Source organism: uncultured Eubacterium sp. (assembly GCF_934295145.1).
GTDB lineage: Bacteria > Bacillota > Clostridia > Lachnospirales > Lachnospiraceae > Eubacterium_I.
This window is the reverse complement of the sequence record NZ_CAKRAS010000006.1, coordinates 1-57,671: the sequence shown is the minus strand read 5'-3', so window position 1 is coordinate 57,671 and position 57,671 is coordinate 1. Positions and strand designations below refer to the sequence as shown.

Annotated in this window: 40 protein-coding genes, 2 tRNA genes and 1 pseudogene (1 of these 43 running past the window's edge); 37 read left to right on the top strand and 6 right to left on the bottom strand. The window is 43.5% G+C overall.

From position 1 onward, the window contains the following. From Q0I54_RS02235 to Q0I54_RS02140, 20 genes are all read left to right on the top strand, one after another. Positions 1-1,722, top strand: partial view of a molybdopterin-dependent oxidoreductase gene (locus Q0I54_RS02235; protein ID WP_296116079.1) — the 3' portion only. 357 nt of this gene lie to the left of the window's left edge; the window shows 1,722 of its 2,079 coding nt (coding positions 358-2,079); its start codon lies beyond the left edge, outside the window; it ends in the stop codon at positions 1,720-1,722. Next, positions 1,719-2,147 carry a 4Fe-4S dicluster domain-containing protein gene (locus Q0I54_RS02230; RefSeq protein ID WP_296116077.1) on the top strand — a complete coding sequence of 143 codons (429 nt, stop codon included), beginning with the start codon at positions 1,719-1,721 and terminating at the stop codon, positions 2,145-2,147. Before Q0I54_RS02235 ends, Q0I54_RS02230 begins: the two co-directional genes overlap by 4 nt. 589 nt (positions 2,148-2,736) lie before the next feature. After that, complete coding sequence (locus Q0I54_RS02225; RefSeq protein WP_296116076.1) at positions 2,737-3,579, top strand: hypothetical protein; 843 nt, start codon at positions 2,737-2,739, stop codon at positions 3,577-3,579. 142 nt (positions 3,580-3,721) lie between these two features. Then, complete coding sequence (locus tag Q0I54_RS02220; RefSeq protein WP_296116074.1) at positions 3,722-8,578, top strand: hypothetical protein; 4,857 nt, start codon at positions 3,722-3,724, stop codon at positions 8,576-8,578. A 297-nt stretch (positions 8,579-8,875) separates the two neighbouring features. Continuing rightward, complete coding sequence (locus Q0I54_RS02215) at positions 8,876-12,766, top strand: efflux RND transporter permease subunit (RefSeq protein WP_296116072.1); 3,891 nt, start codon at positions 8,876-8,878, stop codon at positions 12,764-12,766. Positions 12,767-12,791: 25 nt separating this feature from the next. After that, complete coding sequence (gene ybaK, locus Q0I54_RS02210) at positions 12,792-13,271, top strand: Cys-tRNA(Pro) deacylase (RefSeq protein WP_294783110.1); 480 nt, start codon at positions 12,792-12,794, stop codon at positions 13,269-13,271. A 21-nt stretch (positions 13,272-13,292) separates the two neighbouring features. Continuing rightward, complete coding sequence (locus tag Q0I54_RS02205) at positions 13,293-13,883, top strand: HdeD family acid-resistance protein (RefSeq protein ID WP_296116070.1); 591 nt, start codon at positions 13,293-13,295, stop codon at positions 13,881-13,883. A gap of 5 nt (positions 13,884-13,888) precedes the next feature. Continuing rightward, positions 13,889-14,119 carry a hypothetical protein gene (locus tag Q0I54_RS02200; RefSeq protein WP_296116068.1) on the top strand — a complete coding sequence of 77 codons (231 nt, stop codon included), beginning with the start codon at positions 13,889-13,891 and terminating at the stop codon, positions 14,117-14,119. Positions 14,120-14,238: 119 nt separating this feature from the next. After that, positions 14,239-15,168 (top strand): AEC family transporter, encoded by a 930-nt coding sequence (locus tag Q0I54_RS02195; protein WP_296116065.1) that lies wholly within the window; start codon positions 14,239-14,241, stop codon positions 15,166-15,168. Between the two features lie 213 nt (positions 15,169-15,381). Then, positions 15,382-16,989, top strand: coding sequence for a CTP synthase (locus tag Q0I54_RS02190; protein WP_296116064.1), 1,608 nt, complete (start codon positions 15,382-15,384; stop codon positions 16,987-16,989). Positions 16,990-17,360: 371 nt separating this feature from the next. Continuing rightward, positions 17,361-19,346 (top strand): ATP-dependent zinc metalloprotease FtsH, encoded by a 1,986-nt coding sequence (gene ftsH / locus Q0I54_RS02185; protein ID WP_296116063.1) that lies wholly within the window; start codon positions 17,361-17,363, stop codon positions 19,344-19,346. A gap of 124 nt (positions 19,347-19,470) precedes the next feature. Further along, complete coding sequence (gene uvrC / locus Q0I54_RS02180; protein WP_296116061.1) at positions 19,471-21,348, top strand: excinuclease ABC subunit UvrC; 1,878 nt, start codon at positions 19,471-19,473, stop codon at positions 21,346-21,348. An 89-nt stretch (positions 21,349-21,437) separates the two neighbouring features. After that, positions 21,438-22,376: an HPr(Ser) kinase/phosphatase gene (hprK, locus tag Q0I54_RS02175; protein WP_296116060.1), complete on the top strand. Its 939-nt coding sequence runs from the start codon at positions 21,438-21,440 to the stop codon at positions 22,374-22,376. A gap of 18 nt (positions 22,377-22,394) precedes the next feature. Continuing rightward, a complete protein-coding gene (locus Q0I54_RS02170; protein WP_296116059.1) occupies positions 22,395-23,792 on the top strand; it encodes an aminopeptidase in 1,398 nt (465 codons plus the stop codon). 16 nt (positions 23,793-23,808) lie between these two features. Then, entirely contained in the window at positions 23,809-24,717 is a 909-nt protein-coding gene (murB, locus tag Q0I54_RS02165; protein ID WP_296116056.1) for a UDP-N-acetylmuramate dehydrogenase, read from the top strand. A gap of 69 nt (positions 24,718-24,786) precedes the next feature. After that, entirely contained in the window at positions 24,787-25,662 is an 876-nt protein-coding gene (gene rapZ, locus Q0I54_RS02160) for an RNase adapter RapZ (RefSeq protein ID WP_296116055.1), read from the top strand. A 20-nt stretch (positions 25,663-25,682) separates the two neighbouring features. Continuing rightward, on the top strand, positions 25,683-26,657 hold the full coding sequence (gene whiA, locus Q0I54_RS02155; protein ID WP_296116054.1) for a DNA-binding protein WhiA: 975 nt from the start codon (positions 25,683-25,685) through the stop codon (positions 26,655-26,657). After that, on the top strand, positions 26,650-27,546 hold the full coding sequence (locus Q0I54_RS02150) for a diacylglycerol kinase family protein (protein WP_296116052.1): 897 nt from the start codon (positions 26,650-26,652) through the stop codon (positions 27,544-27,546). Before whiA ends, Q0I54_RS02150 begins: the two co-directional genes overlap by 8 nt. Before the next feature lie 78 nt (positions 27,547-27,624). Then, on the top strand, positions 27,625-28,488 hold the full coding sequence (fba, locus tag Q0I54_RS02145) for a class II fructose-1,6-bisphosphate aldolase (protein ID WP_296116050.1): 864 nt from the start codon (positions 27,625-27,627) through the stop codon (positions 28,486-28,488). A gap of 368 nt (positions 28,489-28,856) precedes the next feature. Further along, positions 28,857-30,971 (top strand): glutamine synthetase III, encoded by a 2,115-nt coding sequence (locus tag Q0I54_RS02140; protein ID WP_296116048.1) that lies wholly within the window; start codon positions 28,857-28,859, stop codon positions 30,969-30,971. Positions 30,972-31,049: 78 nt separating this feature from the next. Here Q0I54_RS02140 and Q0I54_RS02135 read toward each other — a convergent pair whose 3' ends face one another. The 5 genes from Q0I54_RS02135 to Q0I54_RS02115 form a co-directional block, all read right to left on the bottom strand. Continuing rightward, positions 31,050-32,093, bottom strand: a complete 1,044-nt coding sequence (locus tag Q0I54_RS02135; RefSeq protein WP_296116046.1) for an acyltransferase family protein — start codon at positions 32,091-32,093, stop codon at positions 31,050-31,052. Continuing rightward, positions 32,093-32,926: a S1 RNA-binding domain-containing protein gene (locus Q0I54_RS02130; RefSeq protein ID WP_296116045.1), complete on the bottom strand. Its 834-nt coding sequence runs from the start codon at positions 32,924-32,926 to the stop codon at positions 32,093-32,095. Before Q0I54_RS02130 ends, Q0I54_RS02135 begins: the two co-directional genes overlap by 1 nt. A 32-nt stretch (positions 32,927-32,958) precedes the next feature. Beyond that, entirely contained in the window at positions 32,959-33,669 is a 711-nt protein-coding gene (locus tag Q0I54_RS02125; RefSeq protein WP_296116042.1) for an acyl-[acyl-carrier-protein] thioesterase, read from the bottom strand. Positions 33,670-33,779: 110 nt separating this feature from the next. Next, positions 33,780-33,851 (bottom strand) — tRNA-Gln (locus Q0I54_RS02120). A gap of 180 nt (positions 33,852-34,031) precedes the next feature. After that, positions 34,032-34,673 carry a YigZ family protein gene (locus tag Q0I54_RS02115; RefSeq protein ID WP_296116040.1) on the bottom strand — a complete coding sequence of 214 codons (642 nt, stop codon included), beginning with the start codon at positions 34,671-34,673 and terminating at the stop codon, positions 34,032-34,034. Positions 34,674-34,911: 238 nt separating this feature from the next. Here Q0I54_RS02115 and Q0I54_RS02110 point away from each other — a divergent pair, with 238 nt between their 5' ends. The 11 genes from Q0I54_RS02110 to Q0I54_RS02060 all read left to right on the top strand — a co-directional run bounded on the left by Q0I54_RS02110 (position 34,912) and on the right by Q0I54_RS02060 (position 48,781). Beyond that, entirely contained in the window at positions 34,912-37,458 is a 2,547-nt protein-coding gene (locus Q0I54_RS02110) for a transglycosylase domain-containing protein (protein WP_296116038.1), read from the top strand. A gap of 207 nt (positions 37,459-37,665) precedes the next feature. Next, the gene (locus Q0I54_RS02105; RefSeq protein ID WP_296116036.1) at positions 37,666-38,649 is read left to right on the top strand and encodes a C40 family peptidase; all 984 of its coding nucleotides are present in this window, start codon (positions 37,666-37,668) and stop codon (positions 38,647-38,649) included. A gap of 689 nt (positions 38,650-39,338) precedes the next feature. Beyond that, positions 39,339-40,016, top strand: coding sequence for a WecB/TagA/CpsF family glycosyltransferase (locus Q0I54_RS02100; protein ID WP_296116034.1), 678 nt, complete (start codon positions 39,339-39,341; stop codon positions 40,014-40,016). 50 nt (positions 40,017-40,066) lie between these two features. Beyond that, a complete protein-coding gene (locus tag Q0I54_RS02095; protein WP_296116033.1) occupies positions 40,067-40,945 on the top strand; it encodes a YitT family protein in 879 nt (292 codons plus the stop codon). A 162-nt stretch (positions 40,946-41,107) separates the two neighbouring features. Next, complete coding sequence (locus Q0I54_RS02090) at positions 41,108-42,190, top strand: CdaR family transcriptional regulator (RefSeq protein ID WP_296116032.1); 1,083 nt, start codon at positions 41,108-41,110, stop codon at positions 42,188-42,190. Positions 42,191-42,274: 84 nt separating this feature from the next. Continuing rightward, a complete protein-coding gene (gene ftsE, locus Q0I54_RS02085) occupies positions 42,275-42,961 on the top strand; it encodes a cell division ATP-binding protein FtsE (RefSeq protein ID WP_296116031.1) in 687 nt (228 codons plus the stop codon). Continuing rightward, a complete protein-coding gene (gene ftsX / locus Q0I54_RS02080) occupies positions 42,951-43,859 on the top strand; it encodes a permease-like cell division protein FtsX (protein WP_296116029.1) in 909 nt (302 codons plus the stop codon). Before ftsE ends, ftsX begins: the two co-directional genes overlap by 11 nt. A gap of 65 nt (positions 43,860-43,924) precedes the next feature. After that, complete coding sequence (locus Q0I54_RS02075; RefSeq protein ID WP_296116027.1) at positions 43,925-45,247, top strand: murein hydrolase activator EnvC; 1,323 nt, start codon at positions 43,925-43,927, stop codon at positions 45,245-45,247. A gap of 16 nt (positions 45,248-45,263) precedes the next feature. Next, on the top strand, positions 45,264-46,559 hold the full coding sequence (locus tag Q0I54_RS02070) for a S41 family peptidase (protein ID WP_296116026.1): 1,296 nt from the start codon (positions 45,264-45,266) through the stop codon (positions 46,557-46,559). A 64-nt stretch (positions 46,560-46,623) separates the two neighbouring features. Next, complete coding sequence (glmS, locus tag Q0I54_RS02065) at positions 46,624-48,462, top strand: glutamine--fructose-6-phosphate transaminase (isomerizing) (protein WP_296116024.1); 1,839 nt, start codon at positions 46,624-46,626, stop codon at positions 48,460-48,462. Between the two features lie 246 nt (positions 48,463-48,708). Continuing rightward, positions 48,709-48,781, top strand: a tRNA-Gly gene (locus tag Q0I54_RS02060). Positions 48,782-49,188: 407 nt separating this feature from the next. On the opposite strand, the gene Q0I54_RS02055 is transcribed toward Q0I54_RS02060, so the two are convergent. Continuing rightward, positions 49,189-50,538 (bottom strand): uracil-xanthine permease family protein, encoded by a 1,350-nt coding sequence (locus Q0I54_RS02055; RefSeq protein WP_296116022.1) that lies wholly within the window; start codon positions 50,536-50,538, stop codon positions 49,189-49,191. A 181-nt stretch (positions 50,539-50,719) separates the two neighbouring features. Between Q0I54_RS02055 and Q0I54_RS02050 the strand changes: the two genes are divergently transcribed. The 6 genes and pseudogenes from Q0I54_RS02050 to Q0I54_RS02025 form a co-directional block, all read left to right on the top strand. Beyond that, positions 50,720-52,228, top strand: a complete 1,509-nt coding sequence (locus Q0I54_RS02050) for a sigma-54-dependent Fis family transcriptional regulator (RefSeq protein WP_296116020.1) — start codon at positions 50,720-50,722, stop codon at positions 52,226-52,228. Between the two features lie 256 nt (positions 52,229-52,484). Continuing rightward, on the top strand, positions 52,485-53,729 hold the full coding sequence (locus Q0I54_RS02045; RefSeq protein ID WP_296116019.1) for a cytosine permease: 1,245 nt from the start codon (positions 52,485-52,487) through the stop codon (positions 53,727-53,729). Between the two features lie 102 nt (positions 53,730-53,831). Then, the gene (locus tag Q0I54_RS02040) at positions 53,832-56,090 is read left to right on the top strand and encodes a pyruvate formate lyase family protein (RefSeq protein ID WP_296116018.1); all 2,259 of its coding nucleotides are present in this window, start codon (positions 53,832-53,834) and stop codon (positions 56,088-56,090) included. Positions 56,091-56,106: 16 nt separating this feature from the next. Then, positions 56,107-56,409 (top strand): glycine radical domain-containing protein, encoded by a 303-nt coding sequence (locus Q0I54_RS02035; RefSeq protein ID WP_296116016.1) that lies wholly within the window; start codon positions 56,107-56,109, stop codon positions 56,407-56,409. Further along, positions 56,406-57,335, top strand: a complete 930-nt coding sequence (locus Q0I54_RS02030; RefSeq protein WP_296116014.1) for a glycyl-radical enzyme activating protein — start codon at positions 56,406-56,408, stop codon at positions 57,333-57,335. Before Q0I54_RS02035 ends, Q0I54_RS02030 begins: the two co-directional genes overlap by 4 nt. Before the next feature lie 98 nt (positions 57,336-57,433). Beyond that, positions 57,434-57,529, top strand: a pseudogene (locus Q0I54_RS02025) (LysR family transcriptional regulator); the annotation flags it as partial. Positions 57,530-57,671 lie beyond the last annotated feature (142 nt).

The window sequence follows — 57,671 nt, the reverse complement described above, 5'->3', positions numbered from 1 at the left end:
TTGCTGCGTCTGGCAAATGCATATGGTTCTCCGAATTACTGTACGGAGTCCAGCACCTGTTTTCAGTCGGCTGCCATGGCCTGGCGGTCAATTTATGGAAATAATATCTGTTTTCCGGATATGATGCATGCAAAAACAGTTCTGATGTGGAGCAGTAATCTGTATTATTCCAATATTTCCATGGCACCGATGTATCAGTCTTTGAAAGCACGTGGGGTTAATATTATTTCCGTGGATCCGCGGGAGACGGTGACCAGTCAGGCGGCTGATCTGCACCTGAAACTGATTCCTGGTACGGACGGGGCGCTGGCATTGTCCATGGGGCAGGTCATTATAGAGGAAGACCTGTATGACCATGATTTTGTAGAAAAATATGTATATGGATTTGAGGAATATCGCGCGTATGTGCAGCAGTTTAAACCGGAAAAGGCGGCGGAGATTACGGGTGTGGATGCGGATCTGATTCGCCAGGCGGCACGAATTTACGCGAAAAACAGCCCTGCGGCGGTGATGTTTTCTGCTTCACCGGTGGTTCATCACATCAATGGCATGCAAAATTATCGTGCGGTAATGTGCCTGATCGCATTGACCGGAAATTATGATATTCCGGGTGGAAATCCATCCCGACCGGGACCGGCTTCTCCGTGTAATGAGTACATGGGAAATGTGAAACGGTTGAATGCGATAGAAGCAATTGGAGAAAAAGAGTTTCCGGCCTGGTTTGATCTGCCTTGCGAGGAAGCGCAGTGCAGCCGACTGGCGGATAACATTCTGGAAGCACAGCCGTATCCGATCAAAGCAGTGGTTGGTTTTGGATTAAACTGCCGGATGTGGCCGGAGCCGGAGCACCTGCAAAAAGCACTTGGAACGCTTGATTTTTATGTGAATACAGATCTGTTTTTGTCAGATTCCAGTAAGATGGCAGATCTGGTGCTGCCTGCGGCCTCCACCTTTGAGCGGGATGTGGTTGTAAATGGCCGTGGCGGTATGTTTTTCCTGTCGGAGCAGGCAATTCCGCCGCTTGGAGAAGCAAAAAATGATGTGGAGATCATGATTGGAATATTGAAAGCAATGCATCTGACGGATGAGGCACTTGGGCAGGGCTATGAGCACTATATGGATTATATTTTGCAACCATCCGGTTTGACGATTCAGGAACTGCGGGAGCATCCGGAAGGAGTAAAGGGAAAAGTGATGTTTCCACCGGAATTTAAAACTTATGAGAAAAATGGATTTGCCACTCCGTCCGGAAAAGTGGAGTTTGTATCGCAGGTGCTGGAACGTTATCGCGACAGTCATGGATACAGTGGTCTGCCGGAGTATCGGGATTATCGGGAGATGTCCGGTGTGGATCAGAAAGAATATCCATATATTTTAAATACAGGTTCGAGAAGACCACAGCTTTTCCATTCCAGAACGTATCGTATGCCGTGGCTGGCAAATCTGGAGCAGGCGCCGCTGGTGGAACTGCATCCGGAAGATGCTGCAGCATTAGGTGTTGAGGAAGGTGCGCAGGTGAAAGTGACTTCTCCAGCCGGAAGTATGTGTGGAACGGCGGTATTGTGCAGCAATGGCCGCCCGGGTGTGGTACATATTTATCATGGAAACTCAAAGGGTGAAGCAAATGATCTGATCTCAAAAGATTACCTGGATCCGATTTCCGGATTCCCGGGATACAAAAGCTATTTTTGCAAGGTAGAAAAGGTGGTGGCTGAGGCATGAGTATTAAGATAAAATTTAATGCGGAAAAGTGTGTGGGGTGTTATGCCTGCCATATAGCCTGTCTGGATGCACATCATGAGGTAGATGAGGCGGATGCGAAAAGCTTCCGTGCCATTCGAAAAGTTCAGAAAGGTGGATTCGAGAAAAATATCTGTCCGGGCTGTACCCATTGCGGAAAATGTATGGAAGTCTGTCCGGTACATGCCATTTACCGTGATGAAAAGACCGGACTGATTTTGACAGACAAAGAAATCTGCGTTGGCTGTCAGGCATGTGAAGAGGCCTGTCCGTTGCAGGTGATCCGGTTTGATGCACAGGGAAAAATGGAAAAGTGCGACGGCTGTATAGAACGTCTGCGGGAAGGCAGAGAACCAGCCTGTGTGCGGACCTGTTTTGCGGGAGCACTGACTCTCGAAAAATTATAGAAAAGTATCGTTTTTTTTGACTATAAATTCAAGTAGTGAAAAGGACTCTGCTATTTTGTCTCGTCCGCTAATAATCGATGGACAAAAAAATAGCCAGAGTCCTTTGTTCGACGGTACGAATGAATTTATAGAGAAATTGGTAGATTTGCCAATGCAATTAGTAGAAAACTGAGAAAATATTATTATAGTGTAAATAGCGGAAACGCAGCATCTTTCCTCGCTAAACGATTTAGCGAGCGACCGAGTTTTGCGAGTTTTGCGCGAGTGGGAAACGACCAGCTTTTATGAGAGTTGAGAACGAGCGCGATAAAACCGAAGCAAAACGAGGGAAGCGAACGACTAGTGTCCGGGGAAAGATGCTGCGTTTCCGTTTTAATAAAACTAAACTTTATTCCAAAGACCACATAAAACAGCACTTTTTTCTAAAAAAGTTGCCTTTAGCCAATGACGTGATTATGAGAAAATGACATCAGTAGAAGTGGATTTTGCGTATCCACAAGATGGTAGACATCGGGGAGAAAAAGGTTAAGGCATGAAGATGCTCCGGAGGTGAGGAACGTTCCGGAGGATAAAAAAGGAGGAATTTGACATGAGTAAATTAAAATACATGCTCAGTGCATTGGGATTAAGTATGGCGCTTCTGGTGGCTGGATGTGGAACTTCAGGGGGAAATGCAGGACAGACATCTGCCACAGAGGAATCTGCAGCAGCGGAGAGTGCAAAAACAGACAGTGTTGCATCGGATACGGATCAGGCAAATACAGATTCTGATCAGACTGACGCACAGGGAGACGATGAGAAAGAACCGTCTCATGATCTGACAGGTTCGGATGATCCTAATTATATCAAGGATGCTTCTTATGAAGTGCGTTCCACGGCAGAGAAAGGAAGTCTGGAAAAACCTTCCGGCCGTTATGAACTGAAAGATGCAGACGGCGTGTTCTATTATTTTGATGGAGAGAGTACCTGCTATTATGTGCAGAAAGGTACCTACTCTTTTTCACATGATGCAAGTACAGATGGTACAGACAAAGATATGATCTCCATGCAGTTTGATGCCCAGGAGACTCCGACAAACTATATCATTGATCAGGAAGATGGGGAACTGTATATCCGCACAACGTATTCCGGTGCGGAGGCAGAGACGCAAGTAGCAATGAAATCCATCAGTGGTACAGATGGTATTGCGGATATGGAGAATTTTGAGGGAATTTATACCGCATACGGAATGGACAATTACCGTTATGAATTCCATGCGGATGGAACCTTCTATCTGGTATTGGATGAAGCGTATACACTGGGAGATGACAACACCGTTACGTTATCTGCATTTGATAAAGAATTTACTTATACCTACGCAGAAAATGATGGCAATCTGGAATTGTCCGGTGATGGAACTGTGATTGCATCATTAATCCCGAATGAATTATAAGCAGATTGTTAATAAAATGTGACAATTTTGTGAAAAATCACAAAAAACAGCACTTTTATCAAAAAAAGTGTCATTGTTTAAACGTTCTATAACAGGTATCATATACCTACCTGATAAAATATCATAATTGGAGGAGGACATTATGAAAAGTAAAAGTATGAAACAGTTCATGCGTAAAGCTGTATCCGCAGTCAGCGCAGTAGCAATGGCAATCATGCTTGCTGCTCCGGCAGTTTCCACACAGGCTTTTGCAGAAGATGCTCAGGCAAAAAATACTGTAAAAGCAATTGAGAACGGAAAAATCACAACTTACGATGGACAGACAACAGCATACGGAAGCAACATTACATTTACATCTGTAGCAGCAGATGGAAGTGCAAAAGAACTTTCACTTGCAGACGCTCAGGCAGCTGTAAAAGCAGGGGACACATCCATTAAAATGTACACAGTATCTCATAAAGAAGGCTACGGTTCTTCCTGGAGTAAGAGCTATACTTACACAGATTACCGTACCGGTGTTCAGATTGGTGCAGATGCTGACAAAGCAGCAATCGGTACAGAGGGTGTTGGCGGTACTCTTACAACAGACGATGCAACAAAGACAACTACTTTAGATCAGTTCAATCTTCTTTCTACATCCAAGAACTTTAACCCGATCGTTGTAAACAAAGCAAATGCAGTGATCAACAATCCGGTGATCGTTGCTGGTAACAAAGATGGTAAGAACAACTCCAATGGTAAAGAAGATGTCAATGATTTTGTTGGTTATGGTACAGCAGTAACGATTTATGGTGATTCTATCCAGTCCGGCGGCGGCACAGATGCTGATGGTATGATGGGTGGAACAACCAATACAAATGCTACTTATAAAACAACACTGAACCTGAATAAAGGTGGTTCAATCACAACTTATGGTGTGGCAAGACCAGCCGTAGAAGTAGATAACGGTGGTGACGTTGTCATCAAAGGTGATGGAGATACCTCAACTACAGAGCTCGCAACATATGGTGGAACTCTTTATGATGGATTCAAAAATACAGCAGATACTACAAAAATGGTATCTCCGCCATGGGTACTTGGTGTCGTAGGAAATGCCCGTACAACCAATATGCTTGGTAAAGGATCCACAATGGTAGTTCAGGATGCGGATGTGTATGCAGAAGGCTGGGGAGCACTGTCTACAGATGCAGGAAGCAATCCATACCTGTATACGATCAACAGTACTGTCAACATGAAAAAAGGCGGCAGTGGATATGGTACATACGCGATCGGTAATGCGCAGGAGTACTTCCTTGGTTCCGTATTTAATGTGCCGACTTACCTGACAATTGCAGCAAACGGTGACAACAACAATGTTACCTTAGGTGCTACAACTGCAGGTAAGGCAATCAGCATTGACAAAGCAGTATGGAATAACAATGAGATGTCCATCAAAGAAGGCTATGATTCTGTAGTTGCATCCAAGACAGCTCAGACAGTTGTAAATTCTGAGAACTTTGGTATGGACATCTGGGGACAGGCTACTGTTAATGTAAATGATGCTACAGAGTTCCATACAAAATCAGCAGCATTCCTCGTAAAGAGTGCAAGCGCTACTGTAAATATCGGTAAAGATGCAACTGTTGATGCAGCAACTGATGTAAACGCAGAAGCTGAGAAGAAAATCAACAATACAAAGAATGGTGTTGTATTCCAGATCATCGACAATGAGGATTCAGCAGCAAAAGGAATCTCCTTCCCGGAAGGATATTCAGGTCCTGTATTCAGTGATGCTGAGTATTCTGAGTCCGAAGGCTGGTTAGAGGCATCTGCTTCTTCTGACAGCGGACAGCAGCCGGGCGGAGCACCAGGCGGCGCACCGGATGGAGCAGCAGGTGGAGACCAGGGTGGAGCACCAGGCGGCGCACCGGGTGGAGCAGCAGGTGGAGACCAGGGTGGAGCACCAGGCGGCGCACCGGGTGGAGCAGCTCAGAAGACAGCTTCCACATTAAATGTTGCAAACCAGTTAGAAGGTAATATTTACAACGGATCCGGTTACTACGGAGATGGTCAGGAACTGACCGTAAATATCAAAGCAGGTGGTTCCGTAACAGGTTCTATCAGTGCTACAACCATCAAACATACAACAGATGGTGGAAAGACACAGAATACATCCATCAAAGAAGCTAATTACAATCAGATCGGTCATGTAATGAATACACCTTCTTACAACGGATCTAACGATGTAGTTGTAAATGTAGAAAAAGGTGCTGTATGGACCGCTGATGGAACATCTATCATCACAAAACTTACAATTGCTGAAGGTGGAGATGTTGCATACGGTGAAGCAAAAGATTCCACTGGCCGTGTAATTACACTGGAATCAGGCAAAACATACGAGAACGTAACAGTTATCGGAACAGCAAGTGCAATTGAGAACGGCGCAGAAGTTACATCTATCAGTGGCAGCGATATCGTTGAAACAGCAGATGCAAAAGCTCCATATGCAAGCTACATGACATTTATCACAACAGATAAAGATGGCGCTACAGAGCTTTCACTTGCAGATGCAAAAGCAGCAATTAAAGCCGGCAAGACAGTAAATGTTTATACCGTATCACACAAAGATGGTTATGGTTCTGTATGGAACAGCAATTATACATACACAGATTACCGTACAGGTGTACAGATCGGTGCAGAGTCTGAACTGGCAGTAGGTGCAGCAAACCTTGGCGCAAAACTGACAGGCAACACATTATCAGACCTCGTTCTGACATCTACATCCAAGAACTTCAACCCGGTAGTTGTAAACAAATCCAATGCTACACTGGACAACCCGGTGATTGTTGCTGGTAATGCAGATGGAAAAGACAATTCTAATGGTAGTGCAGATGTTAACGATTTCGTCGGCTATGGTACAGCTGTAACTGTTTACGGTGACACTATCACAACAAACGGAAGCGCAGACGCTGACGGACAGATGGGTGGAACAACTCAGACAAATGCAACTTACAAGACAACCATCGACCTTTCCAAAGGTGGTTCTATCGCAACTTATGGTGTTGCTAAACCGGCCGTAGAAGTAGATAACGGTGGTGACGTATACATCAAAGGTGACAGAGATGACAGCACAACAGAACTTGCTGCAAACGGCGGTACACTCTACGATGGATTCTTAAATACAGCGGATACTGTTAAGATGGTATCTCCGCCATGGGTACTTGGTGTTGTAGGAAATGCTCGTACAACCAATATGCTTGGTAAAGGTTCCTCTATGGTAATTCAGGATGCAAATGTATACGCAGACAGCTGGGGCGCACTTTCTACAGATTCCGGAAGCAACCCGAACCTGTACGCAATCAACACAACGGTTGATATGAAGAAGGGTGGCAGCGGCTACGGTACATACGCAATCGGTAACGCTCAGGAGTACTTCCTTGGATCTACTTTCAATGTACCTACTTACCTGACAATCGCAGCGAACGGTGATAACAACAACATCACAATGGCAGCTACAAAGAAAGGTGAGACAATTTCTACAAACAAAGCTGTATGGTACAACAATGAAATGACTGAAGTAAAAGGTTATAACAAAGTTACACCATATGAGACCAGAGAGACAGAGATCAACTCCGAGAACTTCGGTGTAGATATCTGGGGTCAGGCTACTGTAAATGTAGAAGATGCTACAACAATGAACACAAAATCTGCTGCATTCCTGATTAAGAGTGCAGATTCCACAGTAAACCTTGGCAAAGATGTTACTGTAAAAGCAGCAACAGATGCAAACGCAAAAGCTGAGAACGAACTGAACGGAACAGAGAATGGTGTTGTTTACCAGATTATTGATAATGAAGATGCAGCAGCAAAAGGAATCTCCTTCCCGGCTGGTTATGCAGGACCTGTATTCAGCGATGCTGAGTATAGCGAGGCAGAAGGATGGATGTCCGAAGCAAATACATCTGAAAGAACAAATACTTCCGTATTGAACATTGAAGATAAAGATCTGGAAGGAAATATCTACAATGGATCCGGTTACTACGGAGCAGCAAACAAACTGACAGTTAACATCAAAGACGGTGCTTCTGTCAAAGGTGCGATCAGCTCTACAACCATCAAACATACAACCGATGGTGGAAAGACACAGAATACATCTATCAAAGAAGCTGATTACAACCAGATCGGTCATGTAATGAACACACCGTACTACAATGGTGGAAACGATGTTATCGTAAACGTTGACGGTACATGGGTTGCTGATGGTACATCTATCATCACAAAACTGACAATCGCTGACGGCGCAACTGTTGAGTATGGTTCCGCAAAAGATGCTGATGGCAATGCGATCAAACTGGAAGCTGGCAAGACATACGAGAACGTAACAGTATCTGATCAGAAAGATGAGACACCTGCAATCGCAGACGGACTTGCAAACCAGAAAGCAGCTGATGGAAACTGGTATTACTACAAAGATGGCAAGATTGCTACAGATGTAACTACAGTAGCTAAGAACGTTAACGGCTGGTGGTATGTAAAGAACGGTAAAGTAGACTTCTCAGCAAACACAGTAGCTAAGAATGCGAATGGCTGGTGGATCATCCGCGGCGGTAAAGTTGATTTCTCAGCAAATACAGTAGCTAAGAATGAGAACGGCTGGTGGAAGATCACAAACGGTAAAGTAGACTTTGGCTACACCGGAATCGCTAAAAACGAGAACGGCTGGTGGAGAATCGTAAACGGCAAAGTTGATTTCAACTGCAACAGCGTTGAGAAAAACGAGAACGGCTGGTGGTATCTCCGCGGTGGAAAAGTAGACTTCAGCTACACTGGAGTTGCTAAGAACGCAAACGGCTGGTGGAGAATCGAGAACGGTAAAGTTAACTTCAACTTTAACGGACTTGCGAAAAACGAGAACGGCTGGTGGTACCTCAAAGGTGGTAAAGTTGACTTCTCTTACAACGGAAAAGCAAAACGCAACGGTGTAACATACAAGATTGTCAACGGTAAGGTAGTTTTCTAAGTAAATTATCAAATGCTTTACCCCATAGATAATGAATAAAATTGCCCGGTTATCGGAAACGGTAGCCGGGTGATTTTTTGTGTTTTGATAGGAAATTACGATGAATTTCCTATCAAACAAAAGCAAGCATCCGGGAACAAGTGTAAAAAAAATATAAACTTCCACAAATTGGTTGAGCTGAAAATGAGTTTAAGGTAAAATACTTCGATAGTATGGGAAAAATCTGCATTTGACAGGAATGGCAGATTGCTGAGAGATAAGTTTAAATAATTTATAGTAGTAGAAAGAAGGAAAGAAATGTCAAAATTTAGCGTTAAGAAACCCTATACCGTATTTGTGGCAGTGGTGATCTGTATGATCCTTGGTGTGGTAAGTTTTACCAGAATGTCCACGGATCTGTTACCGGAGTTTTCATTGCCCTACGTTGTGGTTGTGACGACTTATCCGGGGGCTTCGCCGGACAAAATCGAGAGTACGGTGACGGAACCGTTGGAATCCGGACTTGGAACGGTTAATGGAGTAGAAAATGTTACAAGTACGTCCAATGAGAATTATTGTACGGTTATGCTGGAATTTGCAGAGGATACAAACATGGACAGCGCCATGGTAAAACTGTCCAATGCTCTGGATCTGATCACGTTGCCGGATGGTGCCGGAAAACCGATGATCATGGAAATGTCCATGGATATGCTTCCGGTTATTTATGCCAGTGTGGATTATGATGGAAAAGATATCTATGAACTCAGTGATTTTGTGGAAAACACCGTTGTTCCAACTATGGAGCGCCAGAACGGAGTAGCGAGTGTAAATACAACCGGAGCCATTGAAAAAACGGTGGAAGTTCGTTTGAACCAGGAAAAAATCGATGCGCTGAATGATAAACTGGCTGCTTATGTGGACGATCAGCTTGCAGATGCAAAGTCTCAGATTGACGATGCAAAAAGCCAGATGAACAGTGCGAAAGCACAGCTGGAGAATTCCAAAAAGACACTGGAAGACAAGCAGAATTCTACATCCAGTGAATTGGCGCAGAGCAGCAAGGCAGTGGATGCGGCAGTAGCGACACAGTCTGCATACAATGCGCAGCTTGCAGGTCTGCAGGCTTCCAAAATGGCCCTGGAGACGGAGAAAAAAGCATATAATGATGCCGGAATTGAGGCGCAGTATCAGCAGGTAAATGAAAGTTTTGCTTCCATGCAGAAAATGGCGGCAGGTTATGGCATGGATGCCTCTGCTTATCCGGTGGATATTTCCGATGCACTGAAAAATCCGGAGAAATTAGAAGCATTAACTGCTTTTATGAAACAAATCGGTCAGTCAGATGCAGCGGCATCACTGACAGCAGATAATCTGAAACAGATGGATCAGATCGTAAATACCCGTCTGCCGCAGATTGACACAGAATTAGCAAATTTAGAAGTTGAGATACAGGCAGCACAGGCAATCGTGGATCAGGTCAACGAGCAGGTGAAGGCTGCGACGGATAATTACGAAGCACTGGAATCCGGTAAAATTTCCGCTGCAGTTGGTTTCAGCACCGGTGCAGCTCAGATCGCAGACGGAGAAGCAGCATTGGAATCTAATCAGGAAAAATTAGATGATGCACAGACTTCTTATGAACAGGGCAGAGACACTGCGTTGAAAAATGCAAACCTGGATTCCTTATTAAGTCTGGATACTTTATCACAATTACTGTCTGCACAGAATTTTGCAATGCCTGCGGGATATATTTATCAGGGAGAGGATCAGTATCTGCTGAAAGTCGGTGACGAATATGCTTCTGATGGAGAACTGGAATCTTCCGTACTTTGCAATATTGACGGACTGGGAGATGTGCATGTATCTGACGTGGCAGATGTCACATGGATCGACAATTCCAAAGATGCCTATGCAAAAGTAAACGGACATGACGGAATCGTCCTGTCTATTTCAAAATCAAGTACAGCTGGAACCGCAGATGTGTCCGATACCTGTGGTGCAGCGATCAGTCAGTTAGAGAAAGATTATGACGGACTTCATATTACAAGTCTGATGGATCAGGGGGATTACATAGATCTGATCGTGCAGAATGTATTATCAAACCTGATCGTGGGCGCAATTCTTGCAATCATCGTGCTTGCAATTTTCCTGCGTTCCATCAAACCGACCATCGTAGTAGCATTCAGCATTCCGCTGAGTGTACTGGTGGCAATCGTGCTGATGTATTTCAGCGGCGTAACGTTAAATCTGATATCACTGTCGGGACTGGCGTTGGGAATTGGTATGCTGGTGGATAACTCCATCGTTGTAATCGAAAATATTTACCGTCTGCGTGGACTTGGTGTGCCGTCGGCCCGGGCAGCGGTTATGGGAGCAAAGCAGGTGGCAGGTGCCATTGCATCGTCCACATTGACAACAATCTGTGTATTCGTGCCAATCATTTTTGTCAACGGTCTTGTGCGTGAACTGTTCGTGGATCTGGCATTAACCATTGCATACAGCCTGGTTGCGAGTCTGCTGATCGCACTGACCGTTGTTCCGGCGATGAGCTCCACCATGTTGCGGAATACAGAACCAAAACCGCAGAAACTGTTAAATAAAGTGCTGAATATTTATGAAAAAGCACTGCGTTTTTGCCTGCGCAGAAAATTTGTACCGTTAATTATCGCGATTGGACTTCTGGCAGGCTGTGCATACAAGGCAGTAAATACCGGTATGATTCTGTTCCCGGCCATGGGCGGTGATCAGATGTCCGTAACTATGGAGGCGGACGAAAATCTGACAGATGAAGAAACTTTTGCGCTGGCAGACCAGGCAATGGAAAAAATGACTGCTATTGACGGAGTTACTTACGTTGGTATGATCTCTGGTTCTTCCAGCGCTTCTCAGAGTGCATCTTCCATGATGACAGGCAGCGGCGGTACACATAACCTGAATGTATTTGTATTATTGGATGAGGAAACCGCAAAGGACAACAGTCCGGTGGCAAAACAGTTGGAAAAAATCTGCAAAGATCTGAAATTTAAAGATTACAGCGTATCTACTTCGAATATGGATATGTCCTCCTATATGGCAAGCGGATTGACCGTAAATATTTACGGAAGTGATACAGACAAGTTGCTGGAGATCAGCAATGACGTGATGGACATTGTGTCTGATGTAAAAGGCTTTACAAAAGTGACCAATGGGCAGGAGAGCGGCGATAAGACCATTCAGATCACCATTGATAAAGACAAAGCTATGGCTCAGGGCCTGACGGTGGCACAGATTTATCAGGAACTTGCCGGGAATCTGACCACGGAAAAATCAGCAACCACGCTGACTATGGACGGCAAACAGTACGATGTAGAAATCGTCAATGAAAATGATGCTGTAGATGTGGATTCTCTGATGGACTATGAATTTTCTGTAGACAAACAGAAATCCGACGGAACCACAGAGACCGAAACACACAAACTTAGTGAGTTTGCAACTATGAGCGAAGGCGTGAGCCTTGCTTCTATTCAAAGAGATAATCAGAAAACATACATCAGCGTGACTGCGGAGACAGAAGATGGTTATAATACCACATTATTGTCACGTACTCTGCAGGAAAAACTGGATAAGTATGAGCTGCCAGATGGCTACAGCCTTGAAATTGCGGGTGAAAGTACCGAAGTTAAGAATGCCATGAACGATATTTTCCTGATGATCGGTCTGGCGATTGCCTTTATTTATCTGATCATGGTGGCACAGTTTCAGAGTTTATTATCTCCGTTTATTGTCATTTTTACGATTCCACTGGCCTTTACCGGTGGTCTGCTGGGACTCTTTATCGGAAGACAGGAAATCTCACTGACAGCCATGATGGGATTTTTGATGCTGGCAGGTGTCGTTGTAAATAACGGTATCGTGTTTGTGGACTATGCGAACCAGCTGCGAATGGAAGGCATGGAAAAACGGGAGGCACTGGTGGAGACCGGAAGAACCCGTATGCGTCCGATTTTGATGACCATGTTGACAACGGTACTGGCAATGTGTACGATGGTATTTAGTACCGATGCGGCAGCAGAAATGAGCCGCGGTATGGCGATCGTCGTAATCGGCGGACTGCTGTATGCAACGTTGATGACACTGTTTGTAGTTCCGGTACTGTATGATATCTTATTCCGCAGAGAAATGAAAAAAGTAGATATCGGTGACGAAGAATTGTTGGACGAAAAATTATAAATCGGATTTGAAAGAAGGAATTGATTTGGGAAAAGAAGCAAAAACAAATGCCATGCGTATGCTGGATAAAAAGAAAATTCCATACGAGGCACTGACTTACGAAGTAGACGAATTTATTGATGGCATGCACTGTGCCGAGATCACCGGCGCACCAGTGGATGCATCCTATAAGACACTGGTCATGCAGGGCAAAAGCAAGCAGTACTATGTGTTTGTAATTCCAATCGCATGTGAGGTAGACCTGAAAAAGGCAGCACGTTCCGTTGGTGAAAAATCTGTGGAAATGATCCATGTGAAAGATATTACAAAAATCACCGGGTACGTGCGGGGCGGCTGCTCCCCATTGGGAATGAAAAAACTGTTCCCGACAGTGATTGACGAGAGTGCAAAAAACTTTGAGGAAATCTATGTCAGCGGAGGACGAATTGGACTTACCCTGAAAATGAGTCCACAGGATCTGGTCAATGTGACAAATGCGCAGCTTTCTGATATTCAGGCAGAATAGCCTGCAAGAAAGGAGTATAAAATGTCTGAATTATTTCAAAAAATCAAAAAAGAATCTATGGTCACATCCATTATCTGTATCATATTTGGTGTGATGTTCTGTATCTGGCCGGGAACGATCCTTGTCACCCTGTGCCGTATTGCAGGTTTTGTATTATTAGTAGCAGGAATCGTGCTGCTGATCCAGGGAATCCGTATTCAGGAAATGCTGGGACGTTCTGTACGGATGCTTCCGGCGGTTGTCTGCGTAGTTATCGGCATCTGGATCCTGGCAAGACCGGGGGTTTTTGTATCACTGATCCCAATCCTGATCGGTGTCATGCTGGCATATCACGGTTTCAAAGATCTGGTATTCTGTCTGGAAGTAAAAAAAGGTAACAGCCCGCGCTGGTGGCTTGGTCTTCTGGTAGCAATCGCAACCATTATCATTGGTGTGATCCTGATGCTCCATACCTGGCTGGCACTGAAGATCGGTATGATGGCAGTTGGTATTATCCTGATCTATGACGGCGTCAGCGGACTGTGGCTGAACGGCCGCGCCGGCAGAGCATACAAACGTTATCACAATCCGGAAGATGATATCATTGACGTGGATTACAAGGAAGAAGACTAGGAATTATGCGAAGAATGGAATTTAAAATGGAGCGGACAGGACTGCTGGAAGTGGGCAATGTCCTTCCTGTGACAGAGAGCAAACTGCCAAACTCCTGGTATTATACACTGGGCAAGGCTTACGCCATGTCTGCGAACTACGAATTTCGTGAACGACTGAAATCCCGCGAAGGAACTGTTGTAGAAGTAAAAGAAACCCCAAAAGGCTATTATGTTATTGTGGAGTTTGACGAGTAAATAAGCCAGGGGATCAGAAAATAATACAAGCATGCGTCTCAGCGAGCGGTATTATTTTCTGATCCCCTGGCTCATAAAACTAAAATATATAACTATCACACAAGAAAAGAGGAACCATTATGTCCGTTGTTGCTACCAGTGTGTTTTTGCTGTTTGCATTGATCGTGCTGGGGTTTATACTGGGAAAAAGAAATATTATTCATAAAGAAAGTATACCTGACTTTTCAAATCTGGTTTTAAAAGTGACCATGCCGGTGACCGTATTCTGCTCTATTATTGAGCAGGACAGATCGCAGCTGGTCGCATACGGAGTCCAGACTTTTGTTTCTATTATTGCGTTACATTTGTGTGCCCTGGTAGTTGGATTGATTCTTGTGCGTGTAGCAAAAGTACAGGATCTGGATCAGGGGGTATGGATTTACTGTATGCTGTTTTCGAATAATGGATTTATGGGAATTCCTCTGGCACTGTCTGTGTTTGACGGGAAGGGCATGTTCCTGATGGCACTTGGCAATGTAGTTGGAAATTTTCTGATTTTTTCTGTTGGAATCAAGCTTCTGACATGGAAATACCCAATTAAAGAGAAGCTGAACTTTCGTAAAATGGTGTTGAATAATATTAATATAGCGGTAGTACTTGGACTTCTGGTATGTGTTTTACAGATTCAACTCCCGGATATTCTGAGCCAGCTTTTGGCATATTTGTCAAATATTACAAGTGGTCTTTCCATGCTGGTAGTCGGATTATCCATTTCAAGGCTGCCGGTGAAAGCTGTTTTTCAGGATAAAAAGATGCTGATTCTGACTGCAACCAGGTTGCTGATTTTTCCGTTATTAATTCTGGGACTGATACGGATTCTGCCGGTACATCTGGATGAGACCTTAGAAAATGTGCTGATTCTGACTGCAGCACTTCCGGTTTCCTCAGCACAGTCTATGATCACGGAACAGTATGGAACAAATACAACGGGCGCCGGTCGTTCTGTATTTATGACAACCTTATTCAGCGTGATTACGGTTCCACTGATCATGATGATTGCCTTCGCCTGAAAAAAAGTCATTGATCAATGAAAAAAAAGTAGATTTCTGTCGTCAGAGGTTGTATAATAAAATCTGTATGTAATTTCATCTCAGACTGTGTCCAAATTCAGCCTGGGATAAAACACTTTACAGGAAAGTACAGTGATTTTGAACAAAATTACAGTGAATGAAGCAGAATAAAACCCATTTGGGGAGATAAAATAAACACAGGAGGAAGAAACAATGGCAGTAAAATACGTATTTGTTACCGGCGGAGTAGTATCCGGACTTGGAAAGGGAATCACTGCCGCATCACTTGGCCGTCTGTTAAAAGCACGCGGATACAAAGTGACCATGCAGAAATTTGACCCATATATCAACATTGATCCGGGAACTATGAATCCAATTCAGCACGGTGAGGTTTTCGTTACCGAGGATGGTGCTGAAACAGACTTGGATCTGGGACATTACGAGCGTTTTATCGACGAAAACCTGAGCAAGAGCTCAAACGTAACAACCGGAAAGGTATACTGGTCCGTATTGCAGAAAGAGCGCCGTGGTGATTATGGCGGAGGAACTGTACAGGTAATCCCACACATCACAAATGAGATCAAGAGCCGTTTCTTCCGTGATTTTACAACAGAAGAGACACAGATCGCCATCATCGAGGTTGGTGGAACCGTTGGTGATATCGAGAGCCAGCCGTTCCTTGAGGCTATTCGCCAGTTCCAGCATGAAGTTGGACATGAGAATGCAATCCTGATCCATGTAACACTGATCCCGTATTTGTCTGCTTCCGGCGAATTAAAGACAAAACCGACCCAGGCAAGCGTAAAAGAGTTACAGGGAATGGGAATTCAGCCGGACATCATCGTATGCCGTACCGAGCATGAGCTGGATCGTCAGATTCGTGACAAGATCGCATTATTCTGTAACGTACCGAAAAAATGCGTACTGCAGAACCTGGATGTAGAATATTTATATGAAGCTCCGCTTGCAATGGAGAAAGAAAATCTGGCACAGGTTGCATGTGAATGCCTGAAACTGGATTGTCCGGAACCGGATCTGACAGACTGGATCGATATGGTACAGGCACTGCGTAATCCGAATAAAGAGGTGGAGATTGCACTGGTTGGAAAATATATCCAGTTACATGATGCCTATATTTCCGTTGTAGAGGCATTAAAACATGGTGGAATTTTCCAGCATGCCACAGTAAATATCAAATGGGTAGATTCTGAGGAACTGAACGAGGAGAACGTAGACGAAGTTCTCGGCAGTGTACAGGGAATCCTTGTTCCGGGTGGATTTGGTGACCGTGGAATTGACGGAAAGATCACAGCTATCAAATACGCAAGAGAGCATGAAGTACCGTTCCTTGGCCTTTGCCTGGGTATGCAGCTTTCCATCGTTGAGTATGCACGTCATATCTGCGGACTGGAAGATGCACACAGTATCGAGCTGGATCCGAACACAAGCGCACCGGTGATCGCATTGATGCCGGATCAGAACGGCGTGGAGGATATCGGTGGTACCCTGCGTCTTGGCTCTTATCCTTGTGTCCTTGCAAAAGACAGCAAAGCATATGAGTTATACGGCACAGAGACAATCCACGAGCGTCATCGTCATCGTTACGAGGTTAACAATGATTACCGCGCAATCCTGACAGAGCACGGAATGAAGCTCAGCGGTCTTTCACCGGATGGAAGAATCGTAGAGATGATCGAGATTCCGGCACATCCGTGGTTTGTAGCTACTCAGGCACATCCGGAGCTGAAATCCAGACCGAACCGTCCACATCCGATATTCAAAGGCTTTGTGGAAGCTGCTATTGAATACAAAAATAAATAAGAATTGTGGGAGTACGAAGTACGGAACAATTCGTAAGGCATCTATTGCCCCCCAACATCACAAATAAGAATAGAAAAGAATAATCCTGTAATCGTAAAAACAGGAGTTTCCCCCGGATGACACTGCTGCATCCGGGGTTTCTTTTATAAAGATTTTATAAAAATCAGGAAAAGTTCACGATTAGATTATTGATTTCTATACAAAATAACCATATAATAAAACAATGCAGATTTAGTACAGACTGCACAAATGCAGACGATAAATCTGACATAGGGGAAACCAAGAGAAAGGATTGTGTATCTGGACAGTCGTGAAAGGTAAAGCGATTTTGAGTTGACTGAAACGATGCACAGGAATGAGAGATCAGCATTATGGACGAAAACAGAGGAAACAACAGGGGCGGAAATAACAACAATGGTCACAGAAACGGACAGAATATGCTCTGGTTTGTGATCGCGACAGTTGTAGTTCTGTTACTTGTCACAATGATTACCAATGGAATCGGTAATCTCACCAATCAGGAGATTACCTACAGCAAATTCCAGAATATGGTAAAAAATCATCAGGTAGAAAGTGTTGTCATTACAAATAGTGAGATCCAGATCCAACCAGTGGAGGATAAGAAAAGCCTTTATCAGGTGACATATTATACCGTCAATCTGAAAGATGACCGTATGTATGAAATGCTGGATGAATACGGAGTTGATTATACCGGTAAAAACCAGACCACATCGGCATGGATCTATCAGATTTTAAGCTTTGTGATTCCAATCGCAATCGTGTGGATCCTGCTTGGCGCTGCCATGAAAAAAATGGGCGGCGGAGGCGGCGTCATGGGCGTCGGAAAGAGCAACGCAAAAATGTATGTGGAGAAATCCACCGGCGTTACATTTAAGGATGTAGCCGGACAGGATGAGGCGAAGGAATCTCTGCAGGAGGTAGTCGATTTCCTGCATAATCCACAGAAATATACAGCTATTGGTGCAAAACTGCCGAAGGGAGCATTATTAGTAGGACCTCCTGGTACCGGTAAGACATTACTGGCAAAAGCAGTCGCAGGTGAGGCGGGCGTACCGTTTTTCTCACTGGCAGGTTCTGATTTCGTAGAGATGTTTGTCGGAGTCGGCGCATCCCGTGTCCGTGACCTGTTCAAAGAAGCACAGAAGCAGGCTCCGTGTATTATTTTTATCGATGAGATCGATGCTATCGGTAAAAGCCGTGACAGCCATTACGGCGGCGGAAACGATGAACGTGAGCAGACATTGAACCAGTTACTGGCAGAGATGGATGGTTTTGATACTTCCAAAGGTCTGCTGATCCTGGCGGCTACCAACCGTCCGGAAGTACTGGATAAGGCACTTTTAAGACCAGGACGTTTTGACCGTCGTATCATCGTAGATAAACCGGATCTGAAAGGTCGTGTAGAGACACTTCGTGTACACTCCAAGGACGTAAAAATGGATGATTCCGTAGATCTGGAAGCAATTGCATTGGCTACTGCCGGCTGCGTAGGTTCCGATCTTGCAAATATGATCAATGAGGCAGCCATCAATGCAGTTAAGAATGGCAGACAGTATGTGACGCAGGCAGATTTATTCGAGTCTGTAGAAGTTGTTATTGCAGGTAAAGAGAAAAAAGACCGTATTATGGGACCGAAAGAGAAACGACTGGTTGCATACCATGAAGTTGGTCATGCACTGGTTACTGCATTACAGAAAGATGCAGAGCCGGTACAGAAGATTACAATTGTACCGAGGACTATGGGATCGCTGGGATACACGCTGCAGATGCCGGAGGAAGAGAAATATCTGGAGACAAAAGCCGAGCTGGAAGCACGTCTGGTTACTTATATGGGTGGCCGTGCCGCAGAAGAAATTATGTGTGATTCTGTGACAACCGGCGCGTCTAACGATATCGAGATGGCAACAAGAATTGCCCGCGCGATGGTTACACAGTTTGGTATGTCTGAGGAATTTGGCCTGATGGGCGTAGAATCTGTGGAAAACAGATACTTGGATGGCCGTGCAGTGACAAACTGTGGTGACGAGACTATTGCAAAAGTAGATGAAGTTGTAAAAGTGATGCTGCAGAAAGCATACGACACAGCAAAAGAAATGCTGTTAAGCCATCGTGAAGTTTTGGAGCGGATCGCAGGATATCTGTATGAGCATGAGACCATTACAGGTAAAGAATTTATGGACATCTTCAAAGAGATGACAGAAGGAAAAGAGCCGATCGATGTGGAAGCAGAAGAGGTATCTGCACAGGAAGAGCCGCAGAATGCTGACACGGCAGAAAATGAGACAATATTTTCCGAAAATGAGCCGGTTGCACCGGATGAGGCTTTTGAAGAGTAAAACATAAAAGCAATCGAATGTTCGATTATGGGATAAATAGTAATCATATGACAGAAACGGTCAGAGTGGAGAAGAAATTTTCTGCCCTGACCGTTTGGGGATTTCAAGAGGATTGAAACTACTTATGGGAACAGAGAAACTATTTGATATTCAAGAAGAACTGAAAAAACTGCCGGATCATCCAGGAGTCTACATCATGCATGACGACCGGGATGCCATCATTTATATCGGAAAAGCCATCAGTCTGCGCAACCGGGTGCGGCAGTATTTTCAGACGAGCCGGAATAAGGGACCAAAAATTGAAAAGATGGTCACACATATTGACCATTTCGAATATATCCTGACGGATTCCGAGCTGGAAGCGCTGGTCCTGGAGTGTAACCTGATCAAGGAGCATCGACCAAAATACAATACGATGTTGAAGGATGACAAAACGTATCCATATATCAAAGTGACGCTGGGTGAAGCCTATCCGAGAGTACTGTTTTCCAGACAGATGAAAAAAGACAAGTCCAAGTATTACGGACCGTACACCAGTGCCGGGGCGGTGAAAGATACCATTGAACTGGTACAGAAACTGTTTCAGATCCGTACCTGCAACCGGACACTTCCGAGAGATATCGGAAAAGAGCGTCCCTGCCTGAATTATCACATCCATCAGTGTCAGGCTCCCTGCCAGGGATATACTTCAAAGGAAGACTATCGCTTGCAGATCCGCGGAGCCATGGAACTGCTGAACGGTAATTTTGCACCAGTGATCAAAGACCTTGAGGAGAAGATGCAGGCGGCATCGGAGGCGCTGGAATTTGAGAAAGCCATGGAATTTCGGGATTTGTTGACCAGTGTACGTCAGGTGGCACAGAAGCAGAAAATCACCAGTTTTGACGGAGAAGATCGTGATATTCTGGCGCTGGCCATGGATGACCGGGATGCGGTGGTGCAGGTCTTTTTTGTCCGGGAGGGAAGACTCATTGGCAGAGAGCATTTTCATGTGACCATTGGAGCCGAGGATACGAAGAAAGAAGTATTGTCTACATTCATCAGTCAGTATTATGCGGGAACGCCCTTTGTGCCAAAGGAGATCATGCTTCCGATGGAGATTAACGACGCGGAAGTAGTGGCGGAATGGTTGTCTGCAAAGCGTGGTCAGAAAGTATATATCCGTGTGCCGAAAAAAGGACAGCGGGAAAAACTCGTGGAACTTGCAGAACAGAATGCGGTTATGGTGCTGACCCAGGATAAGGAGAAGATCCGACGGGAAGAAGGACGGACCATCGGAGCAGTCAAGGAAATCGCAGAATTGCTGGATCTTGGTTATGTCAAACGAATGGAAGCTTACGATATTTCCAATACCAACGGTTTTGAGTCCGTTGGATCTATGGTTGTGTATGAACGCGGAAAACCGTGCCGGAGCGATTATCGAAAATTTAAGTTAAAAACAGTGACAGGACCGGATGATTACGCATCCATGCGGGAAGTGCTGACCCGGCGGTTTACCCATGGAATGGAAGAACGGGCGCAGAACAAAGAAAAAAATCTGGCGCAGGAATATGGCAGTTTTACCAAGTTTCCGGATCTGATCCTGATGGATGGTGGAAAAGGTCAGGTAAATATTGCACTGGAAGTACTGGATGAATTAAAACTGGCGATTCCGGTATGCGGAATGGTAAAAGATGATCACCACAGAACCCGCGGACTGTATTTTAATAATGAGGAAATCCCGATTGACCGGCATTCAGAAGGATTTCGCCTGATTACTCGTATCCAGGATGAAGCACATCGTTTTGCCATCGAGTATCACCGCTCGTTGCGCAGCAAACAGCAGGTGCATTCCGTGTTGGATGATATCCCGAATATCGGTGAGACGAGGAGAAAAGCACTGATGCGGCAGTTCCAGTCGCTGGAGAAAATCCGAGGGGCGTCGGTGGAACAGTTGAGGGAAGTGGATGGCATGAATGAAAAAGCCGCGCAGTCCGTATACCAATTCTTCCATAAGCAGTAAAAAAGTGGTATACTTATTGTATCTGTTCACAGAAAGTGAAAAAAGTATGTAATAGTTACTACAATAACTACAGAAACGGAGAAAATAGAATGCAGGGAGTCAGTGTACAACAGTTAGCAGAAAAGATGAAATTTAAGTGCTTCACCCCATGTGTGGATATGTCAAAACGAATGATCACGACATCTGAGATCAACCGTCCGGCATTGGAACTGGCCGGTTATTTTGAACATTTTGCAGAGGAACGGATTCAGGTCATCGGGATGGTAGAAAAATCATATCTGGAGACATTGGGAGATGAGGTGAAGACCGATCGTTACCGCAAACTTCTTGGCTTTAACGTGCCATGCGTGATCATGTGCAGGGGATATGAGCCGGATGAGGAAGTACTGCGGATTGCAGGAGAACGGGGGGTTCCAATTCTCGGATCTATGGATGCAACATCGAATGTGGTTGCAGAGGCAATTTATTATCTGACAGCAAAATTGGCACCGTGTATTTCCATTCATGGTGTACTGGTTGATATTTATGGTGAAGGTGTTCTAATCATGGGCGAGAGCGGCATTGGAAAAAGTGAGGCTGCCCTGGAACTGATCCGCCGTGGACATCGTCTCGTTACGGATGATGTGGTGGAAATCCGCAAGATCAACAACAATACATTGGTTGGTACATCGCCGGATATTACGCGGTATTTTATCGAACTGCGAGGTATCGGAATCATTGATGTAAAGACTCTGTTCGGTGTAGAATGTGTCAAGGAATCGCAGACCATCGATCTGGTCATCAAACTGGAAGACTGGAAGAAAGACAAAGAATATGACCGTCTGGGGCTGGAAGAGGAATATGCAGAAATCCTTGGCAACAATATCGTGTGCCATTCTATTCCAATCCGTCCGGGCCGAAATCTGGCTGTGATCTGTGAGGCTGCCGCTGCAAACCACAGACAGAAGAAGATGGGATATAACGCAGCAAAAGAATTATATCGAAGAGTAGAAAATAATCTGAAAAACGGAAATTCTACGGAAATTTAATAAAAGGAGTGTAACAATATGGAGCGAAAAAACGCATGGAAAAAATATACAGAGAATGAGAAAGCAGCAGTGTTTGCTTACGGTGAAGAATATCGTCAGTTTATTTCTGACTGCAAGACAGAGCGAGAGTGCGTGTCTGAATTAAAGAAACGCGCAGCTGCAGCGGGTTTCCAGGATATGGAAGAAGTGATCGCAAAAGGCATCACATTGAAAGCCGGAGACCGTGTGTTTGCAGATAACAAAGGAAAAAGTTTTGCCATGTACATCATTGGCCAGAAACCGCTGGAAGAGGGCATGAATATCCTTGGCGCACATATCGATTCCCCGCGTCTGGACTTAAAACAGAATCCGCTGTACGAGGATACTGATATGGCATTACTTGACACCCATTACTATGGCGGCGTAAAGAAATATCAGTGGGTAACACTTCCGCTTGCTATGCACGGTGTCATCGCGAAAAAAGACGGTTCTGTTGTAACCATCAGCATCGGTGAGAAACCGGAAGATCCGGTATTTGGTGTCAGTGATCTGCTGATCCACCTTTCCGCAGACCAGCTGGAGAAAAAAGCTGCAAAAGTGATAGAGGGCGAGGCACTGGATATCCTTGTGGGAAGTATGCCATTAGAGGCCAAAACAGAGGAAGAAAAGAAAACAAAAGAGCTGGTTCAGGCGAATGTACTGAATATCTTAAAAGAGACTTATGGTGTGGAGGAAGAAGACTTTCTGTCTGCTGAAATCGAGATTGTTCCGGCAGGACCGGCCAGAGATTACGGCTTTGACCGTAGCATGATCATGGGGTATGGACATGATGACCGTGTATGCGCATACCCGTCATTCTCCGCAACCCTTGAGATGGATAAACCGGAGCGCACAAGTGTATGCCTTCTGGTAGACAAAGAAGAAATCGGAAGCGTCGGCGCAACCGGAATGCAGTCCCGTTTCTTTGAAAATATGACTGCAGAAGTTATGAACGCATGTGGAGATTACAATGAATTAAAACTGCGCCGTGCGCTGCAGAATTCCAAAGTACTTTCTTCCGATGTAAGTGCTGCGTTTGATCCGAACTATCCGAGTGTCATGGAAAAGAAAAATGCTGCATATTTTGGAAGAGGTCTGGTATTCAACAAATACACAGGATCCAGAGGAAAATCCGGTTCCAACGATGCAGGCGCTGAGTATGTAGCTGAGATCCGCAAGATCATGGATGACAATCAGGTATACTTCCAGACAGCGGAACTTGGTAAAGTAGATCAGGGCGGCGGCGGAACGATCGCTTATATCCTTGGAAACTACAATATGCAGGTTATCGACAGTGGTGTGGCAGTGCTGAACATGCATGCACCATGGGAGATCATCAGCAAAGCAGACCTGTATGAAGCAAAATGCGGTTACAAAGCATTTTTAAAGGATGCATAATAGAGTGGAGCAAGGCATGAATCAGGAAATATATGAAACTTTGTGTGATATCTGCGGAGCGGAATCTGTGTTTGTGCAGGAGCCGATGAGCAGACATACGACATTTCGGACCGGTGGACCGGCGGACGTGCTGGTGACGCCGAAGGCGGAACAGATCAGCCGTATCCTGGATGTCTGCCGTAAGGCAGGACAGCCATGGACGGTGATCGGAAATGGAAGCAATCTGCTGGTGGGCGATGGCGGTATCCGCGGCGTCGTCCTGGAAATTGGCAGACAGATTGCTGAGATTGAAATCGACGGAACGTCGATCACAGCAGGCGCAGGGGCAATGCTTTCCAGCATTGCTTCCAAAGCGGCGCAGGCGGCGCTGACCGGGATGGAGTTTGCATCCGGAATACCAGGCAGCCTTGGAGGCGCGGTGGTGATGAACGCAGGCGCCTACGGCGGTGAGATGAAAAATATCTTAAAAGAAGTGACGGTTCTGACACCGGAAGGCGAGTTACAGACGCTTTCTGTGGAAGAACTGGATCTGTCCTACCGTCACAGCATTGTGCCAGAACGAGGCTATCTGGTCATTCAGGCGGTTCTGGAACTGCAGCCGGGCAAACCGGAAGAAATCCAGGCCATCATGGATGATCTGAAAGAAAAACGTGTCAGCAAACAGCCGCTGGAGTACCCGAGTGCAGGAAGTACCTTTAAACGTCCGGAAGGATATTTTGCAGGAAAACTGATCCAGGATGCGGGACTTCGCGGATTTCAGGTGGGCGGTGCCCAGGTATCAGAAAAGCACTGTGGATTTGTGATCAACCGTGATCATGCTACGTCTGCGGATATCTGCAATTTGATGGATCAGGTATCCGGCATCGTGTTTAAGAAATTTGGTGTCCGACTTGAACCGGAAGTGAAAAAAATCGGAGAATTTTAAGCATACGGGGAAAAGGATACAGATATTTTTTATAGTGAGGGTAAATGTACAAAAAAGGTGGGCAACGGTATGGAATATGTGATCGTAACAGGAATGTCAGGAGCCGGGAAATCAACTGCGCTGAAGATTATGGAAGATATCGGATATTTTTGCGTGGATAATTTTCCAATTCCGCTGTTGGGAAAATTTACGGAGTTTGCTGATTCCGGTGAGACACAGTATCAGAGGATCGCGTTTGGCCTGGATATCCGAAACGGAAGTTCTTTGAAACAGCTGAAACAGATTATTGCAGACCTGCGAAATAACGGAAACGTGATCCGGATTCTTTTTATGGATGCCTCAGATCAGGTACTTGTAAAACGATACAAAGAAACCCGAAGGGCGCATCCGCTGGCAGGAAATGACCGGGTGGAAAAAGGCATTGAGCTGGAGCGCAGACAGATTGGTTTTCTGAAAGAAATGGCTGATTATATCATTGATACGAGTCAGCTGCTGACCAGGGAGCTGCATGCCGCACTTGGAAATATTTTCCTGGAAAAGCGGGAGTATGACAATATTTATGTGACGGTACTTTCTTTCGGATTCAAGTACGGTATTCCGTCAGATGCAGATTTGGTATTTGACGTGCGTTTTCTGCCGAATCCGTATTATCTGGAAGAATTGCGGCCAAAGACCGGAAATGATCCGGAGGTTCAACAGTATGTCATGAACAGTCCGGAAGCAGGCATGTTTCTGGATAAACTGGAGGATATGATCCGGTTTCTGATTCCGAATTATATCAAAGAAGGAAAAAATCAGCTGGTTATTGCCATTGGTTGTACCGGTGGAAAGCATCGTTCTGTGACATTGGCCAATGCGATCTATCAGAGATTACAGAAAAATCAGAAATATGGTTTGCGTGTGGAACATCGTGATATCGAGAAAGACGCAAAGCGAGGAAAGTGATTTAAGGGAGTATAAGAACCATGTCTTTTTCAGGGGAAATGAAAGAGGAGATCGGGCGGCTGATTCCGGACAGGGAAGAAAGTGTCCGGGCGGAACTGATGGCTATCATCCGGTTTTGTGGCAGAATCCTTCGAGAGGAGGACAGTCTGGCAGTTTTTTTGGAAACAGAAAATGTCGTGCTGGCAAAGACATATGTCAAACTGATCAAACGCGCTTTTGATATTCAGGTGCAGCTTGAAATACGACGGCACGGAGCCGGCCGAAATAACCAATATTTTATATTGCTGTCAGAGCGGCCGGAGGACATGCTTTATTCCGAGGAAAAACCGGAGCGGAAAAAACTTCAGCGGGCATTGATGGATATTTGCGTCTGGAGTGCACAGGTGAATCCGGGAAATCTGCTGCAGTCTGTTGAGAGCAGACGGGCTTATATCCGCGGGGCATTTTTGAGTGGAGGATCCATGAGTGATCCGGGAAAATCTTATCATTTTGAAATTGTCTGTGATGATAGGGCAACGGCGGAGTTCCTGAAAGAACAGATGCGTTTTTTTGAAATCAAGGCGAAGCTGATCATGCGGAAGCAAAAGCCTGTGGTTTATCTGAAAGACAGTGAGGAGATCATTCAGATCCTGAATGTGATGGAGGCACACAAATCGCTGATGGAGCTGGAAAATATCCGCATTATCAAAGACATGCGAAACAGTGCCAACCGGCAGTCAAATTGTGATTCTGCCAATATCAACAAGATGGTGAAGACCGCGGCCAGACAGGTGGAGGACATTCATTATATAGAAGAACATCTTGGATTGGAGCAGCTTCCGTCTGCCATCCGGGAGATGGCGCAGGTGCGGCTGGATCATCCGGACGTATCATTACAGGAACTTGGGGCATATCTGGATCCGCCGGTGGGAAAATCCGGGGTGAATCACAGACTCAGAAAATTAAAAATAATTGCAGAAGGATTGAGGACCGAAGAGGAGAATAAAAATGGATAAGAAAAAATTATTATTTATATTTAATCCGAGATCCGGGAAGGGACAGATTCGAAATCAACTGGTGTCCATCGTGGACACATTTGTAAAAAGTGGGTATGAGGTAACGATTCATCCGACCCAGGAAAAAGCAGATGCTGTGCGTAAAGTGGAAGAATGCGCGGAAGAATATGATATGATCGTGTGCAGTGGCGGTGATGGAACTCTGGACGAAGTTGTCACCGGAATGATGCAGTGTGACAGTATCGTGCCCATCGGATATATTCCGGCAGGAAGCACTAATGATTTTGCGCAGTCTCTGAAAATCCCAAAAAACATGCTTCAGGCGGCAGATGTGGCAGTCAATGGACAGCTGTTTCCGTGTGATGTAGGGGAATTTAATGAAGATTATTTCGTATATATTGCAGCCTTTGGTCTGTTTACAGATGTTTCTTATATGACAAATCAGAAGTTGAAAAATATCTTCGGTCATGTGGCTTATATTCTGGAAAGTGCAAAGCGGCTGTACGACATCCCATCCTATTATCTGGAAGTGGAAGTAAATGGCGAGACGATCCGGGATGAATTTATTTACGGTATGATCACAAATTCCGTTTCCGTTGGCGGCATGAAAAATATGACTGGAAATAACGTAAAACTGGATGACGGTGAGTTTGAGGTGACATTAATAAAAATGCCGCAGAACCCGATTCAGTTAAACGAGATTCTGGCAAATCTTGTGATGCCAAAGGATATCGAGACGTCTTATATCTATACGTACAAGACAGATCACATTAAGCTTCGGTGCGATGATTATGTGCCGTGGACTCTGGATGGCGAGTACGGCGGAGAACACAAAGAAGTGGAAATTTTTAACCGCTGTCGCCGGATAAGTTTTATGGTTGAAAAATAGTACTTTCTTTTTTTGAGAGATACGGTTATAATGTTATTATATTAACAATATTTTTTTAAACAAATGGAGGATCTCATTATGTTAGTTTCAGCAAAAGAAATGCTTGAAAAAGCAAAAGCAGGTCATTATGCAGTTGGTCAGTTCAACATCAACAACCTTGAGTGGACAAAAGCAATTCTGTTAACTGCTCAGGAGAATAACTCTCCGGTTATTCTTGGTGTATCTGAAGGTGCCGGCAAATATATGGCAGGCTACAAGACTATTGTTGGTATGGTAAACGGAATGCTGGAGGAGTTAAATATCACAGTTCCGGTTGCATTACATCTGGATCACGGCAGCTATGAAGCTTGCTACAAATGTATCGACGCCGGTTTCTCATCTGTAATGTTTGACGGTTCTCACTATCCGATCGAGGAGAACGTTGCCAAGACAAAAGAGCTTGTTGCTGTTTGCAAAGAGAAAGGATTATCTCTTGAGGCAGAAGTTGGTTCCATTGGTGGCGAGGAAGACGGTGTGATCGGAATGGGCGAGTGTGCAGATCCGGACGAGTGTAAAGCAATCGCTGATCTTGGCGTAACAATGCTTGCAGCAGGTATTGGTAACATTCACGGAAAATATCCGGAAAACTGGGCTGGATTAAGCTTTGAGACTCTGGATGCAATCCAGCAGAAGACTGGCGATATGCCGTTAGTACTTCATGGTGGTACAGGTATTCCGGATGACATGATCAAGAAAGCAATCTCTCTTGGTGTTGCAAAGATTAACGTAAATACAGAGTGCCAGCTTGTATTTGCTGAAGCTACAAGAAAATATATCGAAGAGGGCAAAGACCTAGTAGGAAAAGGATTTGATCCTAGAAAAGTACTTGCTCCAGGCTTTGAGGCTATCAAAGCTAAAGTAAAAGAGAAAATGGAAATTTTTGGTTCTATCGACAAAGCCTGAGAATTTGTAAAAAGTTACGAAAAATTAGCATTTTACAACTCATAATTGTTGAAATGGACAAAAATGTTTTCGGCCTCTTGCAATTTTCAATAATTTGTACTATGGTAGTTGCAAGACATGAATACGTGCTGAACAAGGGTGTTCCAACAAATGGTGGAATACCCTTTTCTGCTATAAAAAGATAAAATTGATCATTTAACCAAATAAGCAGAATGGTAGCTATTAGGTCAGAACAGGCAACGGAAACGGATTGAGAATATCCGCTGCTTATAGCAGAATTGCTCCGGATACATAATGAAATGAAAACGGGCAAATCAGTATATACTCAGGGGACTGTAAAAATATGAGAAAAGAGAGGAATCAAGAAGATGAGTGGATATTTCAAAGTCGCTGATATTTTTGGCGAAAATGTATTCAATGACACTGTGATGAAGGAAAGACTTCCAAAGAAAGTGTATCAGAAATTGCAGGAGACCATCAAAGAGGGAACAGATCTGGATCTTGCAACTGCAGACATCATTGCACATGAAATGAAGGAATGGGCAATTGAGCAGGGTGCAACACATTATACCCATTGGTTCCAGCCGCTGACAGGTGTGACAGCAGAGAAACATGATTCATTTATCACTGCTCCAAATGAGCAGGGTAAAGTACTGATGAGCTTTTCCGGTAAAGAGCTGATCAAAGGTGAGCCGGATGCATCTTCTTTCCCATCAGGCGGACTTCGCGCAACCTGCGAAGCAAGAGGATATACAGCTTGGGATTGTACTTCTTATGCATTTGTAAGACATGATGCAGCAGGTGCTACGCTTTGCATTCCGACAGCGTTCTGCTCTTACAAAGGTGAGGCACTGGATCAGAAGACACCACTGCTTCGTTCCATGCAGGCCATCAACACACAGGCATTACGTTTACTGAGATTATTCGGAAATACAACTTCTAAAAAAGTTACTCCATCTGTTGGATCCGAGCAGGAGTATTTCCTGGTAGATAAAGAAAAATATTTAAGAAGAAAAGACCTGATCTATACCGGTCGTACCTTATTTGGTTCCATGCCGGCGAAAGGACAGGAAATGGATGACCATTATTTCGGAAGCATTCGTCCACGTATCGCTGCATTTATGAAAGATGTAAATGAAGAGCTGTGGAAACTGGGTGTTCCGGCTAAGACACAACATAACGAGGTTGCTCCGGCACAGCATGAGCTGGCTCCGATTTATGAGACATGTAATCTTGCTCTGGATCACAACCATCTGGTTATGGAAGTGCTGAAAAAGAAAGCAAACGAGCATGGACTTCAGTGCCTGCTTCATGAGAAACCATTTGATGGTGTCAATGGTTCCGGTAAACATAACAACTGGTCCATCACAACGGATGATGGTATCAATCTGTTAGAGCCAGGCAAAACACCACATGAGAACATTCAGTTCCTTCTGGTACTTGCCTGCATCCTGAAAGCAGTAGATGATCATGCAGATCTTCTTCGCTGGTCCGCAGCTGACGTAGGAAATGATCACAGACTTGGAGCAAACGAGGCTCCGCCAGCAATCATTTCTGTATTCCTTGGCGAGCAGCTTGACGATGTGATCACACAGCTGATCAGCACAGGTTCTGCAACACATTCCTTAAAAGGTGGCGTATTACAGACAGGTGTAGATTCTCTGCCAGATCTTGCAAAAGATGCAACAGACCGAAATAGAACATCACCGTTTGCATTTACAGGAAACAAATTCGAGTTCCGTATGGTTGGTTCTCAGGATTCCATTTCTGCACCAAATGTTGTATTAAATACCATCGTTGCAGAAGCTTTTGAGGAAGCTTGCGATGAACTGGAAAAAGCAGAAGATGTAAATGAAAAAGCACATGACCTGATCAAGAAATATCTGATAGATCATCAGAGAATCATCTTCAATGGTGATGGATATTCTGATGCATGGGTAGAGGAAGCAGAGCGCAGAGGATTACCAAATATCAGATCCATGGTAGATGCAATCCCGGCACTGACTACAGATAAAGCTGTAGGTATGTTTGAGAAATTCGGCGTATTTACAAAAGCTGAGTTAGAGTCCCGTGAAGAGATTCAGTATGAAATCTATGCAAAAGAGATTAACATTGAAGCAAGAGCAATGATCAATATTACAAGTAAGACATTGATTCCGTCCGTTATCAAATACATTACTTCTCTGGCAGAATCCATCAATGCAGTAAAAGCTGCATGCGATTGTGATATCAGTGTTCAGACAGAGTTATTACAGGAGGCATCTGCATTATTGTCTGATACAAAAGTTGCTCTGGCAAAACTGGAAGAAGTAACAGATAAAGGTCTGACCATGGGCGATGGTGTAGAGCGTGCAGCATACTATCGTGATGAAGTTACAACTGCTATGGCAGAGCTTCGTGCTCCGATCGATAAACTTGAGATTATCGTTGATAAGAAAGTATGGCCGATGCCATCTTACGGCGATCTCATCTTTGAGGTTTAAGAAACGGTATTATCTAATCCCCTTAGTTAGTATATACATCAATCGAAAAAGAACCGGAAGTTAAATTCCGGTTCTTTTTCAGTTGGGAGAAACTTTTTTAAACGGTTCTGATTTTAATTTTAAACGTCTGCTTTTTAACAGGATAAAAAGTGCAGACAGAACAAAAGTAAGTATAGCAGTGAACAGAAAATCATCAATGCCATGATCCTTATGTTTGTACTGAAGTTTATAATAAATGCTCCAGATGTACATATGGAGCAGGTATAGAATCATACTGGACTGACGCATGAAATGATAAATGCGGTGCTCTTTTAATGAAAAATTTTCCACAATACCGAAAAAGCTGACGGAAATAATAATCAGAAGACAGGAATCGATAACGGATACATGGATCAGAAAGCTGGCAATGCATCCGGCGGGAAGCAGGATCCTGTTCAGGAGAGCAGGAATTTTTCGGTAGGCGAGCAACATACCCAGAGGAAGATAAATACCGCCGGTAAAAATTCGACCGTGTTGTACGGTATGGTGTATGACTGGTAAAAGTGCCTGCATAGTTGTCAGAAAGTGATCTGGGGAGGCAATCAGTGCGTCAATGGTAAAACTGATGACCGCGGAAATTCCACTTACCAGCAACAATGCTGTAGGTGGAGCTTTGCGTTTTAACAGCAGGTACAAAACTCCAAGTGTATAAAAGGTTGACAGAAGATACCATAAAGGCCAGGAATTATATTGTTGACCGACAAAGAAAAATCCCTGAATGTAGAGCAGAATGGCACGATGCAATGTTTTTCCTGTAGCAACAAGATGCCAGAGTGCCATTGGAAGATACAAAAGTGTCCAAATCAGGTACATTTTTAAGATCTTTGTCATATAACGTCTGATTTTTGAAAGGTTTTCCAGCCCGGAAAAGGGGTACTGCATTTTTTTTGCCAGCAAATATCCGGAGGTAAGGAAGAAAAATGGAACTGCCATGGACAGAAACAGGTATCCGATTCTGGACATGGCAGTATTGCTGCAGTCAGCCAGTGGATCTGTGTGAATTGCAATGACTGCGAATGCCATGATAAATTTACACAGATCCAGACTGTATTTTTCTGCAGGTCTGCTATTTGATTGATTCATTATACCCGTCGGATCCCCTTATCTGTAAATTCAATCAGACGTTCTTTGTAAAGGTGACCAACGGCACGCTTGAAAGCGTTTTTGCTCATGTGAGCTTCACGCTTGATGATTTCCGGTGACGCTTTATCGTTAAAAGGAAGGACACCGCCGTATTCATCAATGATTCTTAATACGTCTTCGGCATCTTTGTTCATCTGAACATAAGCTTTGGCACGAATGGTCAGATCCAATTTTCCGTCTGGTTTGCGGTTTGTGACGGTTGCTTCAATGATATCACCGATCTTTAATGCAGTAGTGTTTTCGAATCCCGGAATGCGGGCAGAATATTTGTCATCTACGGCTACAAAGGTACCAAAATTTTCACTGAATTCGTATACGCGTCCGGTTACCGTGTCTCCTTTTTTGTATGGAGAATCTGTGGAAAGCAGATGATAAATGCCTTCCATGGTAGCACAGAGACGATTACTTTTGTCAATATAAAGAGTAACAAGTACTTCGTCGCCTTCTCTGACCTTGCGAAGCTGCTCTTTGAAGGGAAGCAGAAGATCTTTCTCCAGTCCCCAGTCAAGAAATGCACCGATCTGTGTTATCTGAACAACTTTTAGAACAGCAAAACCGCCCAGCGTCAGCTTTGGTTCATTCGTAGTGGCAATCAGACGATCCTTGGAATCTTTATATAAGAAGACTTCCAGTTTATCGTGCAGCTTTGTTCCTTCTGGAACTTGCTTTGCCGGGAGCAGTACGCGGGTTTCATCATTCTGCTGTTCTGCAAGGTAAACACCGAAGTCTACCTGTTTTACTACGGTAAGGGTCTGTTTTTCTCCTAATTTCATGTTGTGTTTCCGTCCTTTCTGATTGTGTAAAATTAAATTGTGCTCTGGAACTCTACAATAGCATAAGGTTTGCATTCCGCATCATTAAGGGATACTTTCAACGTATCGCCTTCTTGATGATATAATGGGTAGATCGTATCACCGTATACCGCAGAATTGCGATATTCCACTCGAAGCTGGCGTACGGTAAAATTATCCGGCAGGCATTCCATAGCCATGGGAACGTAGCGTTCATTGTTGACATGATTATTGGAATCAATATCGTATTTGCGGACCTGGATGGGGGAAAGGCTGATTCCCTCTGTGACAGGACTGATTTTTCTGGATGCTTCTTTCATTGGAAGCGCAGGTTCACAGGAGTACAGATCACTGATTTCTTTTGGGATGCGTTCCGGATGCCCGGTTTTGATATTCATGTAGATCCAGTTCGTATTAGAATAAGCCAGGATATTTCCGTTGGCATCCTCCATTTTGAAATTACGATATCCGAAAAAGGCTTTCCAGCCATGTGCCCATGTGCTGATTGTGATTTCTTCGCCAAATCGTGGATAGCGGTTGATAATAATCTGCCAGGAAGAAAGAATCCAGGCATATCCCTGCGCTGTCATAATCTCAATACTCTGTCCGATGGAATCTGAATGGAACGTGCTGCAGTCCTGAAAATAATTGATGATAGATGGCAGCGTCATGTTAAGATGACTATCCACTTCACTGAACCTGACGCGGCTCTTAAATTGATACATGAAAAACGTCCTCCTTGAAAATGCAGATGTAAACCGGATGAAGCAAGAACACATCAATCATCCACTTTTAGTTAACAAAAAAGCACCATTTGCATGGTGCTTTTTAACAGCTGGCCCACAAGGATTCGAACCTTGAAATGACGGAGTCAGAGTCCGTTGCCTTACCATTTGGCGATGGGCCATTACTTGTCGTTGAGGTTTTTGAGTTGTTTTCCTCATGTCCTGTCGACAAGTGTTATTATAGGGCAAGTTACCAAGGATTGCAACCCCTTTTTTGAAAAAACTGCGTTTGAATTTTTGGCTTATTTTCAATAATAATCTGACACTTTGGCAACAAAACGGAAGTGTGCGAAAATGAAATACTAAAAAATGATTTCACCATCAACGACGCCAAATTCCTCCAAATCTTCTGAATCCATGATGGCACGTCCACTGGTTACTTCTGTAATTTCAGCACAAAAATTCGTGAATTTTTCTTCTGGAATCATCAAATCCAGTGTGACATTGTCGGCATATTGCGTATTCAGAGTGAAAATCTGGTTCTGCGCAACCAGATATTGGAGTTTTCCGATGCCATTATAATCTGTAGTTACATGTAATTTATGCCCGAACTGCTTTTCGATGATGGTACTTGCTGCCAGTCCTGCCTGCGTCGCGGCCTGGTAAGCCCGCACCAGGCCGCCGGTGCCAAGCAGTGTGCCGCCAAAATACCGGGTCACGACAACGATACAGTTGTGGATTTCTTCCCGGAGCAGTACATCCAGGATCGGACGGCCGGCAGTGCCGGAAGGTTCCCCGTCATCGCTGCAGCGGGTACATTCGTTTTTTTTTCCTATGGTATAGGCATGGCAATTGTGGCGTGCATCCCAATATTCTTTTTTTATCTTATTTAAGAAGGTAACGGCTTCCTCTTCCGAACTGACAGGAAGCGTGTGGGCGATGAAACGGGATTTTTTTTCTTCGATTTCACCCTGACCGGCCTGATATAATACTTTATAACTCATGGTGTTCCTTTCTTTTTCACAAATCTGCATGGCTCTGACTAGATATGTCTATATTCAGAGCCATCTCGATTCCGCCATGCTTCATCTCGATGTGGCTTCTCGCCAAATAGATTTACTGCAAAAAGTGCGCATTCATGCAAGCATGATTTACACTTTTTTTGTAAATCTGCATGGCTCTGAATATAGACAGTATATCGCATTAATGGTAAGATAGGCAATATAAGATTGGAGGAAATATATGAACTATGGAAGGAAGCAGGCTGCACGGAAACGCTGGAATCTGACATCCCGTGGTGCTGTGATGCGCCGGAAGGTTAAATCACTGACGCTGCTGATCATATTGCTTATTTTTGTGCTTGGACTTGGCTATGGCGGTTACCGTGGCTATCGTTATGTGGAGCAGATGATTGCGGAAGCACCGGATATTAATGAGATTGACGCGACACCGTCGGGCTATATGTCTACCGTGCTGGACGCAGATGGAAATGTGACGGCACAGCTGGTGGGAACCGGTTCTAACCGTGTCTATGTGACGCTGAATGAGATCCCGGTGGATCTGCAGCATGCATTTGTGGCTATTGAGGATGAACGTTTTTATGAACATAACGGAATTGACTTGCGGGGAATCGCCCGTGCAGTTGCGAAAGGACTGACAACGGGACATTTTTCGGAAGGTGCCAGTACGATTACGCAGCAGCTGTTGAAAAATAATGTATTTGAAGGCTGGACGAGCGAAGATTCCAGCCAGCGTGTAAAACGTAAATTGCAGGAACAGTATCTGGCCATGGAACTGGAGAAAAAAGTGTCCAAGGACTGGATCATGGAAAATTACCTGAATACCATCAACCTTGGGCAGAATACACTGGGCGTTCAGGCTGCGTCCCGCCGCTATTTTGGCAAGGATGTATCGGAACTGAACCTGTCGGAGTGTGCTGTGATCGCTGGAATTACCCAGAATCCGTCCAAATACAATCCGATTTCGCATCCGGATAACAATGCTGTGCGCCGGGAAAAAGTGTTGAAAAACATGAAAGATCAGGGGTATATTGATGATGCGCAGTATGAAGCTGCACTGGCGGATAATGTGTATGACAGAATTCAGGAAAACAATACAAAGTGGGAAAACAGCGATATGAATATCACCTCATATTTTGTGGATTCTCTGACAGATGAGATCATTGAGGATCTGCAGGAAGAACTTGGATATTCTGAAGCGCAGGCATATAAAGCACTTTATAGTGGTGGTCTTACGATTTACTCCACACAGAATCCGAAAATACAGGCTGTCTGTGATACACAGGTGAATAATGACAGCAATTATGATATTCGCAATAAAGTGTCATTTTCCTATGCGTTGTCGATTCAGCAGACGGATGGAGCTGTGGAACATTTCAGTGAGCAGAGCTTATTAGCTTATTATAAGAAGCAATACGGAAATTATAACCTGAATTATTCTTCTGAGTCGGATGCGCAGGATGCCATTGATGAATATCGGGAAGCATTATTGCAGGACGGCGGCATTGTGCTAGGTGAAAATGTGATATTTACGGTACAGCCACAGGCTTCCGTGACGATCATTGACCAGAGTACCGGTCAGGTGAAAGCGCTGGTTGGCGGCCGTGGAGAAAAGACAGCCAGCAAGACACTGAACCGTGCATCGGGAACAACTCGTCAGCCGGGTTCCACATTTAAAATACTGACTGCGTATGCACCTGCACTTGAAAGTGGAAAATATACGCTGGCGACGACCGTGCTGGATGAGCCGATCACTTACAAATCCGGTCAGACGATTCACAATGCAGACGGAAAATACCGTGGTTACACAAGTATCCGGGAAGCAATTCAGGATTCTGTTAACGTGGTTGCCATCAAGACGGTGGAAGATATTACGCCGCAGACCGGTTATGAAATGGCGAAAAAATTTGGCATTTCCACACTGACAAAGGATGACGCAGTAGAATCCCTGCCACTTGGTGTCGGCAGTGTCAGCAACCTTGAACTGACAGCTGCTTTTGAAGTTATGCCAAATCAGGGTGTTTACAAAGAGCCTGTATTATATACGAAGATTCTGGATCAGGACGGTAATTTGCTTCTGGAGAAAAAACCGAAGAAACACCATGTGATCAAGGACAGCACCGCATTTCTTCTGACTTCCGCTATGGAAGATGTTGTGAAAAAAGGAAGCGGAAAACTTGCGGATTTTGAGACGATGCCGATTGCCGGAAAAACCGGTACAGCCGGAACCACAGAGGCGGCACGGGATGCCTGGTTTGCAGGATATACGCCTTATTATACCGGTGTGGTATGGTGCGGCTATGACGATAATTCCGAACTGGAATCCAATCGTTCTCCGAAGATTCTCTGGCGTAACATTATGAAGAGCCTGCATGAGGGACTGGAATATAAAGAATTTGAGCAGCCGGATGATGTGGTGGAGAGCAGCGTGTGTCAGACTTCCGGAAAACTTGCTATCAAAGGGGTTTGTCCGAAAGTGACTACGGAATATTTTGAAGAAGGGACAGAACCTTCCGAAAAATGTGATCTGCACCAGACGGCAGTGATCTGCAAAGATTCCGGACTGCTGGCCGGTGATTATTGCCCGGATAGCAGCAAAGAGACAAAAGCCTTTGTAAAAGGCGCTTCCGGTGAGGACAAGATGCCGACAGAGGTATGTAACGTGCATACGGGAGAAGGCATGTTGGATAAGATTTTGGAAGCTGTGACATCTGCAGTGGGACAGGCAAATTCGGATCATTCCGAACACTCACAAAATCAGCAGAACTAAATAAATAACAGATGAGGAGAAATGGAATTGTTACAATTCTGTTTCTCCTTTTCGACTTATAAAAAACTATAAAATATAGGAAAGTATGGCCTATGATACTTGACATCTAAAAATGCAGTTGTTATAATTACAATCGTTGATGTAACAAATTCGTAACAAATGAAATGAAAAGTAATATATAGAAAAACGATTGTGAGGAAATAATTTATGAAATCCAGAAATAAAAAAGTAACTGCCTGTTTGTTATTAAGTACCCTGATGCTGACACTTGGAGCAGGAACCGCTCAGGCAGCACCGGCTGACCTGTCGGGTGCAGCAGCACCTGTTTCCGGCGTATCCCTGCTGGTTGCTCAGTCAAATGTACAGACTGAAGCAGCTGAAGCGCAGGCAGCTCAGAACCTTGGTGTTGCACAGGTAGACAATTACCTGAATGTTCGTGAGGAAGCATCCACAGATAGCAGCGTTGTTGGAATTATGAAAAACGATACAGTTGCAGAAGTTACAGGAGAGCAGGATGGCTGGTATCAGATTTCATCCGGTTCTATTACGGGATATGTAAAAGCAGAGTATCTGACTGTTGGCGATCAGGCGCTGCTTGATTCTGTAAAAAGCAGAAAAGCACAGGTAAACACAGAGACATTGAAAGTCCGCAGCGAGGCATCCACAGACGCATCTGTTGTGACTTTGGTTGGACAGGAAGATCAGCTTTCTGTAACAGATGAGCAGACACCAGGTTGGATCAAAGTACAGACTGCAGATGGAGAAGGCTATATTTCCGCTGATTATGCAACGGTAGAAGATACTTATCAGTATGCAGAAAAACCACAGACAGAATCCAGTGAAGCAGGATCTGGAAACTCTGTTATCAGCTATGCATTGCAGTTCGTTGGAAATCCGTATGTATGGGGCGGTACAAGCCTGACAAACGGTGTGGATTGTTCCGGATTCGTAATGCAGGTTTATGCACATTATGGAATTTCTCTGCCGCATTCCTCTGCAGCATTACGCAGCGTAGGTCGTGGGGTAAGCTATTCAGAGGCACAGCCGGGTGATATTGTATGTTACAGTGGTCATGTTGGAATTTATATTGGTGGTGGACAGATCGTGCATGCAAGTAATCCACGTGATGGTATAAAAGTGTCTACGGCTACATTTAAAAGCATTCTTGCTGTACGTCGCGTAATGAATTAGTCCCTTTTGTGGATTAGAATATAAGTTGTGAAAAAGAATTCAGCCTGTTTTGTCTCAGTCGCTAGCAATCGCTCCTTGAGAAAAAACAGGCTGAATTCTTTCTGCTACGTAGTGTTGTGTTACGATAGGCTAAGGTTGAATGTGACAGGAGGAAAATAAACGCTCCGCGAGGGCACACATTGTCTGGGAGACAATGGTTTTGCGCCGACCGAAACGAAGTGTAGATTGCAGTGGTTTTGAGAAGAATATGTCAGATTTCGCTGACCAGAATCACGCACCAAGTCTCACGAGCGTTCGACTTGAATGTGTAAATGCGAGATCGAGGACTGGGGTCTATGTAAGCGATTTAGGGAACGACTGAGTTTTACGAGGTTTTGCGCGAGAGGGAACCGACCAGTTTTTATCAGAGGTGAGAACGAGCGCGATGAAACCGAAGTGAAATGAGGGAAGTGAGTGACTAGCGTCATAGACCCCAGTCACCGATCTCGCTTTAACAAACCTTCCGTTTTATCACTACCATTCAAAAAATGTTGATAACGTGCATAACTTTGTGCATAAATGCGAAAAATGTAGGTTGTTCCGTAATTTTATTGGTTATAATTGAATTTTACTTGACGTATGGGTACAATTATTGTATAAAGGTTCAATGGAGAATTATTCCTGAAATAAGATAAAAGAAATGGGACAAAATGAGTAGTAGAAAAGAACTGGCGGGGGTGCGGATCGATATCTGCAGTCTGCGGGAAGCACTTCATAGAATAGAAGATTATGTAAAATCAGAGGGACTGCATGTGGTGGAATCTGTTTCCATGAGGACTATCGTGACAGCCGGCGAGGACGGAGTAGTGCGTCAGTGCCTGGATGAGATGGATCTTGTGATCCCTTCTGATAAGGAAATTCTGCTGGAACTTGGTGTGACATCCAGACAATGGCTGGATGAGGCACGGGAGCATCGGTTTGCGTATGAAGCATTACGGACAGTGGCGAGAGAACGTCACAGTATTTATCTGCTGACGGAAAAGCGGGAGCAGATGGACCGGTTATGTCAGTATATGGAAGAATCTTTCGGTGATTACAGTGGCATTTGTGGGGATGCTGTCTGGGAAGAATGCGAGGGAGATACGGAGCGTATTGTAAATGAGATCAATGCAGTGGCTCCACATATGCTGCTTGTCATGCTGCCGACACCGGTGCAGGAGACGTTTCTGGCAGAACATCGGAAAATGTTGAATATCCGGCTGTGGTTTGGCGTGGGTACGGAGAATCCCTTCGCGGGAAGAAAAACGAAACCGGTGGGAGCCATACGGAAGCTGCTGGCACATCGTAAGATGAAGCAGCAGATTCAGTCCAGTAAGGAAGAAATATAGATATTGTTTTTGGCTTACAAGGAGAAGGGTACAATGATAAAGGGGGACTTATGAAAAAGAAGATACAGAATAGATGGCTGCAAGACATCCTTTTTATGATTGTTGGAACAGTGATCATTGCGTTGGCGGTGAAATGCGTATTTGAACCGTTGGACATGGTAACCGGCGGTTTTTCAGGTCTTGCAATTTTGATCAAAGAGATGACCTCTCATCTGGTAAAAGGTGGAATCCCACTGGGGGTAACCTCTTTTGTGCTGAATGTACCGATTTTTATATGGGCTTTTGTGAAAAAAGGTAAGGAATTTGCAGGCAAATCCTTTGTGGCAATGATTTTATTGTCATTTTGGCTGGCAGTTATTCCAGCCTGGGATCTGTCTCAGCAGGATCTGCTGATCGGCTGTCTGTTTGGCGGCGGGCTGATGGGATTCGGTGTCGGTCTGGTGTTGCGGGCACATTGCACTACCGGAGGAACAGATATGCTGGCAGCATTGCTTCATATCCGTTTGAAACAGTATTCTCTTATCCAGATCATGCAGGTGATCGATGCGCTGATCGTAATCGCAGGTTTGTATCTGTTTGGATTAAAAATTGCACTGTATGCGATATTTGCAATATTTGTCATGATGAAGGTATCGGATATCACGGTGGAAGGTCTGAATACGTCCCGTGCGGTATATATCATGTCAGATAAATCGGATGAGATTGCGCAGGCGCTGATGTCAGGTCTTGACCGGGGGGTTACAGGACTGAATGCAAAAGGTATGTATACACATAAGGAACGCTGCATGCTGCTTTGTGTTGTTTCGAAGAAACAGATGGTATATCTGAAGGAAACAGCCATGGCAATAGATCCGAAAGCATTTCTGATCATCAGTGATGCCAGGGAAGTATGGGGGGAAGGTTTTCAGTCCTTTGCGGATAAAATGTGAACAAAGTATAAAAATTGGGGAAATGCATAAAAAAAATTGCATTTCCTCTTTACTTTTTTGGGGCTTTTGTCTTAAAATAGAGATACGTATAAAAAATATATGTAAAAAAGAGAATTGGTTATTGTGAATGTTGTATAAAAATATGCAGGGGGACTTTTTATTATGATTTCAAATCAGATATTGCAAAATACGATCGATGGATTAAAAAATATTACAAGGATAGATTTGTGTATCATTGATACAGAAGGAAAAATCCTTGCAACTACATTTTTAGATGCGGATCGATATATAAGTTCAGCTATGGCACTGGTAGATTCACCGGCAGACAGTCAGGTTGTATCTGGATGTCATTTTTTCAAAGTGTTTGATGATCATCAGCTGGAATATATCCTGTTGGCCAACGGAGACAGTGATGATGTGTATATGATTGGAAAGATTGCAAGTTTTCAAATCCAGAATCTGCTGGTAGCATACAAAGAGCGTTTCGATAAAGACAACTTTATCAAGAACCTGCTGCTGGATAATCTGCTTCTGGTAGATATTTACAATCGTGCCAAGAAACTTCATATTGAAACTGATGTGCGAAGAGTGGTATATATAGTAGAGACCAATCGCGATAAAGAAGGAAATGAGCTGGAGAAGGTACGCAGTATCTTTGAAGGAAAAAATAAAGATTTTGTCACTGCGGTAGATGAGAAAAATATTATCGTGGTCAAAGAAGTGGAAGGTTCCGACAGTGCGAATGACTTGAATAAGACAGCGGAAGTGATTCTTGGTCTGTTTAAGGGTGAAGCGGATGTACATATCGCATATGGTACCGTGGTCAATGAGATCAAAGAAGTATCCAGATCTTATAAGGAAGCGCGCATGGCACTGGATGTCGGAAAAATCTTCTTTGAGGAGCGCAATATTATCGCGTACTCCGCACTGGGCATCGGCCGTCTGATTTATCAGTTGCCGTTACCGCTGTGCAAAATGTTTATCAAAGAAATTTTCGGTGGAAAATCCCCGGATGATTTTGATGAGGAGACACTGACCACCATCAATAAATTCTTTGAAAACAGCCTGAATGTATCCGAGACATCACGTCAGTTATACATTCACAGAAACACTCTGGTGTACCGCCTGGATAAACTTCAGAAGAGCACCGGTCTTGATCTGAGAGTGTTTGAAGATGCCATCACATTCAAGATTGCATTGATGGTTGTAAAATACATGAAATATATGGAAACATTAGATTATTAATTGCTAAGTGTTTGGGGGCACAAAAGAACAGACTTCGTGCCCCCATTTTATGCAAAAAAACATAGTAAGACAAAGGAGGATAAAATGATTACATTAAAAGACGTAAGTAAGTCCTATGTAGAAGGCGTACCTGCATTGGCTGATGTCAATATTCAGATAGATGAAGGCGAATTTGTGTTTGTGGTTGGAGACAGCGGATCCGGTAAATCTACATTAATCAAACTATTACTGAAAGAGCTGGAGCCGACTTCCGGAACCATCGTGATCAATGACAAAATTTTATCACAGATCCCGCATCGCCACGTTCCGAAATTCCGTAGAAATATCGGATGTGTATTCCAGGATTTCCGTCTGTTAAAAGACAGAAATGTATATGAAAATGTTGCATTTGCACAGAGAGTTATTTCAGCGCCGAACCGTTCCATTAAGGAAAAAGTACCGAAGATACTTTCTCTGGTGGGGCTGGCTGCAAAATATAAATCCAAACCAAATCAGCTGTCCGGTGGTGAACAGCAGCGTGTGGCAATTGCAAGAGCACTGATCAATGAGCCAAAGATTTTACTGGCGGATGAGCCGACCGGTAACCTGGATGCAAATAATGCATGGGAGATTATGAAATTACTGGATGAAATCAACAAGCGTGGCACGACGGTTCTGGTAGTCAGCCATAATATGGAAATTGTAGAAGCAATGAAGAAACGTGTTATCACACTGCAGCAGGGGCATGTGGTAAGTGATGTACAGATGGGTGGTGCAGACGATGAAAATTAGTACATTAGGATATACGATCAAGCAGGGTATCAAAAATATCTGGACCAATAAGATGTTTTCAATCGCGTCAATCGCAACCATGGCAGCATGTATTTTTATGTTTGGTATGTTTTATTCCATCGTAGTAAACTTTCAGCATGTGGTAAAAGACGTGGAGTCCAGCGTAGCGATCACGGTATTTTTTGATGAGGGAACGACGCAGGATCAGATTGATGAAATCGGACAGAAGATTGCAATGCGGCCGGAAGTATCAAGTTTTAATTATGTGTCAGCGGATGAAGCCTGGGAAGAATATAAACTGGAATACTTTGATGGAGATGAGGCTGCAGCAGCAAGTTTCGGTTCCGATAACCCGCTGTCCGACAAGGCAAACTATGAGATTTACATGGAAGATATTTCACAGCAGAGCAGTCTGGTATCTTATCTGGAAGGACAGGATCATATCAGCAAGGTTCGTCAGTCTGAGATGGTTGCAAATACATTGACTGATTTTAATAAACTGGTAAGTATCGTATCCGCAGTTATTATTATTATTTTAATTTGTGTTGCAGTATTCCTGATCAGCAATACTGTTCGTACAGGTATTGCAGTCCGTAAAGAAGAAATCGGTATCATGAAAATGATCGGGGCGACGGATTTCTTTGTTCGTTCGCCATTTATTGTCGAAGGTATTCTGATTGGTGCAATCGGAGCAATCATTCCGTTATGCATTTTGTATGCAATGTATGGAAAAATCATTGCTTATGTAGCAAACAGATTTGGCTTCCTGAATAATTTACTGACATTCCTTCCGGCACAGTCTGTATTCCGGATTCTTATTCCGGTAGGACTGATTCTTGGTATTGGTATTGGATACATAGGAAGCCGTGCAACTGTTCATAAGCATATCAACGTATAATGTTGAACAGCAGAAGAATAATTATGTAATCAGATACAGCAGAAAAAGAGTGATAGGGAGATTTGATGATGAAGAGAAGAATCAGGCAAATCACAGGATTGATCATGGCGGCGACACTTCTTGCAACAGCAGCGGGAAGTGCCGGCGCTTCTGCTGCTTCCGGGAGTATTTCTGATGTCCGCGAGAGAAAGAGCCAGCTGGAAAATGACCTGAAGGATGTCAAGGCACTGATCAGTCAGTTACAGGGACAGCAGGGAGATGTGCAGGCAGCGATCAGTGAGCTGGATGCTAAGCTGTCAGCCATCTCAGAAAAGATAGATGATCTGGAAGCACAGACAGAAGAAAAAAATAAAGAGTTAGCAGATTCGGAAGAACAGCTTGCGACAGCGCAGGAAAATGAGGCAGAACAGTATGAAAGCATGAAAGGGCGCATACGTTATATGTATCAAAACTCCGGAATGAACTATCTGGAAGCACTTCTGGAAGCAGGAAGTTTTGCAGAGTTGCTGAAAAAGGTAGAATATATGTCCTCTTTAATGACATATGACAGAGAAAAACTGTCAGAATATCAGCAATTGCAAGCAGAAATTCAGAATGCAGAAGAGATAATTAAGCAGGATAAAGCAGAACTAGAGGCACTTCAGTCTCAGCAGGAAGAAGAGCAGCAGGCAGTAAAGCTGCTGATGCAGGAGAAGGAGCAGCAATTGTCCGGAATCCGTCAGGGACTTTCAGAAGCAGAAGAGAGCGCACAGGAATATGAACAGAAAATTGCAGCAGAAAATCAGCTGATACAAGATATGCTGGCCGCAGAAGAGGCAGCCAGAAAATCAGAAGAAGCAAGAAAGCAGCAGGAGGAACAGAAACGTCAGGAAGAACTGAAAAAACAGCAGGAAGATGCAAACAATAGCAGCAATAGTACTAATTCTGGCAGCAGTTCCGGATCTGCTTCAAATTCCGGGGCAGGTTCTTCAAATGTAAATACAAATAATTCCTATACCGGAGGTGTGTTTACCTGGCCATGCCCATCCAGCACAAGGATCACAAGTGGATTTGGCAAAAGAAATTCACCGACAGCAGGAGCATCCAGTTATCATCAGGGCTATGATATCGGAGCTTCATCAGGAGCTGCAGTTGTCGCAGCGGCAGACGGTATTGTGACGATCACAGGATACAGCAGCGTACTCGGTAATTATGTGATTTTGAGTCATGGTGGCGGACTATTTACGATTTATGAACACTGTTCTTCGGTTCTTGTTTCGAAGGGACAGAGTGTAAGTCGGGGATCTACTATTGCAAAAGTAGGAAGCACTGGCATTTCTACCGGTCCGCATTTACATTTTGGGGTACAATTAAATGGAAAATATGTAGACCCGGGTAATTATCTGTAAGAAGGAGTATTAGAACATGAATCACGAGGAACAGGAAATTTTGGCAGCAGACATGGAGCATACTTCTGCTACGGAAGCAGAGAATCAACCGGAAAAGGGTGGCAATAGAAAAAAGAGAAAACGAAGTGGATTCGGAAAAGGCTTTGTCGCCGGAGCTATCGTGATGGCAGTCATCTGCGGAGGATTATTTGTGATGACTTCCGGTGTGCGTGGATTATCTGCAAGTTCCGATTTGCTGGATAAAAATACGCGGACAAAAATTCAGTCTCTGGCTCAGTATATTCAGTCCAATTATTATGAGGATGTGGATACCGACACATTACAGGAAGGCTTGTATGCAGGTTTATTTGATAATCTGGATGTGTATTCCCAGTATTATACGGCAGATGAGGCAAAACAGCTTTTTGAATCCAATATATCTGGAACATATTGCGGAATCGGAGCAAGTCTGCAGCAGGATGCGGAGACTAAAACGGTTACAGTCATGCATGTATACGATGGTTCTCCTGCTCAGGAAGGCGGATTGAAAGAAGGCGATGTGATCGTGTCAGCAGATGATTATGAAGCAGCGTCCATGGATCTGACTGAATTTGTCAATCATATTCGCGGAGAAGAAGATACAAAGGTACATCTGGTGATCACACGTTCCGGTGAATCTGAAAATCTGGAATTTGATATTACGAGAAAAAATCTGGTGCTTCCAACGGTTACCAGCCAGATGCTGAAAAATAATACCGGATACATACAGGTGACAGAGTTTACCGAGCATACAACGGAGCAGTTCGAGGAAGCACTGCAGACCTTGCAAAATCAGGAAATGACATCACTGATCGTGGATCTGCGTTCCAATCCGGGTGGTATGCTGACTTCTGTGTGTGATATGCTGGATGATATTTTACCGAAAGGCCTGTTGGTGTATACAGAGGATCGGAGTGGAAACCGGGAGGATTATAATTCTACGGATGACAAATCACTGGATCTTCCGCTGGCAGTTCTGGTAAACGGATACAGTGCAAGTGCATCGGAAATTTTTGCCGGAGCCATTCAGGATCGGAAAGCAGGTACGATCGTAGGAACGACCACTTATGGAAAAGGTGTGGTACAGTCGATTTTGTCCCTGAAAGACGGAAGTGCTTTTAAACTGACTACAAGTCGGTATTTCACGCCAAATGGTACCTGTATACAGGGAATTGGCATTACGCCGGATGTAGAGCTGGATTATGAATTTACGGGTTCGGAAGATGCCACATACAGTGTGGATTACGACAACCAGATTCAAAAGGCACTGGAAATCTTGCAACAGCAGCAGTAATATGATATGATGAAATGTAACGTTTAGAAACTAAAAAGTAAGATAGATAGGAGATTATCAATATATGTGTGGAATTGTAGGCTATATTGGAGAACAGCAGGCAGCCCCGATTTTACTTGCAGGTCTTGCAAAACTGGAGTATCGAGGCTATGATTCAGCCGGTATTTCTGTCCGTGATGAAGAGACTGGAAATATCGAGATCGTAAAGGCGAAAGGCCGTCTTCGTACCCTGATTGAGAAGACGGACGAGGGACATTCCGTAAAAGGAACCTGTGGTATTGGTCATACCCGTTGGGCTACTCACGGAGAGCCATCTGAAAACAATGCGCATCCGCATTGTTCTGATGATAAAAATGTCGTTCTCGTACACAACGGTATTATCGAGAACTTCCAGGAACTGAAAGAAAAATTAGTAAAACGCGGTTATACTTTTTATTCTGAGACAGATACAGAAGTAGCAGTAAAATTAATTGATCATTACTACAAAAAGACAGCATCTCCGCTCACAGCAATAGCGACAGCAATGCTTCACATCAGAGGTTCTTATGCATTTGGAGTGCTTTTTAAAGATTACCCGGGCAAAGTTTTTGCAGCAAGAAAAGACAGCCCGCTGATCATTGGAAAAAATGAAACAGGTTCTCTGATCGCATCTGACGTACCGGCCATCCTGGATCAGACACGTAATGTATATTACATTGGAAATATGGAAATTGCTGAGCTGACAAAAGATGAGATCCATTTCTACAATACAGATGAAGAAGAAATCGAAAAAGAAATGGTTGAGATCAAATGGGATGCTGAGGCAGCAGAAAAAGGCGGCTATGAGCATTTCATGCTGAAAGAGATCCATGAGCAGCCAAAGGCTGTTCAGGATACAGTTGGAGCTTATGTAAAAGACAATGTCGTTGATTTTTCCGAGATTGGCCTGACAGATGAGGATTTGGCCGGTATTGAGCGTGTTTATATCGTAGGTTGTGGTTCTGCTTATCATGTGGCGATGGCTGCAAAATATGTACTGGAAGATATGACTCAGGTTCCGGTTGAGATTGATATTGCTTCTGAGTTCCGTTACCGTAATCCAATCCTGATGAAAAATTCACTGGTAGTGATCATTTCCCAGTCCGGAGAGACAGCAGACAGTCTTGCAGCGCTGCGTCTGGCAAAAGAAAAAGGTGTGTCCGTGCTGGGCATTGTAAACGTAGTAGGCTCCAGTATTGCCCGTGAGAGTGATTACACTTTATATACTTATGCGGGTCCGGAGATTTCCGTGGCAACAACAAAAGCGTACAGCACACAGCTGATCGCAATGTATCTGTTTGCAATGCGTCTGGCACAGGTGAAAGGTCTGCTCAGTGAGGAAGCATGTGCAGACATGATCACAGAATTAAATGCACTGCCGGCTAAGATTCAGAAGATTCTGGATGACAAAGAGCGTATCCAGTGGTTTGCAAGCAAATATGCAAATGCAAAAGACATGTTTTTCCTTGGACGCGGTCTGGATTATGCCATTAGTCTGGAAGGCAGTCTGAAAATGAAAGAAATCAGTTATATTCATTCAGAGGCTTATGCCGCAGGTGAGTTAAAACATGGAACTATCAGTCTGATTGAGGATAATACATTGGTTGTCGGAGTGCTGACACAGAGTGGTCTTTATGAGAAAACCATCAGCAATATGGTTGAGGTAAAGAGCCGTGGTGCATATCTGATGGGACTGACCACATATGGCAATTATGGTATTGAAGATACCGCAGATTTCTCTGTTTACGTGCCAAAGACAGATCCACACTTTGCAACAAGTCTGGCTATCATTCCATTACAGTTACTGGGATACTATGTCAGTGTAGCAAAAGGTCTGGATGTAGATAAGCCGAGAAACCTTGCAAAATCTGTAACCGTAGAGTAAATATTATATTTAGAGAAATCCTGGATAGCACGAAATCTATATTCAGGATTTCTTTTTGTCTGCGAAGAAAGGAAGCATTGGATGTCGGTAATGCAAGCAGAGATGCACGTTTTGAAAATGTGTGAATTTTCAGAAAAATATATATAAATTCGAACTTTAATTTTTCGTGGAAAAAGCGTTGACAGAAACAAGTTTATCCTGTATATTATGTCTTGTGTTCAGCAAGAGCACAACAAAATAAGAAATGCGCGAGTGGCTCAGTTGGTGGAGCGCGACCTTGCCAAGGTCGAGGCCGCGGGTTCGAGTCCCGTCTCGCGCTTTTTTCATGCAAAGGGATATCCGAGAGGATATCCCTTTTTGCATGAAATGAGCCCTGACGGGCTCAAACAGGATTCGGAGAATCCTGTTCGAGGTCTCAGAGGACCTAAAGTCCTCTTCGGTCGGCGCTAACCATTGGTCTCCCAGACCAATAGCGCCGTCTCGCGCACAATAAAACGAAACGTTAAAAAATGTGCAATTTGGCAGAATGGAAAGCTTAAGGAAAAAGTAGAAATAAAGATTTGTATTTTGTATTAACAACAGATAATGTATCTGCGGCAACTCAATAAAGTCAAAAAGAGAAAAACCACTTTTAACATCTAAGCGAGGCGTCTTAGCCTACGTGATGTCTAAAAGTGGTTTTTTGATTCACTATGTAAAGTAAATTGTTGCCGCTTCACAAATTCACTAATCTTGTTTGGATTTTTTGCGTAGCAGTATGTGTTCCATTAAGAGTGCTACGATTAATCCCATGATCAGTCCGTTGGAAACAATATAGCGCAGCATCTGCGGTAATGTCATAAAAGCATCTGCATTCAGGAACATGATACCTGCACCGATCATAAAGGAAATTCCGATAATGAAGCCTTCACGATTGGTCAGTTCTACTTTTTTAAACTCCTGAATGCCCTGTTGAAGCATCATTGCAAAGACGATCATCATGGCAGAATATCCAACCGCCGGCGGAATTGCTGCAAAGAATGTACAGATCGGAGCAATTACACCAAGAAGCATCATAAAGAGTCCACCGATGATAAAAGGTCCTCTGGCAGCAACACGTGTCAGTTTTGTTGTACTTGGTGCAGAAGCAAATGGCACAAATCCGGTAACCGGGAATATACCACAGAGTATGGCGGTACAACCAAAGAGAACGGTACTTCTTTTTACCTGTTTTGGTGTGTTTTCTGTTCCAAGTAATTCGGACATTCCGTTAAGGCTGGTTGCAAAGTTGGAAAACAGCATAAATTCACCAATCAGGCATGTAATGATAACACTTGGATTAATGGTAGGAGTTCCCCAGGCAAATGGCTGTGGAACGGCAATGAAACCATTTCCGGAAGAAATGAAATCCGGTGAAATGCCAAGCGCATATGCCATGATCCATCCACATACAACGCCGATCAGGGTTGCAATGGACTGCAAAAATCCTTTGGCTTTCAGGTTAATCACTAAGATCACTGCAGTTGTAACCAAAAAGACGATAAGAAATTTGGGCTGGATGGATTTGTATCCAGAAGAAATACCAGTTGCACCTTTTATAACTGTAGAGCTCATCTGCATAACCATGAGGATAAGAAAGGTTCCGTTTACAATGGGGGTAAATACCTTAAGAATTTTATCTACCAGTCCGGTCAGGGCAACGATAATAACCATGATACCGGCAATGATCATACCAAGTTCCATATTAGTTCGTAAAATGGCAAGATCCTGACCGAAAGAGGTACAGGTCTCTGCAAGAATGATCAGAAGCCCCATCCACAGTCCGGCAGGTCCGTCAATAATCGGATAACGGTGTCCGAGGACTGCCTGCAAAATGGAAATACCGCCACTGAGTAAAAAGGTTCTCTGCAGCATTTGCGCGATTTCTGCCTGGTCCAGTCCAAGATATGCACCTATGATAACTGGCATAATGGCACTTCCGGCAAGAAAGTAAACCAGATACTGTACGCCATAGATGACAGATTGTCCGGCGGGGACTTTATCTTCCAGATCATAGAGCATGCCATGCTTGTCTAAAGTTGTCTGTGTCTGTTTCATAACATTATCTCCTTGTTAAATTGGTATACCATGAGTATACAATTTGAAATAGAAAAAAGCAATACATACCGTTGGGTTACCTGAAGAAGATGGGGTATTTATTGCGGAATGTTCTTGAAATTAGTATAATAGAAACAGCTTACAGCGGAGTATGTATGAAGTACAGAAAGGAAAAATTTGTATGGAAGATGTTTTATGTATAGATGATTTGGAAAGAAAATTAGAGCAGTTACAGACAATGTTAACTGATTCGGATAATGTAAAAGAAGACATATTGGAATTTACAGAACAAATGCTTGAGATGATTGCGAAATATAAAAAGGAACAGATAGATTTTCAAATGATTTGTGATCATCTGAATACGACGCTGTTTGTCACGGATGATAAAGGATGTGTTTGCTATGTCAATCCCGCTTATGAAGAACGTACTGGGTTAAGGAAAGAGTATATTCTTGGAAAAACGATTTTTGAATTGCAAAAAGAAAACATCATTCAGTGTGATGTCATTCCAAGAATGCTGAAAGAGAAAAAACCGATTAATGCCATTGGGTATGTGGTATCTACCGATTATCGTGGATTTATAGCGGGGATTCCGGTAAAGGATGAAAACGGAAAATTACGATATGCAATGACGACAGACTGGGATGTTACATCAATTATGGAGATGGAAAATCGTCTGAGGCAGTTACAAAAGGGAGAGATTCGTGTAAATACAGATGAATTTGGAATACCACCTGCACATACTATTGATGATGATGAAATTTTATATACCAGTGATGTGATGAGGGATTTGATTTCGTTGGCGAAAACGGTAGCGCAGACAGATGTGAGTGTTTTGATCACCGGAGAAACCGGAACCGGAAAGGAGCTTCTTTCCAAAGTAATTGTGAAATATAGTTGTCGCGCAGATAAACCTTACATAAAGGTCAATTGTGCAGCGATACCACAGGATCTGTTGGAATCAGAATTGTTCGGATATGAGGAAGGTGCATTTACAGGAGCAAAGCGCGGAGGAAAAAAAGGAGCATTCGAGCAGGCAGAAGGGGGAACTATTTTACTGGATGAAATCGGAGAACTTCCTTTTCAGGTGCAGGCAAAACTGCTTAGAGTTTTACAGGAGAATGAAGTAAATCGAGTTGGCGGTCAACAGGCAATAAAGTTAAATGTGCGTGTTATTGCAGCAACGAACCGTAATTTGCTTCAGGAAATACGAAATGGAAATTTCAGAGAGGATTTATATTACAGATTAAATATTTTGCCGTTGGAGTTGCCGCCACTAAGAGACAGAGCAGAGGATATTCCCTTTTTGGTTGGAAGATTTTTAGAGGAGTTTGATGAGAAATATAAAAAAATTACTTTGATAGAAGCTGATGCAATGCAGTTACTACGCCATTATGATTGGCCTGGAAATATTCGTGAATTGAGAAATATGATGGAACGTTTGGTGATTCTTGGGAAAGATGGACGAATTACATGTTCGGAGATCCAAAAAGTGTTTGGAGTAACGGGAATATGTGTATCAACAAGTCAAGAAGAAAAATATACGTTAAAAGAGGCTGTAGAACAGTTTGAAAAGCAAATGATTCAGAAGGCCATTCTTAAGGAAGGAAATAAGAAAAAGGCGTCAGAGGCGTTAGGGTGTGAAAGAACCACTTTTCTGAAAAAGTGTAAAAGATATGAGATAGAGTAGAATAGTTAAGTAAATATCCGAGAGTGAAAAAATTCACATATAGTGTGCGTTTTTTCACTCTTTTTTCTTGCATATAGATATATCTGAATCGAAAAAGTAGTAGGAATAAGCATAATTACCAAAAGAAAGATTGCAGAGCGAAAATATAGTAGATTTTTTGGTGAAAATATACAGAAAATTCTCTTTGATAAAAAATGGTATAGAATTTGCAGATGATAGAAGTATAAAAATTAACACCAAAGAAGGGAGAAAAACTATGGAAAAGACAAAAAAAATAGGACCAGTGGCGTTAGGTGCCGTATTTATGGCTTACTTTTGCAGTATTACAGCCGTACCGACAGGAGGTCTGGTAGGGCAGGGCGCAAAATTCACTACAGGACTGGCAGGAATGGCTCTGGGATTCGTGATTGGAGCATTGCTAATTGCATTATCAACAATGATTGGCTATAAAACCGGATTAAAGAAAGATGCTGTCTGGAAGCAGATGTTTGGAAGACAGGGATTTCGGATTTTTTCATTTGCAGTAGCATTTTGTATGGCATTTTGGGCTTGCTTCGATTTATTTAATGCTGCTCAAGCAGTATATAATATCTTTCCGGAAGGATATAAGAATTTTGGATTTGCACTGGCAATGGTAATTTTACTTGTTGTTACGATTATTGGTGGTGTTTATGGAATGGATGGTGTTAAATTGATTTCTAATATCAGTATTCCAATCGCCATTGTTCTGTTTGTTATTATTTATATTGTATCTGTCAGACATGCAGGTGGACTGGAAGGCCTTATGGCATATCAGCCAACAGAGACTACTTACACAATAGGAACGATTGCACAGACTATGGTTGGTATGTGGATGGCAGGTTATGTAGGAGCGATTGATCTGACTACAGATGCCAAAAATAAAAAATCTGTTATTTTTGCGGCAGTTTGCGGATCTGCCTTTGTATTACTCTGCTTCTTGGTAGGCCAGGTTGGATTCATGGGTACAGGTGTACATACACTTGCAGATATCTGTGCATCTCTGGGTGGAGCAATCTTCCTGATTGGAAGTATTTTCGTTATGATCGCACAGGGAAATACAACACCGGCATGCGATTATATGTATAGCAACTCGTTTGCAGCAGTATTTAACACTACCAGAAAATGGTTTGCAATTATTATTCCGTTGGTTGCAGGCGTGATCTCATTTGTAATCATGTATGGTCCAGGTGTTGATTTTATTAATACAATTGTAACTGCAATTGGAACAATCATGGCACCGTTAGTAGCTGTAATGCTTACAGATTTCTATATTGTTCATAAAGGAAAACTTGAGATAAAAGAGGAAAAAGATCTTCCGGTTGTTAATGCGCGTCCGGTTATTTGTATCATAATTGGTCTGGCACTCTCTTTTGCATTGAAATTAGTTCCTGCTGTTAAACTGAGTACATTTTTAGTATTGATCGTTACAGCGGTTTTATATGCAATTGTAGCAAATGCTGGTGCTAAAAAGAATAGTTAATAAGCGAAGCTGAGGATGAATGGCGAAACTGATCATAAAGACAGAGTGGTACAGTGATTAGTTTCGCCGATGAATATCGGATAGAAGAAAAGAGGGAAAACAATGGAAAAGATAATAGAAGTAGGCAGTAAGGGAGGTATGGAAATGCGTACCGGTCAGATTACTGCAGTAGGCTGTACCGAACGTATCCGCAAATTAAATGGAATTCTTCATGCGGCGAGACCGAATTTGGAAATGCAGAGAACGCGTGTGTTTACAAATTATTTTAAAAATCATGAGAGTGAATCTCAGATTCGTAAAAGATATTTTGCTATGGCGGAGGTATATCGCACCTTACCGATCCATATTGAACCGGGAGAGCGTCTGCTTGGATGGCAGGGAGAAAAAATACGATGCAATAATTTCAGTATTGAGTCACATGCACATTGGCTGGAGTCAGATTTTGATACATTTGAAACCAGATTATTTGATCCCTGGAAAATTGATGCGAAAGACAAGGAAGAACTGAAAAATGAGCATATTCCATATTGGAAGGATAAGACATTAACTTCAAAATTTCGGGCACAGACAAGAGAACCGGATGTTTTGTTATCTTCCGGTTATGTAGATTGCAGTAACTATATATCAAATCCGGGTTCCCATTTTGTACCGGATTGTCATGAACTTTTTAAAATCGGATACCGCGGATATTATGAAAAATGTAAAAAATTATTATCAGAGCTTGATTTGGTTGATCCGGATAATATCAGAAAGCAGGATTTTTATATTGGAATGATGGAAGTCTGCAAGGGAATCCGCGATTATGGTATTCGACTGCATCAGGCGGCAGACGCACAGGCAGAGCAGGAAACAGATCCTGAACGAGCAGAGGAATTAAGAGTTGCCGGAAAACGAGCAGAGAAAATCTGTTGGGATGTTCCGGAAAATTTTGCAGAAGCATTACATGCCGTATGGCTTAATACAATGATGCTGAATGTGGAAGCATCTGGGCCGTGTATCAATGTGGGACGTTTGGATCAGCTGTTATGGCCGTATCTGGAGAATGATCTTCAGAGTGGTGTAGAAACAGTAGAGAGTGCTTTGGAATGGATGGAAGAATATAATATTAAATGCTGTAACATTCCGTGGTTGCTTCCAGAAGGACTGGCACATTGTTTTGGAGGTTATTATCGTTGGACTGGCGGTTATAGTGTTGGCGGTTATGATGCAAATGGAAATGATGCCGTGAATTTATTGTCCTATATTTGCCTGAGAAGTGCACGTGACACACGTACAACAGCACCGGCAGTACATGTACATATTGGAAGTAAGACACCGGAATCTTTCCTGATGGAAGCGGTAAAACTTGCAGCAGAAGGACTGGGGCATCCGTCATTCTTTGACATCGACAGTGTTTATAACATGATTCAGTATAATGGTGCCGGTCTGAATGGGGCAAACAATCTACCGTTAAAATTGATTCGTGAGCGTGCAACAACGGTAGGCTGCGTGGAACCGAAAATTGAAGGCTACTGTTATGGACATACAAATGCAAATATTACAAATCTTGGAAATACAGTCAGTCTGACGCTGACAAATGGTATTTTGCCGGAAGGTTGTCCGGGATATGGAGCCGGTACAAGAATTGGTTGTGAGAGCGGGGATCCGCGTACATTTAAAACATTCGATGAATTTTATGAAGCATTCATGCGTCAGTACAAGTATCAGATCAATCTGTGTCAGGAACATATGCTTGTAGCAGAGCGGTTGTTGGCAGAAGAACATCAGATGCCTCTTTTTACTATGATGGCAACGAATGCAATTGAAAAAGGTATCGATGTTGTTGCTGGTGGAGCTATGCTGAATTCAGGTCCACATTACATGCTTACCGGTGTTGCTGATATGGGAGATTCTCTGGAAGTAGTGAAAAAGCTTGTTTATGATGATAAAGTGATTTCCATGGATGAGCTGTTGAAAGCTGTTGAAGCAGATTTTGAAGGATATGAGGAAATTCGTCAGATGTGCCTCAATGCACCAAAATATGGAAATAATATCGATGAGGTTGATATGCTTACATCAAAAGCTTTGCAGGATTGTGCAGAATACTGTGCAACATTAAAATGTGGAAGAGCCGGAAACTATTCTTCTGCAGGAGTTCAGCCAACGCAGACAAATGTAGCAATGGGAGAGATGTGTTGGGCACTTCCGTCAGGACGAAAAGCTTTAACTCCATTAGCAGATACACTCTCAGCAGAACAGCATATGGATGTGAATGGTCCGCTGGCAGCGATACAGTCATATGGTAAAATTAATCACAGTGCATGCACGAATGGAACAATTTTGAATATGTGGATTAGCAAAACTGATTTAATTGCAGAATAAGAAAGGGAGATTATTCATGAAATGCTATGATGTAAAAAAAGTTGGTATAGATGCATTACTTCCTGATCCGGAAGAAGAACATTATAAACATCAGGGAATCAACAAGATGGCAGCATTGATCCGGACAGCGTTGTGTGATGAACATATTCATCATATGCAGTTTAACTGTCAGGATAAGAAGGTACTTCTGGATGCACAAAAACATCCGGAAAAATACCCGACATTAATGGTTCGTGTGGCCGGATACAGCGTATATTTTACAGATCTGGGAAAAGAAGTTCAGGATGATATCATTAATCGTACGGAGCACCATGTATGACAGGTACCATTTTCGATATCAGTCATTATATGCTGGAGGATGGACCGGGAATCCGTACCAATGTATTTGTGAAAGGATGCCCCTTGCGCTGTAAATGGTGCAGTAATGCATATGGACTGGAAAAGAGAATACAGCTATCTTATAAAGCGCAGAAATGTGCGGGATGTGGAAAATGTATTCAGGTATGCCCTGAAAATGCGATTGCATGGAATGATGAAAAACATGTTGTTATTCAGAATTTTGAAAAATGCAGACAGTGCCTGAAATGTGTACATATATGTACTTTTCAGGCACGCACTCAGGTTGGTGTAGAAAAAACAGTCGATGAAGTTGTAAAAGCTGTTCTGGAGGATAGAATGTTTTATCGCCGTGGTGGCGGTGGTGTCACGTTATCTGGAGGTGAAATATTAGGTCAGGCGGACTTTGTCAGCGAGATATTGAAAAAATGTGTTTATCATGGTATCCACACTGTAATTGAGACAAGTGGCTATGGAAAATGGGAAGATTTAAAACGGATTCTTAGTTACACAGAGCTTGCTTTTATTGATTGCAAATGCATGAACCAAGAAAAACATAAAGCGCTTACAGGAGTAAGCAATGAAATAATTCTTGAAAATATAGTACGGGCAGCTGCGTGGTGTGAAGAACATGGAAAAGAGCTGATCATACGCTTGCCGTTGATTCCAACATTAAATGACGATGATACAAATGTACGTGATACAGCAAAGTTCGTAAAAAAATTACATGGGAAACCGCTATTAAATGTGCTTCCATACCACAATTTTGGCGCATCTAAATATGAAACCATTGGAAAAGAATATTTGACAGAGAATTTAAAACCACAGGAATCAGAAGATTTGCAACAGATAAAAAATGTTTTGAAGGAGACTGGCGTAAGGTTTTCTGTTGGAGGATACGATATTTAAATCCCATTTGCAGTATATTTATCCAGTGCCAGTTGAACGGACAGATAACAAACAGGTGTTTTACAGTATTAGTATCTAGGATGAAGCAATTCTATTAAAAAAGGCGTACCCTGGAGATACTTAATCTTGAGGAAAGGACACTTGAGGAACTGAAAGGAAAAGAAGAGGTTGTAGAGGGCACGATAACCATTGGATAAAAAGAGATAATATAAACAAAAAGAAAAGTCTTGACAAATAAACGACCGTTTACTGTTATTAGGATGTAAACGGTCGTTTATTTATTTTGGAGGAAATGTGCATGGGTAATAGGAAAGAGGAAATATTAATTGTGGCACT

Coding starts and splice junctions, on each gene's coding strand:
- uvrC (WP_296116061.1), top strand. CDS start 19,471: ATGGGAACAGAGAAACTATTTGATATTCAAGAAGAACTGAAAAAACTG.
- murB (WP_296116056.1), top strand. CDS start 23,809: ATGAATCAGGAAATATATGAAACTTTGTGTGATATCTGCGGAGCGGAA.
- Q0I54_RS02095 (WP_296116033.1), top strand. CDS start 40,067: ATGAAAAAGAAGATACAGAATAGATGGCTGCAAGACATCCTTTTTATG.
- Q0I54_RS02100 (WP_296116034.1), top strand. CDS start 39,339: ATGAGTAGTAGAAAAGAACTGGCGGGGGTGCGGATCGATATCTGCAGT.
- glmS (WP_296116024.1), top strand. CDS start 46,624: ATGTGTGGAATTGTAGGCTATATTGGAGAACAGCAGGCAGCCCCGATT.
- Q0I54_RS02130 (WP_296116045.1), bottom strand. CDS start 32,926: ATGAAATTAGGAGAAAAACAGACCCTTACCGTAGTAAAACAGGTAGAC.
- Q0I54_RS02135 (WP_296116046.1), bottom strand. CDS start 32,093: ATGAATCAATCAAATAGCAGACCTGCAGAAAAATACAGTCTGGATCTG.
- Q0I54_RS02045 (WP_296116019.1), top strand. CDS start 52,485: ATGGAAAAGACAAAAAAAATAGGACCAGTGGCGTTAGGTGCCGTATTT.
- Q0I54_RS02125 (WP_296116042.1), bottom strand. CDS start 33,669: ATGTATCAATTTAAGAGCCGCGTCAGGTTCAGTGAAGTGGATAGTCAT.
- Q0I54_RS02230 (WP_296116077.1), top strand. CDS start 1,719: ATGAGTATTAAGATAAAATTTAATGCGGAAAAGTGTGTGGGGTGTTAT.
- Q0I54_RS02170 (WP_296116059.1), top strand. CDS start 22,395: ATGGAGCGAAAAAACGCATGGAAAAAATATACAGAGAATGAGAAAGCA.
- Q0I54_RS02200 (WP_296116068.1), top strand. CDS start 13,889: ATGCGAAGAATGGAATTTAAAATGGAGCGGACAGGACTGCTGGAAGTG.
- ftsH (WP_296116063.1), top strand. CDS start 17,361: ATGGACGAAAACAGAGGAAACAACAGGGGCGGAAATAACAACAATGGT.
- whiA (WP_296116054.1), top strand. CDS start 25,683: ATGTCTTTTTCAGGGGAAATGAAAGAGGAGATCGGGCGGCTGATTCCG.
- hprK (WP_296116060.1), top strand. CDS start 21,438: ATGCAGGGAGTCAGTGTACAACAGTTAGCAGAAAAGATGAAATTTAAG.
- fba (WP_296116050.1), top strand. CDS start 27,625: ATGTTAGTTTCAGCAAAAGAAATGCTTGAAAAAGCAAAAGCAGGTCAT.
- Q0I54_RS02090 (WP_296116032.1), top strand. CDS start 41,108: ATGATTTCAAATCAGATATTGCAAAATACGATCGATGGATTAAAAAAT.
- Q0I54_RS02105 (WP_296116036.1), top strand. CDS start 37,666: ATGAAATCCAGAAATAAAAAAGTAACTGCCTGTTTGTTATTAAGTACC.
- Q0I54_RS02195 (WP_296116065.1), top strand. CDS start 14,239: ATGTCCGTTGTTGCTACCAGTGTGTTTTTGCTGTTTGCATTGATCGTG.
- rapZ (WP_296116055.1), top strand. CDS start 24,787: ATGGAATATGTGATCGTAACAGGAATGTCAGGAGCCGGGAAATCAACT.
- Q0I54_RS02205 (WP_296116070.1), top strand. CDS start 13,293: ATGTCTGAATTATTTCAAAAAATCAAAAAAGAATCTATGGTCACATCC.
- Q0I54_RS02030 (WP_296116014.1), top strand. CDS start 56,406: ATGACAGGTACCATTTTCGATATCAGTCATTATATGCTGGAGGATGGA.
- Q0I54_RS02050 (WP_296116020.1), top strand. CDS start 50,720: ATGGAAGATGTTTTATGTATAGATGATTTGGAAAGAAAATTAGAGCAG.
- Q0I54_RS02110 (WP_296116038.1), top strand. CDS start 34,912: ATGAACTATGGAAGGAAGCAGGCTGCACGGAAACGCTGGAATCTGACA.
- Q0I54_RS02150 (WP_296116052.1), top strand. CDS start 26,650: ATGGATAAGAAAAAATTATTATTTATATTTAATCCGAGATCCGGGAAG.
- Q0I54_RS02115 (WP_296116040.1), bottom strand. CDS start 34,673: ATGAGTTATAAAGTATTATATCAGGCCGGTCAGGGTGAAATCGAAGAA.
- ftsX (WP_296116029.1), top strand. CDS start 42,951: ATGAAAATTAGTACATTAGGATATACGATCAAGCAGGGTATCAAAAAT.
- Q0I54_RS02190 (WP_296116064.1), top strand. CDS start 15,382: ATGGCAGTAAAATACGTATTTGTTACCGGCGGAGTAGTATCCGGACTT.
- Q0I54_RS02140 (WP_296116048.1), top strand. CDS start 28,857: ATGAGTGGATATTTCAAAGTCGCTGATATTTTTGGCGAAAATGTATTC.
- Q0I54_RS02070 (WP_296116026.1), top strand. CDS start 45,264: ATGAATCACGAGGAACAGGAAATTTTGGCAGCAGACATGGAGCATACT.
- Q0I54_RS02075 (WP_296116027.1), top strand. CDS start 43,925: ATGATGAAGAGAAGAATCAGGCAAATCACAGGATTGATCATGGCGGCG.
- Q0I54_RS02040 (WP_296116018.1), top strand. CDS start 53,832: ATGGAAAAGATAATAGAAGTAGGCAGTAAGGGAGGTATGGAAATGCGT.
- Q0I54_RS02220 (WP_296116074.1), top strand. CDS start 3,722: ATGAAAAGTAAAAGTATGAAACAGTTCATGCGTAAAGCTGTATCCGCA.
- Q0I54_RS02215 (WP_296116072.1), top strand. CDS start 8,876: ATGTCAAAATTTAGCGTTAAGAAACCCTATACCGTATTTGTGGCAGTG.
- ftsE (WP_296116031.1), top strand. CDS start 42,275: ATGATTACATTAAAAGACGTAAGTAAGTCCTATGTAGAAGGCGTACCT.
- Q0I54_RS02035 (WP_296116016.1), top strand. CDS start 56,107: ATGAAATGCTATGATGTAAAAAAAGTTGGTATAGATGCATTACTTCCT.
- Q0I54_RS02225 (WP_296116076.1), top strand. CDS start 2,737: ATGAGTAAATTAAAATACATGCTCAGTGCATTGGGATTAAGTATGGCG.
- Q0I54_RS02055 (WP_296116022.1), bottom strand. CDS start 50,538: ATGAAACAGACACAGACAACTTTAGACAAGCATGGCATGCTCTATGAT.